This is a genomic window from Bacillus sp. PK6-025 (assembly GCF_056530265.1).
Window position 1 is genome coordinate 1,519,962 of record NZ_CP096509.1, and the last position, 57,671, is coordinate 1,577,632.

General features: G+C 44.2%; 56 protein-coding genes and 6 pseudogenes (2 of these 62 cut by a window edge). 41 read left to right on the top strand and 21 right to left on the bottom strand.

The window, feature by feature from the left end; genetic code table 11:
- From M1D67_RS07885 to M1D67_RS07925, 9 genes are all read left to right on the top strand, one after another.
- Positions 1–1,405 carry the final stretch of a phage tail tape measure protein gene (locus M1D67_RS07885; protein ID WP_479831752.1) on the top strand. 1,766 nt of this gene lie to the left of the window's left edge, so only the last 1,405 of its 3,171 coding nucleotides appear in the window; its start codon lies beyond the left edge, outside the window; the stop codon is at positions 1,403–1,405.
- Positions 1,405–2,277, top strand: a complete 873-nt coding sequence (locus M1D67_RS07890; protein ID WP_479831753.1) for a phage tail family protein — start codon at positions 1,405–1,407, stop codon at positions 2,275–2,277. Before M1D67_RS07885 ends, M1D67_RS07890 begins: the two co-directional genes overlap by 1 nt.
- A 16-nt stretch (positions 2,278–2,293) precedes the next feature.
- A complete protein-coding gene (locus M1D67_RS07895; RefSeq protein WP_479831754.1) occupies positions 2,294–3,700 on the top strand; it encodes a phosphodiester glycosidase family protein in 1,407 nt (468 codons plus the stop codon).
- A 42-nt stretch (positions 3,701–3,742) separates the two neighbouring features.
- A complete protein-coding gene (locus M1D67_RS07900) occupies positions 3,743–5,908 on the top strand; it encodes a phage tail protein (RefSeq protein ID WP_479831755.1) in 2,166 nt (721 codons plus the stop codon).
- A 1-nt stretch (position 5,909) separates the two neighbouring features.
- Positions 5,910–6,071: a hypothetical protein gene (locus tag M1D67_RS07905; protein ID WP_445604696.1), complete on the top strand. Its 162-nt coding sequence runs from the start codon at positions 5,910–5,912 to the stop codon at positions 6,069–6,071.
- 104 nt (positions 6,072–6,175) lie between these two features.
- Positions 6,176–6,379 carry a BhlA/UviB family holin-like peptide gene (locus M1D67_RS07910; protein ID WP_011197923.1) on the top strand — a complete coding sequence of 68 codons (204 nt, stop codon included), beginning with the start codon at positions 6,176–6,178 and terminating at the stop codon, positions 6,377–6,379.
- A 68-nt stretch (positions 6,380–6,447) separates the two neighbouring features.
- Positions 6,448–7,440, top strand: a complete 993-nt coding sequence (locus M1D67_RS07915) for an N-acetylmuramoyl-L-alanine amidase (RefSeq protein WP_479831756.1) — start codon at positions 6,448–6,450, stop codon at positions 7,438–7,440.
- A 21-nt stretch (positions 7,441–7,461) separates the two neighbouring features.
- On the top strand, positions 7,462–7,719 hold the full coding sequence (locus M1D67_RS07920; protein WP_445604698.1) for a holin: 258 nt from the start codon (positions 7,462–7,464) through the stop codon (positions 7,717–7,719).
- A 113-nt stretch (positions 7,720–7,832) separates the two neighbouring features.
- Positions 7,833–8,600 (top strand): hypothetical protein, encoded by a 768-nt coding sequence (locus M1D67_RS07925; protein WP_479831757.1) that lies wholly within the window; start codon positions 7,833–7,835, stop codon positions 8,598–8,600.
- Positions 8,601–8,643: 43 nt separating this feature from the next.
- Here M1D67_RS07925 and M1D67_RS07930 read toward each other — a convergent pair whose 3' ends face one another.
- The gene (locus M1D67_RS07930) at positions 8,644–8,850 is read right to left on the bottom strand and encodes a helix-turn-helix domain-containing protein (RefSeq protein WP_025811901.1); all 207 of its coding nucleotides are present in this window, start codon (positions 8,848–8,850) and stop codon (positions 8,644–8,646) included.
- A 139-nt stretch (positions 8,851–8,989) separates the two neighbouring features.
- Here M1D67_RS07930 and M1D67_RS07935 point away from each other — a divergent pair, with 139 nt between their 5' ends.
- The 4 genes and pseudogenes from M1D67_RS07935 to M1D67_RS07950 all read left to right on the top strand — a co-directional run.
- On the top strand, positions 8,990–9,772 hold the full coding sequence (locus tag M1D67_RS07935) for a helix-turn-helix domain-containing protein (protein WP_479831758.1): 783 nt from the start codon (positions 8,990–8,992) through the stop codon (positions 9,770–9,772).
- Positions 9,773–9,844: 72 nt separating this feature from the next.
- The gene (locus tag M1D67_RS07940; protein WP_479831759.1) at positions 9,845–10,174 is read left to right on the top strand and encodes a YolD-like family protein; all 330 of its coding nucleotides are present in this window, start codon (positions 9,845–9,847) and stop codon (positions 10,172–10,174) included.
- A gap of 80 nt (positions 10,175–10,254) precedes the next feature.
- Positions 10,255–11,400 (top strand): site-specific integrase, encoded by a 1,146-nt coding sequence (locus M1D67_RS07945; protein ID WP_479831760.1) that lies wholly within the window; start codon positions 10,255–10,257, stop codon positions 11,398–11,400.
- Between the two features lie 72 nt (positions 11,401–11,472).
- Positions 11,473–11,682, top strand: a pseudogene (locus M1D67_RS07950) (tunnelling fold family protein); the annotation flags it as partial.
- Positions 11,683–11,943: 261 nt separating this feature from the next.
- Here M1D67_RS07950 and M1D67_RS07955 read toward each other — a convergent pair.
- The 10 genes and pseudogenes from M1D67_RS07955 to M1D67_RS08000 form a co-directional block, all read right to left on the bottom strand.
- Positions 11,944–12,123, bottom strand: coding sequence for a hypothetical protein (locus tag M1D67_RS07955; RefSeq protein ID WP_095290338.1), 180 nt, complete (start codon positions 12,121–12,123; stop codon positions 11,944–11,946).
- Between the two features lie 24 nt (positions 12,124–12,147).
- Positions 12,148–12,717 (bottom strand): hypothetical protein, encoded by a 570-nt coding sequence (locus tag M1D67_RS07960; RefSeq protein WP_095290340.1) that lies wholly within the window; start codon positions 12,715–12,717, stop codon positions 12,148–12,150.
- 179 nt (positions 12,718–12,896) lie between these two features.
- A pseudogene (locus M1D67_RS07965) lies at positions 12,897–13,066 on the bottom strand (DUF8096 family protein).
- Between the two features lie 592 nt (positions 13,067–13,658).
- Entirely contained in the window at positions 13,659–13,823 is a 165-nt protein-coding gene (locus M1D67_RS07970) for a DUF3967 domain-containing protein (protein WP_224066980.1), read from the bottom strand.
- A 122-nt stretch (positions 13,824–13,945) separates the two neighbouring features.
- Positions 13,946–14,455 (bottom strand): DinB family protein, encoded by a 510-nt coding sequence (locus M1D67_RS07975; protein WP_095290342.1) that lies wholly within the window; start codon positions 14,453–14,455, stop codon positions 13,946–13,948.
- A 376-nt stretch (positions 14,456–14,831) separates the two neighbouring features.
- Positions 14,832–15,623: a DUF817 domain-containing protein gene (locus tag M1D67_RS07980; protein ID WP_023857306.1), complete on the bottom strand. Its 792-nt coding sequence runs from the start codon at positions 15,621–15,623 to the stop codon at positions 14,832–14,834.
- A 110-nt stretch (positions 15,624–15,733) separates the two neighbouring features.
- On the bottom strand, positions 15,734–15,955 hold the full coding sequence (locus tag M1D67_RS07985) for a helix-turn-helix domain-containing protein (RefSeq protein ID WP_020451161.1): 222 nt from the start codon (positions 15,953–15,955) through the stop codon (positions 15,734–15,736).
- A gap of 10 nt (positions 15,956–15,965) precedes the next feature.
- Positions 15,966–16,448: a DUF2975 domain-containing protein gene (locus M1D67_RS07990; RefSeq protein WP_026579803.1), complete on the bottom strand. Its 483-nt coding sequence runs from the start codon at positions 16,446–16,448 to the stop codon at positions 15,966–15,968.
- A 555-nt stretch (positions 16,449–17,003) separates the two neighbouring features.
- Positions 17,004–17,336 (bottom strand): hypothetical protein, encoded by a 333-nt coding sequence (locus M1D67_RS07995; protein ID WP_020451163.1) that lies wholly within the window; start codon positions 17,334–17,336, stop codon positions 17,004–17,006.
- A gap of 11 nt (positions 17,337–17,347) precedes the next feature.
- Complete coding sequence (locus M1D67_RS08000) at positions 17,348–18,766, bottom strand: lipase (protein WP_479831843.1); 1,419 nt, start codon at positions 18,764–18,766, stop codon at positions 17,348–17,350.
- On the opposite strand from M1D67_RS08000, the pseudogene M1D67_RS08005 reads away from it, so the two are divergent.
- From M1D67_RS08005 to M1D67_RS08015, 3 genes and pseudogenes are all read left to right on the top strand, one after another.
- Positions 18,764–18,964 (top strand): annotated as a pseudogene (locus M1D67_RS08005) (DUF1433 domain-containing protein); the annotation flags it as partial. The gene M1D67_RS08000 and the pseudogene M1D67_RS08005 overlap by 3 nt on opposite strands.
- A gap of 526 nt (positions 18,965–19,490) precedes the next feature.
- A complete protein-coding gene (locus tag M1D67_RS08010) occupies positions 19,491–19,805 on the top strand; it encodes a MafI2 family immunity protein (RefSeq protein ID WP_075213209.1) in 315 nt (104 codons plus the stop codon).
- A gap of 412 nt (positions 19,806–20,217) precedes the next feature.
- A complete protein-coding gene (locus M1D67_RS08015) occupies positions 20,218–21,072 on the top strand; it encodes a DUF1672 family protein (protein ID WP_101560803.1) in 855 nt (284 codons plus the stop codon).
- Positions 21,073–21,393: 321 nt separating this feature from the next.
- Here the strand turns inward: M1D67_RS08015 and M1D67_RS08020 are convergent, their stop codons facing one another.
- Positions 21,394–21,582 carry a YkvS family protein gene (locus tag M1D67_RS08020; protein WP_003181225.1) on the bottom strand — a complete coding sequence of 63 codons (189 nt, stop codon included), beginning with the start codon at positions 21,580–21,582 and terminating at the stop codon, positions 21,394–21,396.
- A gap of 142 nt (positions 21,583–21,724) precedes the next feature.
- Between M1D67_RS08020 and M1D67_RS08025 the strand changes: the two genes are divergently transcribed.
- The 6 genes from M1D67_RS08025 to M1D67_RS08050 all read left to right on the top strand — a co-directional run bounded on the left by M1D67_RS08025 (position 21,725) and on the right by M1D67_RS08050 (position 28,333).
- Positions 21,725–21,943, top strand: a complete 219-nt coding sequence (locus tag M1D67_RS08025) for a hypothetical protein (RefSeq protein ID WP_371268714.1) — start codon at positions 21,725–21,727, stop codon at positions 21,941–21,943.
- Between the two features lie 228 nt (positions 21,944–22,171).
- Entirely contained in the window at positions 22,172–22,780 is a 609-nt protein-coding gene (locus M1D67_RS08030; RefSeq protein WP_020451169.1) for a cell wall hydrolase, read from the top strand.
- 179 nt (positions 22,781–22,959) lie between these two features.
- On the top strand, positions 22,960–24,300 hold the full coding sequence (locus M1D67_RS08035; RefSeq protein WP_023857303.1) for a polysaccharide biosynthesis protein: 1,341 nt from the start codon (positions 22,960–22,962) through the stop codon (positions 24,298–24,300).
- Positions 24,301–24,363: 63 nt separating this feature from the next.
- A complete protein-coding gene (gene stoA, locus M1D67_RS08040) occupies positions 24,364–24,855 on the top strand; it encodes an endospore biogenesis thiol-disulfide oxidoreductase StoA (RefSeq protein WP_479831761.1) in 492 nt (163 codons plus the stop codon).
- A gap of 271 nt (positions 24,856–25,126) precedes the next feature.
- The gene (locus M1D67_RS08045; RefSeq protein WP_145929646.1) at positions 25,127–27,034 is read left to right on the top strand and encodes a heavy metal translocating P-type ATPase; all 1,908 of its coding nucleotides are present in this window, start codon (positions 25,127–25,129) and stop codon (positions 27,032–27,034) included.
- Positions 27,035–27,238: 204 nt separating this feature from the next.
- On the top strand, positions 27,239–28,333 hold the full coding sequence (locus tag M1D67_RS08050; RefSeq protein ID WP_128822338.1) for a M24 family metallopeptidase: 1,095 nt from the start codon (positions 27,239–27,241) through the stop codon (positions 28,331–28,333).
- A gap of 70 nt (positions 28,334–28,403) precedes the next feature.
- Here the strand turns inward: M1D67_RS08050 and M1D67_RS08055 are convergent, their stop codons facing one another.
- Positions 28,404–28,538 (bottom strand): hypothetical protein, encoded by a 135-nt coding sequence (locus tag M1D67_RS08055; RefSeq protein WP_003181237.1) that lies wholly within the window; start codon positions 28,536–28,538, stop codon positions 28,404–28,406.
- Between the two features lie 474 nt (positions 28,539–29,012).
- Here M1D67_RS08055 and M1D67_RS08060 point away from each other — a divergent pair, with 474 nt between their 5' ends.
- The 8 genes from M1D67_RS08060 (at position 29,013) to splB (ending at position 37,765) form a co-directional block, all read left to right on the top strand.
- A complete protein-coding gene (locus tag M1D67_RS08060) occupies positions 29,013–29,738 on the top strand; it encodes an NPP1 family protein (protein ID WP_145624700.1) in 726 nt (241 codons plus the stop codon).
- Positions 29,739–29,949: 211 nt separating this feature from the next.
- Complete coding sequence (locus M1D67_RS08065) at positions 29,950–30,921, top strand: LacI family DNA-binding transcriptional regulator (protein WP_075213212.1); 972 nt, start codon at positions 29,950–29,952, stop codon at positions 30,919–30,921.
- Between the two features lie 137 nt (positions 30,922–31,058).
- Positions 31,059–31,904 (top strand): glucose PTS transporter transcription antiterminator GlcT, encoded by an 846-nt coding sequence (gene glcT, locus M1D67_RS08070; RefSeq protein WP_003181243.1) that lies wholly within the window; start codon positions 31,059–31,061, stop codon positions 31,902–31,904.
- 223 nt (positions 31,905–32,127) lie between these two features.
- Complete coding sequence (ptsG, locus tag M1D67_RS08075; protein WP_020451176.1) at positions 32,128–34,224, top strand: glucose-specific PTS transporter subunit IIBC; 2,097 nt, start codon at positions 32,128–32,130, stop codon at positions 34,222–34,224.
- Between the two features lie 100 nt (positions 34,225–34,324).
- Positions 34,325–34,591 (top strand): phosphocarrier protein HPr, encoded by a 267-nt coding sequence (locus M1D67_RS08080; protein ID WP_003181247.1) that lies wholly within the window; start codon positions 34,325–34,327, stop codon positions 34,589–34,591.
- Positions 34,591–36,309, top strand: coding sequence for a phosphoenolpyruvate--protein phosphotransferase (gene ptsP, locus M1D67_RS08085; RefSeq protein ID WP_479831762.1), 1,719 nt, complete (start codon positions 34,591–34,593; stop codon positions 36,307–36,309). The genes M1D67_RS08080 and ptsP overlap by 1 nt, the downstream gene beginning before the upstream one ends.
- Positions 36,310–36,429: 120 nt before the next feature.
- Positions 36,430–36,663 carry a transcriptional regulator SplA domain-containing protein gene (locus M1D67_RS08090; protein ID WP_023857298.1) on the top strand — a complete coding sequence of 78 codons (234 nt, stop codon included), beginning with the start codon at positions 36,430–36,432 and terminating at the stop codon, positions 36,661–36,663.
- Between the two features lie 73 nt (positions 36,664–36,736).
- Positions 36,737–37,765, top strand: coding sequence for a spore photoproduct lyase (splB, locus tag M1D67_RS08095; RefSeq protein WP_023857297.1), 1,029 nt, complete (start codon positions 36,737–36,739; stop codon positions 37,763–37,765).
- Between the two features lie 7 nt (positions 37,766–37,772).
- Here the strand turns inward: splB and M1D67_RS08100 are convergent, their stop codons facing one another.
- The gene (locus tag M1D67_RS08100) at positions 37,773–38,465 is read right to left on the bottom strand and encodes a GNAT family N-acetyltransferase (RefSeq protein WP_023857296.1); all 693 of its coding nucleotides are present in this window, start codon (positions 38,463–38,465) and stop codon (positions 37,773–37,775) included.
- 221 nt (positions 38,466–38,686) lie between these two features.
- Here M1D67_RS08100 and M1D67_RS08105 point away from each other — a divergent pair.
- The 4 genes and pseudogenes from M1D67_RS08105 to M1D67_RS08120 form a co-directional block, all read left to right on the top strand.
- Positions 38,687–39,613 (top strand): annotated as a pseudogene (locus M1D67_RS08105) (HAMP domain-containing protein); the annotation flags it as partial.
- A gap of 15 nt (positions 39,614–39,628) precedes the next feature.
- On the top strand, positions 39,629–40,555 hold the full coding sequence (locus M1D67_RS08110) for a methyl-accepting chemotaxis protein (RefSeq protein WP_373367297.1): 927 nt from the start codon (positions 39,629–39,631) through the stop codon (positions 40,553–40,555).
- A gap of 101 nt (positions 40,556–40,656) precedes the next feature.
- Complete coding sequence (locus M1D67_RS08115) at positions 40,657–41,442, top strand: SDR family oxidoreductase (protein WP_224146018.1); 786 nt, start codon at positions 40,657–40,659, stop codon at positions 41,440–41,442.
- A gap of 13 nt (positions 41,443–41,455) precedes the next feature.
- The gene (locus M1D67_RS08120; RefSeq protein ID WP_195257723.1) at positions 41,456–42,328 is read left to right on the top strand and encodes an NAD(P)-dependent oxidoreductase; all 873 of its coding nucleotides are present in this window, start codon (positions 41,456–41,458) and stop codon (positions 42,326–42,328) included.
- A 45-nt stretch (positions 42,329–42,373) separates the two neighbouring features.
- On the opposite strand, the gene M1D67_RS08125 is transcribed toward M1D67_RS08120, so the two are convergent.
- The gene (locus M1D67_RS08125; protein ID WP_050820756.1) at positions 42,374–43,135 is read right to left on the bottom strand and encodes a CAP domain-containing protein; all 762 of its coding nucleotides are present in this window, start codon (positions 43,133–43,135) and stop codon (positions 42,374–42,376) included.
- Between the two features lie 348 nt (positions 43,136–43,483).
- Here M1D67_RS08125 and M1D67_RS08130 point away from each other — a divergent pair, with 348 nt between their 5' ends.
- Entirely contained in the window at positions 43,484–45,592 is a 2,109-nt protein-coding gene (locus M1D67_RS08130) for a peptidoglycan D,D-transpeptidase FtsI family protein (protein ID WP_101560805.1), read from the top strand.
- Between the two features lie 160 nt (positions 45,593–45,752).
- Positions 45,753–47,561: a PAS domain-containing protein gene (locus tag M1D67_RS08135; RefSeq protein ID WP_479831763.1), complete on the top strand. Its 1,809-nt coding sequence runs from the start codon at positions 45,753–45,755 to the stop codon at positions 47,559–47,561.
- Between the two features lie 14 nt (positions 47,562–47,575).
- Here the strand turns inward: M1D67_RS08135 and M1D67_RS08140 are convergent.
- Both M1D67_RS08140 and M1D67_RS08145 read right to left on the bottom strand, forming a co-directional pair.
- Positions 47,576–48,756 (bottom strand): annotated as a pseudogene (locus M1D67_RS08140) (aminotransferase A); the annotation flags it as partial.
- Between the two features lie 191 nt (positions 48,757–48,947).
- On the bottom strand, positions 48,948–49,103 hold the full coding sequence (locus M1D67_RS08145) for a hypothetical protein (protein WP_020451187.1): 156 nt from the start codon (positions 49,101–49,103) through the stop codon (positions 48,948–48,950).
- Between the two features lie 174 nt (positions 49,104–49,277).
- Here M1D67_RS08145 and M1D67_RS08150 point away from each other — a divergent pair, with 174 nt between their 5' ends.
- The 3 genes from M1D67_RS08150 to M1D67_RS08160 all read left to right on the top strand — a co-directional run bounded on the left by M1D67_RS08150 (position 49,278) and on the right by M1D67_RS08160 (position 52,209).
- Positions 49,278–49,802, top strand: a complete 525-nt coding sequence (locus M1D67_RS08150) for an RDD family protein (protein ID WP_020451188.1) — start codon at positions 49,278–49,280, stop codon at positions 49,800–49,802.
- A gap of 96 nt (positions 49,803–49,898) precedes the next feature.
- Entirely contained in the window at positions 49,899–51,218 is a 1,320-nt protein-coding gene (locus M1D67_RS08155) for an MFS transporter (protein ID WP_020451189.1), read from the top strand.
- Between the two features lie 73 nt (positions 51,219–51,291).
- A complete protein-coding gene (locus M1D67_RS08160) occupies positions 51,292–52,209 on the top strand; it encodes a chemotaxis protein (protein WP_020451190.1) in 918 nt (305 codons plus the stop codon).
- 28 nt (positions 52,210–52,237) lie between these two features.
- Here M1D67_RS08160 and M1D67_RS08165 read toward each other — a convergent pair whose 3' ends face one another.
- The 4 genes from M1D67_RS08165 to M1D67_RS08180 all read right to left on the bottom strand — a co-directional run bounded on the left by M1D67_RS08165 (position 52,238) and on the right by M1D67_RS08180 (position 55,763).
- Positions 52,238–52,699, bottom strand: a complete 462-nt coding sequence (locus tag M1D67_RS08165; protein ID WP_020451191.1) for a YkyB family protein — start codon at positions 52,697–52,699, stop codon at positions 52,238–52,240.
- 141 nt (positions 52,700–52,840) lie between these two features.
- The gene (locus tag M1D67_RS08170) at positions 52,841–54,142 is read right to left on the bottom strand and encodes an MFS transporter (protein ID WP_020451192.1); all 1,302 of its coding nucleotides are present in this window, start codon (positions 54,140–54,142) and stop codon (positions 52,841–52,843) included.
- An 88-nt stretch (positions 54,143–54,230) separates the two neighbouring features.
- A complete protein-coding gene (locus M1D67_RS08175; RefSeq protein ID WP_020451193.1) occupies positions 54,231–54,728 on the bottom strand; it encodes a L,D-transpeptidase family protein in 498 nt (165 codons plus the stop codon).
- A 177-nt stretch (positions 54,729–54,905) separates the two neighbouring features.
- The gene (locus tag M1D67_RS08180) at positions 54,906–55,763 is read right to left on the bottom strand and encodes a metallophosphoesterase (RefSeq protein WP_023857290.1); all 858 of its coding nucleotides are present in this window, start codon (positions 55,761–55,763) and stop codon (positions 54,906–54,908) included.
- A gap of 146 nt (positions 55,764–55,909) precedes the next feature.
- On the opposite strand from M1D67_RS08180, the pseudogene fadH reads away from it, so the two are divergent.
- A pseudogene (gene fadH, locus M1D67_RS08185) lies at positions 55,910–56,675 on the top strand (2,4-dienoyl-CoA reductase).
- 68 nt (positions 56,676–56,743) lie between these two features.
- A protein-coding gene (locus M1D67_RS08190) for an EAL domain-containing protein (protein WP_095290375.1) crosses the window boundary here: on the top strand, positions 56,744–57,671 show its 5' portion. It continues 293 nt past the right edge of the window; only the first 928 of its 1,221 coding nucleotides appear in the window; the start codon lies at positions 56,744–56,746; the stop codon falls past the right edge of the window.

Below are 57,671 nucleotides of genomic sequence, written 5' to 3' on the forward strand. Positions count from 1 at the left end.
TCAGCAGAACATGCCAAAGATACTCGAAACAGCGACTAAAGTCGTTGAATCTTTCGTTGACATGATCGTTACGAATTTGCCTAAGATTCTTCAAACCGGAATCCAGATTATACAGAGTCTGCTTAACGGGTTTACTCAAGCGTTGCCTAATATTCTAGCGTCAGCAACTCAAATCATAAATTCGCTCGTGCAGGCGATCGTTACATTATTACCTGCGTTGATTGGCGCTGGCATTTTGATCATTACTTCGTTGATCCAAGGAGTAGTCGAGGCGCTACCTCAGATCATCCAAGCGGCAACAACAATGTTGACGACGTTGATTAATACGATCGTGACGCTTTTGCCGACGATTATCCAAGCCGGAATACAAATTTTAAATTCGTTAATTTCCGGTATTATTCAGGCTCTTCCGCAACTTATCGAGGCGGCCTTGCAGTTGATTCTCGCGCTTGCAAATGCGATCCTTGAAAATTTACCAACGATTATTGACGCCGGGATTCAGATTTTAACTAGTTTGATTAACGGGATCATCCAAATCCTTCCACAGCTAATCGAAATGGCGATTTACCTAATCGTCACTGTGGCGCAAGCGTTAATCGAAAATTTACCGAAAATTATTGATGCAGGGATAAAACTTTTATTAGCCTTAATTGACGGCATTATCAAGATGTTGCCTACCCTCATTGAGGCAGCCCTAAAATTAATCGTTGCTCTTGCCGGAGCGTTGATTGAAAATTTGCCGAAGATTATTGAGGCCGGGGTGCGAATTCTTATGGCTTTAATTGATGGGATAATTCAAATCCTTCCTCAACTATTGCAGACGGGTCTTGACCTTGTTGTGCAACTCGGACAATCGATCTTGGATAACAAAGATGAACTCTTCAAAGCCGGAGCGGACTTGATCCGGGGGCTTTGGGACGGAATCAGTTCCATGAAGGATTGGATCGGAGAAAAAATTGGAGGATTCGTAGACGGCGTTACGAGCGACTTTAAGTCCTTTTTCGGAATCCACTCGCCGTCACGTGTATTCCGCGATGAAATCGGTAAATTCCTGCCGATGGGTCTTGCGGTCGGTATCGAACGAAATATCGGCGCAGTAAGAGCGGCAGCCGACGAGATGGCAAACGCAGCAATGGTCGATATGAGTGGATATTCGTACAGCCCTGACGCTGCTATCGCACATTCAACGCCTAGCGGATTGCGTAGCACGCTATCGTCAGCAGTAAGCGGCACGATCGACGTTAATTCACGTGACGATATGATTGCCGCGGCCATTAATCGCTTAGAACAGTCGCTTGATGGCATGACAATCGAAATGGACGGCGAGCGTGTCGGTCAGCTAGTACGTCCGCACGTGAACGAAGGCAACGCCGTTGACGCACTAGTAAGGAGGTATTTCGATTAATGGACGTAGAAATCACGAAATTAAACGGCGAATCCTTCCGATTAAGCGAGCATGATGTGACCGTGCGCGATTTTGTCGTAGGCTCGCCGACAATTAATCCGGTCTATTCGCAAATTGAAGGGCGGCATGGACGCGTTGATATGGGCGCAACATATGGCACACGCTCAATTTCTGTGTCGTTTTATTATAAGGCGGCAGATATTCACGACGTCGCTTTATTGCGTGACGAACTAGCGGGCTTGGCGGTTAGCGCCGAGCCTTTTTATATACGCGAAATGCGCCGCATAATTTACGGAAACGGAGATAATCAATTTGTCAGCGGTAAGCAATATAAAGTGCGGCTTGCCGATCCGTATGAGATCGATCAGCAGTTAGAATTTGGCTTCGGCGAATTGCGTTTCGAGACTACGGACTTGCCTTTCGCAGAATCTATCGGCACAACGGCGGATATTGACGCGAACGGAATCGACGTCGGTAGCGCAATTTGGGGCGCAGGCATGGGCTTATCGACTGAGCCGGACTATCAGCGCTATACTTGGCGAGGCACTTCCGCAGTTATTTATAACGCGGGCAATATCGCTGTCCATCCGTTTATGCAATACTTGAAAATTACGATTAGAGACGTGCGCGGCTCGAACCAATTTCTGCGGTTACGCAACGCGACTAATGGATCGGTATTCCGCGTAAATGAGGCGGTAAGCAATTCAGACACAATCGTAATCGACGGGCCAAATGTAACGAAAAACGGTCTCGTATTTTTCCGCAAAACGTCGCGAGAATTTATATCGCTAGAGCCAGGGCGTAATGATATACAGATTACAGGCGCAACAAGTGCGAAAGTTTCCTTTGATTTTCGCTTTTACTACTTATAGACGGAAGGTGACGTGTTTGGCACGAAAAGAAATCGGCTCATTATGGGACAGGACGAACAGGAACGCAATAAACGACAACTTTAAGGAAGTGTATGGACTTAAAAATGTCGCGGATAGTGCGAAAGCTGACGCGGAGCGGGCGGTACAGACGGCTAATTACGCGAAAACAAAAGCGGAAAGTGTGCAAGAGCAATTTAATCAAGTTGTTATCGAAGGGGATTCGAGCGTTGAGGCGGCGCAAGCTCGGGTTGCTACGGACGGCACGGTTTATGCGACGTTAAAAGAACGTTTGGACGCTGAGCATGATGAGGGCAACGCGCAGTTGGCGGATGTGGATGATAGAATAAAGAAGGAAAATGCGTATTTCCATGAAATAGATGTTACTCAGCAGTACGACGAAGTATCAGAAACAACTTACTATCTAACTTTAATTAAACATACAGACGAAGATGGCAACATCCTGAAATTGAAACGCGGGCTTATGGACGGAGAAAACGGTGAAACTGTTAGATCGTTTGCTGACCGAAGTGCCGCAACTGTGGCAATTAATGCCTCAGTTTTTAGGCCGTATGAATTTGTGGGAACAGATATTTATAACGGCGTTATACAGAAAGAGGCTGTTGCTGAGCCCCATATGTGGATTTTAGGGATAAAAGAAGATAACACACTTGTTTATTACCCGCCTGGCACGTCAGCACAATATATTCTAAACGATGGATGCCCTAATGCACTAACCGCTTTCACACCGGTTATCGTAAATGGGGAACCTTTTGCGGATGAGTCGTTAGGATTTGATCCTAATCACTTTAACAATAAACACCCTCGTCAAATTATTGCACAATACGACAACAAAGACTTACTAATCCTTACTTGTGGCGGTCGTGGTATTGAAGGGGAAGGTATGACCTATTCCGACTTAGTTCGCATTTTACTGGGCGAGGGAGTTTCTTTCGCCTTCATGCTAGACGGAGGCGGTTCAACGCAAACTGTAGTTAGGGGCAGCTCGATTATCAGACCTTTTGACGGAAATGGATATAACGAAAGAAAAGTTGTAGATTTCTTATACACCTCTAAAGAAGTACCTACAAACCGAGACTGGGATATCGTAAATACTAACAATATAGTCGGGTCTCTGAGTAAAAAACACTCCGACTTAAGTAGAACGATAGAATTAATGGGAGTTATAGGTGATAACACTTTAAAAGTGGATGATCTAAACAACATCAATAAAAGCGGAATTTATTGGGCAAATGCAGGCATCGCAGAAAACTCGCCTAACTCAGACATATCCTGGGGTATTATTCATTTTAAAGTAGACAGTAGTGCGCTACAAGTAGCGTTCCCATTTAGCGGCAATACAAGCTATAAACCAAAGCAAAGGAGGACGAACCAAACAGGTTGGGATGTGTGGCGTGATTTCTAATAAACGTTTAGGTATATACCCTCATTGAAAGAAGGTGATTAGTTGCCTTATGTAATCGATTTAACAGGCGAAGAATATCCGTCAATGGCCACGCTCACAAACGACGGCGAAGTCAACGGTAATCAAATCCTTTCCGCAACAATCGAATATAATGCCGTCAACAAAGCGTTTATCCGCAATATAGGCGAGCTTTGGCGGATCATTGATCATGACGATGTAGAACACATCATCAAATACTGCCGCCGCCGTGGCGTTGGCGATAAAATGGCGGTCGATATTAAAGGCGTACCGGTATTCTTCGATAAGCTTGATAATGACCGCATATACGAGCGCATTGACAAGCATATGACTGCAAATGAAGCCTTTACGCGAATATTCGAAAACACAGGATTTACATTCGTTTTAGCCGATTCGTTTGCCGCCGTTGATTGGGAAGGATTCGGCGACGGAGAAACGAAATTAGAATCGTTTAGGCGCGCAATCGAACGGTACGGCTGCGAGTTTGAAATAAGCGGAAATACTGTTTATTTGCGCAAACGAATCGGACGCGATACGAGCATTATGTATCGTCATAAACTGAACGCCTCAAATATCGTACAGGAAATCGACGCAAATGAAATGTGGACGTTTGCACGCGGTTATGGCAACTACGGCGACGGTGCAGGCGGCGAGGATTGGCGCAACGCTAAATTAATTCGCGAATATACGTCGCCGCTAGCAAGCATTTTAGGCATTCGGCACGCGCCGCCAATAAAAAACGGAAACATTAAAGACCCTGCGTTTATGGACGCGCAGCTAAAGGCGCTAGTTGACGAGTCGCTAAAAATAAGCGTTTCCGCAACGATTCATGATTTGCGAAAGCAAGGTTATCCATACGCGCAGAGTCAGCTAGGCGATCGCGTATTTTTAATTGACGAGCGAATCGGACTTAATGAAGAAGTCCGCGTCGTTGCTCAATCAGTAACCCGCGATTGGAAAGGCGACGTAATCGATATTAATATCACGTTCGGCAGCCACGGAATTACGAAACGCCACCAAGCGAGCTTACAGACCGCGATTAAAAATATAACGGGCTTAATCGAGGGAAGGATTACGCTGCCTTTTTCCGCGGTAGATAACGCAGTTGCCGAGGCGACTAAAGCATTAACTCGCATGCAGTCGCAACTTCAAATTACGGAAAACGGTAGCTTACTTGCTGTTAATCGCGATAATCCGAACGAAATGGTGATTTTTAACGCGGCTGGAATCGGTGTGAGCGATGACGGAGGTAATACGTTCCCTAACGCAATTACCGGCAAAGGTGTCGTTGCCGAGGCGATTTATGGAAATTATATTTTCGGAGTCAATATCGCAAGCGCTAATGGCGATGGGTGGTTCCATGTTAGCGGGTCTAGGGCGGAATTTCATAGTAACAGTAATGGACGTTATGTGCATTTAAGTCCAAATGGACTATTCGGATATAATGCAAATGGAAATGTACGTTTTCAAGCGGACCAAACACTTGTAACTTCATCAGCGTTTGGCACATCAGTAGAAAACGTGTATCTAGCTGCATACGGAGAGGCAAGGGTCGTAAACTATGATGATATTCCTGGTGATGGACAAGTTGGAAGCTATCGGTATTTGCCTCTAAGGGCATCTAATCTATTTGCAGATTCTTTGGATGTGAACGTTGGTACAAATCTATATCTACGGACTTATTCTAACGGAGAAGTAAGAATCACAAACACAGGGTCAACGTCATCATATAGACCATTGAGGGCATCAAATCTATATGGTGATTCGCTTGATACTAATTCAGGCGGGAGTATATATATAAGACCAAGTAGTAACGGTTCCGCACACGTTACAGTCACAGGTACAACGAATAATTATAGACCTATTTACGCAAGCGAATTTCGAAACGGTTCGAGTGTTTTTTATAAAACAAATATAAGGGATTTATCGGTTGAGGCTTTGCCGATCATTAACAATCTTGAAATTAAAGAATTTGTATTTCAAGAAGACGTAGATAATGGCGTCTACGACAATTGGCAAGTCGGACTAATTAGCGAATTAAGCCCCGAGGCTTCTTCACCGGACGGCAAGTCGATTAATCTTTATAAGCTCGTAAGCTATTCAGCCAAAGCTATTCAAGAGTTATCCACGGAAAATGAGCGCTTGAAAAAGGAAGTTGACGATATTTACCTAATTTTAGGAGGCGAATAATTTGGAACAACCGCAATTAAATCCGGAATTTATTATACAGTCTTTGCAAATCCAGCTATCCGAGGCACATTTAAGGATAGCTGAGCGTGACGCGTTAATTACCGCACATCATCAGCGCATACAGGAGTTAGAAAAAGAATTAGAAGAATTGGGAAGGGAATGAGCACATTGGAACAATACGAGGAAATTACCGGAGATCCTTACGATCCTGATCCGCCGCCAAGCGAAGACGAGAACGTAACTAATAGCGAACAGGAGGCGTAGTCATTGGGCGAGCTCGACGTAATCAAATATTTTTTAACGCAAGGGCCGTTCGCGGTCCTTTTTACGTGGCTGCTAATTTACGTCATGAAATCGAATCGTGAACGCGAATCGCGGCTACAGGATCTACTTGATAAATTCAGCGATAAATACGACGTCATTATCGATAAGCTCGATAGACTTGAGGAGAAGTTTCGAGGAAGAGAATAACGCGCCCGTTCGGTGAGAGTCCGGCGGGCTTTTTATATACGGAAAAATAACGAAAGGGAGACGATTAAATGGCGATTTCAGTTACGAAAAACCTCGTCGCGTCAAGCAAGTATTCCGTTAAGTGTCCGTATTCAATGGATGCGAAGTACATTACGTTCCATAATACGGCAAACGACGCTTCAGCAGCGAATGAAATTGCGTACATGATCCGCAATAACAACGAAGTATCGTATCACTTCGCGGTAGACGATAAAGAGGTCGTTCAGGGGATTCCGACTAACCGTAACGCATGGCATTGCGGAGACAGGAACGGACCGGGCAACCGTTCATCTATCGGCGTCGAGGTTTGCTATTCGAAATCAGGCGGCGCTAAATATAAAGCGGCCGAAAAACTTGCGATTAAATTCATCGCTCAGCTTTTAAAAGAGCGCGGCTGGGGCGTTGATCGCGTTAAGAAACACCAGGATTGGAGCGGAAAATACTGCCCGCACCGTGTGCTCAATGAGGGACGTTGGGATGCGGTGAAAGCGGCTATCGCTGCGGAATTGAAAGCGCTCGGAGGAAAGTCGTCTAGTTCAGCGCCTAAACCGTCCGGCTCAACTTATACCATTAAAAAGGGCGATACGCTTTCCGCTATTGCTAAAGCGAATGGAGTAAGCGTGGCGAGCCTTCAGAGCTGGAACAACATCAAGGATCCGAATAAAATTTACGTTGGTCAAGTGCTGAAGCTTAAAGGGACGCCTAAACCGGCTGCGGCTCCGAAACCATCCGGATCCTCTAAAAAGACGTTCACGCTGCCGAGCGGAGTCCTTAAAGTAACGAGCCCACTGACGAAAGGGACGAATGTAACGCAAGTACAGGACGCACTTGCTACCATTTACTTCTATCCGGACAAAGGCGCCAAGAATAACGGAATCGACGGCTATTACGGGCCGAAAACGGCGAACGCGGTCAAACGGTTCCAGCTGATGCATGGACTCGCAGCTGACGGAATTTACGGACCTAATACGAAAGCTAAACTCGCTGCTGCGCTGAAAAAAGCCGGCTATTCCGTAAACTAATCGAAAAGGGAGACGATATAAATGGAAGAAGTACTATTGTTCGCGACTGTATTGGCGCCTATCCTTACGGCGTTAGTTCAACTCGTTAAGAAAACGGTCAACATGCCGACCAACATCGTACCGGCGGTAAGCTTCGTTTTGGGGATCGTACTCGGAGCGGTGGCCTATCCGTTTACGGACCTCGATCTTGTATTGCGCTTATGGGCCGGCGGCTTTGCGGGTCTTGCTGCGACCGGTCTTTTCGAGATCGGTGTGAAACGTGAAGGAACGACTAAGTAAGCGAAACTTTTGGCGGGCGCCTGCGTATAAAAGCGTAGGTGCTCGTATACATAAACTGGTTTGCGGTTAAAGCTTCCGGTATCGTATAATTTTACCTGTGAGGAGGGGGACAATTGAAAGAAACACCGTTTTATAAGTCAAACTGGTTTACTATTCTTATGCTGATTGTGTTTTTTCCTGTGGGTTTAATTTTAATGTGGGCTAATAAAAAATGGACAGTAGCCACACGAATTGTCGTGAGCATCGTTATTGTGGTATTAGCAATTGTTGGGTACTCGACGCGAGATAATCAAACAGGAAACGTTGCCGCAAGTAGTGACAGCGTGGTGAAAGAGGAGAAAAAGGATTCCTCAAATAGTAAACAAGAATCTAAAAAGAATGTAGAAAAAGTTGATAAAGAGAAGGAAAGGAAAGAGAAGAGTAACAGTGACTCGGAAACTAAAAAGGAACCCGATAAACTGAGCAAAGAGAGTTTGGTTAAAGATATACAAAAGCTTGTCGGCAAGAAAGCGGGAGACAAGCAAAAAGTATCTAAAGTCGACTTAATCAGTACCGCAGACGATAATAACCGACCTAAAAAAACTGTAAATATAACTTTAAATGGTTCAGATAATCTAACTTCTAAAATGATTAAGCAAGGGATGTTCATGGACGCCGAGAAGATCTTCCCAAAAGTTTTCGAAAACAAAGAAGTAGAGAGGGTAATTATAATATGGAATTTTCCTTTAGTTGATGTTAAAGGGAACTCCAAATCAGAAAAAGTATTATCTATTCAACTAGAACGAAAAACAAATGAGGAGATAAACTGGGAAAAATTCGATAGAAATAATTTCTCGCTTGTTGCGGATTCCTATTATGAACATCCCGTTTTAAATAAATAGAATGTCAACCGTTCCCCGACTTTAAATAGTTGGGGTTCTTCTTTTAGTCACGAACCTCAAATAATTCATTCATATCAGTAATCCCCAAACCTTCCGCAACCTTCGCGATATGCTCCCTGTTAAAAGTACTGCGTTGATTTGCGCAGAGTTCCGATATTACATTATGCCTCACGCCAATTTCTTCGGCGAACTTCGTCTTCTTTATTCCTCGCTTGTCCAATATTTCCTCAAGTTTTATGTATAGGCGCATTTTATTCACCTCTAAACATTTGATGATTATATTCTATCGCGTTATCGATAATTTGTAAATATGTTATTGACATATCGATAATTAATCAATATTATTTAATTATCACCATATCGATAATACGATGGAAGGCGGAATCATTATGCATTATTTAGCGGAACATCAAACGTTCGATTCGACGGCCGAACTCAACGCGGCAGTCTACGAACATATCAAGCGCAATACATACGAATTAAATGACACGGACCGGCTGACGCTGAAGACGATCGCTCGTTATGCGGTCAAGTTCACCGGGGCAGCGCACCTCAAAGCGGAAACACTCGCGGACCTCATCGGTAAGTCCGTCAAGACTGCGCGTCGTGCCGTCAACAAACTCGCATCACTTTCGATCATCCAAAAGGTCGCGACAACACGGAAAATAAACGGAGGCCACGGCGCCAATATCATCGTCATTCTTCCGGTTGACCAGTCGACAATGACCACGCGTGAGGATGCCGAAAAGCCTAAGGAGCCAACGGATGAAGCGCCTAAAACTACGAATGAACCATCGCATTCTATTAATCTTTCAAAAAATCACGTAATAGATACGGTGCCGGCCTGCGGTCTTAAAAACGCGTTACCAAGCAAAATCTACTCCGCAATGGCGCGCTACTTCGAAGCAGACGAAATTTATAAATACTACGGCATCTTATTGCGGGCTAAGGCGAGCGTAGATCCGACGCTGATACTCGAAGAACATCCGCAGCCATTCGTTGAAGCGTGGCATGCAGCGATTCTCAAGCGAAAACAGCAGAAAATTAGGCGCTTTGACGACTACCTATACGCTAGCTTCCGACAAGCCGCATGGACGGTAAAAGCCCGTGAAAATCGCGTTAAAAACGTTGGGCTATTGGCGGAGTTCGAATCGTTCCTCCAAGCGGAATAGATTGCGTAAGAACATTTGTTCGTGTTATACTTTCGTCATAGATAACGAATAGGACCGAAGGAGGAAACACGAATGACATTACGCGATAGAGGGACGATGAAATGGACGTCTATATTCTTGCCGGAGCATATCGCAAGTCTCCGGAAACTTAAATCCGAAATCGATCACGCATACGAGCGGAAGCCGTCGATCGATCCGGATCAGTGGTCGGACTTTGAATCGAAAATACAATATGCGTACAGGACCGGCCAGGATTGCGATATCCGTTACTGGCGGAATTGGGTGACGGAAAGGGTGAGCGGCGTGATTGAATCCGTAGATCCGGTCGGAGGGACATTGCGGATTGAAGGCGTAGAAGTGCCGTTTAGGGAGATCGTGTGGGTTGCGTTGGAGGACGTGTGACTCCCTAAAAAGGGATCATAGTGATATAATAGAAGACATCACAACTAGCATTAATCTTTCGCTCAATTGGAGTGAGGATAATGACAGTGATTAAGAAAGACGATAAAACCGGAAAATATTATTTTGTATATTCTGGCGGGGTTCACCCGATAACTGGTGCTAGAATTCAAAAAAGAAGGCAAGGAATGTCGAGTCTACGAGAGGCGAAAGAGGTTTTAAAGCAGGTCATAATAGAGGTAGATAAGGAGAAAAATTCTCATAACCCTAATAAAAGCGTGTTTAGTACCTTTGCTGAAAAATGGTTTGAATCGAAAAAGGTTAGACTTCGATCAAGTACAATCGTCAATTACCGCGAGCAGCTTGATTACAACATACTTCCATATCTAGGAACGTTTAAAATTAAAGACATCACTGAGGAAGTCTTGCAGCATTATATTAATCGACTTCACAATGAACGTAAACTTGCTCCGGCAACCATCCGGACAGCTTTCGGTGTTGTCGCCGAAGTCTTAAAGAAAGCTTCCCGAAAAGGAGCGTTCGACCTTGCCATCCTTGACGATGTAAACCTTCCTCCCGAAAATCGCATTTCTAAAGTATGGAACGAGTCGAATGTACAAGCGTTTTTGGATGCTCGCAACCGTATCGTGTCACTAACTCGTTACTTTATCGGGATGGTATTATCCGTTATCACAGGTATGCGAATGGGAGAAGTTCTCGGGTTACGATGGTCCGATATAGACTTCGAAAAGGGTTATCTAACAATTCGACAAACGCTCGCGAAGGTAGATGACGAGGGTAATTACGGATTAGTTCCCGAGGTCAAAACTGCGGCGGGCTTCAGGACCGTCCATTTACCGAAATTCTTTATCGAATACTTAATAGAACATAAGAAAATGATCCAGCGAGAAAAAGAAATTCTCGGTGAAGACTACATCGACTATGATCTCGTAGTGTGTACGAAGCACGGTAAGTGGGTGCATCCGAATAACTATCGACGGGCATTTACTCGGTTAATTGCACAGCTTGAACTACCAAAAATCCCTCCGAAGAATTTACGACATACTCACGCGACATACTTAATCAGTATCGGGATCAGTCCGAAAATTGTTCAGGAGCGTTTGGGCCATGCGCATATCAAAACGACGCTCGGAACGTACAGTCACGTTTTACCTTCGATGCAGGCGGAATTGGTCGGGAAATTGGACGATTTGGTCGCGAAAGTGTGACCGCAGTGTGACCGTTTTGTGTGATCGGATGTGTGAGCGTTGGTATAGCGGCATTTTAACGGAAGATTCCGTCACGAAGACTGCATGAACATCATCATGAACGATTTAATTGAGCTGATGGACCCGCGCTACATCGAAGTCTGGGGCAAATTCACCCCGAGAGGCGGAATCTCGATCGACCCGTACACAAACTACGGCAAGCCCGGTACAAAGTATGAAAAAATGGCCGAGTATCGGATGATGAATCATGATCTGTATCCGGAGACGATTGATAATCGGTAAGAGGTGCAGGAGAAGTGAGGGTTTGTGATCGATGTGTGACTGGAGTGACCTCGTCTTTATAGACGGGGTTATTTTTTTAGAAGTTGATTTATCACTTTTAACGGCGTGGGCATAATATGACACGCAATTCATATTGTGAAAAAGATGTAATCTCGGCTCGCCTCGTTAACGTCTTCGTTCGCTAGTTCGCCTCTAACTACGCAACCTTTATCGTTCGTATAAACGAAAAAGGGCGCCGTAATTGGCGCCTGTCTTTTATTTTCATGCTGATTTTTCTTTTCTAAGGACTTTGTCTAAGATAAATGAGAAGAGCGCTAACAGTAAGGACATTACCACCATATCGATAATAGTCACGCCTGTGTCTTTTTTTATAACAAAAAACAAAATCAATTGCAGCACCAAAGTAATTATAAAGAATGACCCGTATTTAGCCATATTCATGTGATAACATCCCCTTTGTTCTCTTTATTTTCCGATGCACCGCACACTAAACCATGCAAGACTTCCGGCTAATCCAAGGACGCCACCGCGGATTGCATTTTTCCCGACAATCTTGATTATCTCAGTCGCGGCTTTTTTCCAAAGTTTCTTTTTAAGCATCTTTTCCAGGCCGCCGCCAATAAATCCTAAGCCGGTAAAATCAATGATTTTTTCTTTAAGACATCCCCACCATGAAGCCGTTTGAAATTGACTAGAATTAGCTTGGGGATCGGGAACGCCTTTTAAATCCTCCGCAGTTAGCCCCTCTCCATTAACAAGTTTAACAAATGCTTCCACTGTAGCAACGGACGATTGACCGAATTTTTCCGCGACCATATCCTTATTAATGACGAACTTTCCGTCAACTTCTGAGGAGGCTTCCCCAAAAATGAACTTTAAGTCCTCGGCTATTTGTTGCGTTTCCATTTCTTCCTCAATTGTCAACGTGTCTAGTTGAATTTGTGAGTCTGTCTTAGCTTGCGCTTCGGAAGAAAAAGGCGCTAAACATGTGCCGAACATACAAGCAACGGTCGTTGTTATGACGAGTTTTTTCATCTTCGCATCTCCCTTTCATTTGTTTGAATATGTAGTTGATAGATTAATTGTACCAATATAAGGAAAAGACTTTCATGAGGCTTACATAATGTTATAAAATAGGGAAAAGTTAGTGTGATGTGAATGGGATGATGTCTTGTAAATAAAAAAGACACCGGAAAACCAGTGTCTTAGAGATTTTATATGCTTTTTTTCATACCGAACTGACGGCACTCGCGTAGGAAAACGCCGTCCTTCACCGAAATTTAAACATCGTATAGTCGCAGTTATCGCAGCCCCCGTAATGGACGTCAGAATACTCTTTATAATCGTAAACAATCGTCGTATCATAGCCTCTTGTTTCGTAAATTCGGCCTCAACCTCCAACTATTAGAATGCGACAATAGTGCGTTCAATTCAACGCATTCAAGGAACGAAGGAATCCGCAGTAATCCGTTTTCAGTCTTGACCCGGTGTTTGACGCGGCACCCAACCGGCTCAATATAAACGTACTTCTCCGTTTCTTCGACGTCTTTTCTCTCAGCGTGTAGCTTCCGCCGCGCATCCTAAGGCATAAACTCCATAACGCCGGCATACTCTGGCCGTCTATGTCGAAAGAAGCAGCGCACTGTCTTCCTTGCACAATCCCTTGTCGCGCGTTTTAACTTTTATTTTATACATTCGAATGAATAATCTAAATTAAGAGTCCCTAATTCTACAGTGGGATTCCCTCCAGAATTAAAGCAATTTTGAGAGAGAGTTTGTATTTCTTTATTATTGAAAAAGCTTTTAGAAAAAATTAAAGACGCTGTTATCACGAGTGTGAAAGGAATTATTATAGATATCCGAGGTAAATTTGTTAACTTCTTTAATTTCATTCAGATAGTTATCCTTCCATTATGAGAGTTTTTCTCTTATTATCACTTTTTTGTTTTAAAGTTTCACCCCATATTTTCACTAGTTCATTCAATAAACAAGGAAGAACATTTCCAGAATTGCCACCACTTTTTCTTGCGAACGGCGCCCAGCATTTTTTGAGTTTCCTGGGATTCACGAAGGGATTTCATCAGCATTTCGTCTCTTTCCTTCTGCCGTTTCTCAAAAAGTTCAATGCGTTCCAGCATCATTTTATTGAATTCCTCTTGTTGTTTGACAAATTGAGATAAGGCGTGATCTATATTCAGGCCGTCCAGCATATCTTTTAGTCCACACAGTGGCCTGAACGTAACAGATACGCAGTTGTTATCTATTATTGATCTATAGAAAATTCTTTTTCAGGCAGTCCCAAAATATCTGTATTATTAGGAATATAACCAAGCAACCGTAACATTGCTACAATTTGCCCCTTATGATGAAACTCATGCGTAATAGAATGGACTAGTAATTGGTGTGGTGTTTTTTTTACGATTCCACTGCCCGCTTTCCAAGAAGGCTCTTTTTCGATAAAATCATCAAATTTCTCAGTGAATTGTTCAAACACAGTATCCACATATATATCAGCCTGTTGAAAATAACGTTGAATATCTTCTATCTGCATATTATGGAGTGCTTCCTTTGTTATGAGTGGTGAAGTTGTTTTTGAAAGCACAAAAGAACCCAGCCAAGCATGATAACAACCAGCCACATGAACTAAAGAATCTCTTATACTTTGAAAACCAAATCCAAACTCTTTTGTAAAATCATTTTTATTCAATACTTTACACTGGTCTAGTAAAATCTGTCTTGTTTGTTTCACCCAATCATATTCGTGTTTTTCCATCACTATCCCACCCCTTAAAACATATCAAAATATTCTTCTAATTATACACAAATGTGTACCATCATTAAATGCTTGATTTAATCGAACTTTAATGCAGGCAAATCAAGGCGCTCTATTTTGAGGGGGAAAAGATACATAATAATGATACATAGCCAAGTGCGACCGATAAAATGAAGAAATTGAAGAGTTTAAAACTGCGAAAATACATATGGAAAATCATTGAAGAAAACATGACGGTATATACATCCCGAGAAATAATAAGATAATGAGCTTGTTGCAGTTATGCAAAAAGAATGCAGAGACCAAGATTGCGAATACTAAAAATAGACGCCAACTATGGCGTCATAAGCTCCTTGATACCCTTTAAAATAAAGAGTTATAAAAATTGACCGGCATCAACTCTAGTGGAATCTTTCTCCTTAACCAGTTTTAACGTGGCCACGATTAGAAAGCTGACAATCACTAGTAAGAGCCATGAACTCACTTTTCCTAGATGAACGAGACTCCACGCGCTGGTTTGGTTTGGATATGTCCAGGCTCCAAAAAACGTTGCGATATTTTCGGCTATCCATATAAAAAATCCGATGAGCACAAAAGAAAGTGCGAGCGGCATACGGTAACGAATTCCATTAACCTCGTATATGACCCATGATTTCCAAAAGACAATTACTACAAGTCCAGATAACCAAAAGCGGACGTCAATCCAATAATGATGGAGGAAAAAATTCAAATAAATCGCAGCGGCAAGAGGTACAACGACGAAAAACGGCGGCCACTTAACCAGTTCAACCTTAAGCCTCCTCCACGCCTGGCAAAGATAACTGGCGACACTTGCATACATAAAGCCGCTATATAAAGGCACTCCAAAGATTTTGGAATAACCTTCCTCTGGATAAGACCAGGAGCCCATTTGCACCTTGAAAAGTTCAAGAGCTAGTCCAATAAGGTGGAACAATGTGATCACCTTTAGTTCATCCCGTGTTTCAAGCCCGGAATACACCATCCACCACTGCATGAGAAGGCAGATGATGAGCAGCCAGTCATACCGCGGCAGGAAGGGAAGAGGAATGATTTGTGTAATTGCCAAAGAGGCAAAAATAACGACAGGAAATAAACATGACAAGGACTGCTCCCAACCAAAACGAACGAGTTGATTTAGTGCTCTCATCATGTGTGCCTCCGAAGTTTTTTTCTGAATATATGCGAGGCCAGCTTAGTATTGCAGCTAAACAGATTTACGGGTATGCGCATAAGATCACCGCCGAATAGGCTAAATTTTTAATCATGAGTGTCTTCATCACTTCGGTATTCCAAAATATCTCCGGGTTGACATTCTAAAGCCTTGCAAATCGCCTCTAAAGTTGATAATCGAATAGCCTTTGCCTTTCCGTTTTTTAATATAGAAAGATTCGCCATTGTGATTCCAACCCTCTCAGAAAGTTCCGTTACGCTCATTTTTCTTTTAGCAAGCATCACGTCAATATTGATAATAATTGCCATTGTTTTCACCTCAGACTGTTAAATCATTTTCTGATTTTATATCAATCGCTTCTTGCAATAGCCTTTGGAGAACAGCAGCAAAGACGGCGATAACCATTGAAGCAAAAATAAGGACCAGTCCGATTAGTATGATGCCAGGAGCGTCGTCCATCTCCGCGATGAGATAGAAGAGCGGCATGCCTGCCGCTAATAAAATACTGATGGTGATTGCACAGTATTTTATATTCTTTAAAGCCCGTACAGACAATTTCGAGAAAGCTTTATTGTGGTCAATATAGCTTAAAAGTTTAAAGGCTTGATACAGAGCAAAGTAAAAAGGTATCGCCGCTGCATACAAATCGATATAAACGAGATATTTCAGATAAGAAATATCTGGATACAAATCAGCTGCAAAATTCGCTATCTTCGGCACGAAAAATATGCACAAAGCAAGAACTGGGATTCCAATAAGAATAACAGCTATCTTTAAAAAGAGTGTTGATCCACGTTTCATAAAGAGCACCTCACTTATTTTGTCGATTTGAATTTAACACATTATTTATCGTTTTACAATAAAAAATTATTGATAAAGGTGATTTTATTGTTGTTATGGTATGATATCTTTTTGATTTTAGACAAGCGTTTATAAAGCTATGCAAAGAAATACGTCAGCGGAGTATACATCACCTCTTTTGGACCTTTGCGGCTTCCGCCAAACGAAAAGATCAAGCTTAAAGCGTCTTTCGAACGATAGCTTATATGAACGCAGGTTCGAGACAGTCAATGGATTGAAAAACGCTGGTTATGCGATAGTTAACCGGAACTCAGCAGAACCATATCGTCAAATAAATCCTAGGGTGAAAAAGCTCAAACGTACCATAAAGGAATATGTGTCAACAAGGAGACAATAAAACAGCTTCCGATTGGCATGTCTTTGCCCATAACGTGAAGACTCGGGTTGAAGTCGAGGAGTTATTTGAGGTGAAGACCGAAGACGATTAGTGTGGTGAAAACAGAAAAGAGAATGTTGTTAGATTTAAATAAAAATAAGACGCCAATTAAGGCGCCTTCATCTCGTCTTAAATCCATTCACAAAACTTTCTCCGTCCTGCTCCGTGTTAATAAGCTGCTGGGCGCTTTGGCTGATTCGTTGAGCAAGCGCCTCTTGCGCTTTTCCTTCAAAGCTGTAGAGAAGCGATGAATAGACGCTGTTCATTTCTTTTTGTATATCGTCTATCTTAAACTTCGGTCTTAGTGTCGTTTTAATGCCTTCAAGCTTCGTTGCGGCTGATACCCTCATGCCCGTTTTCAGCATTTGAAGCTGATTGCGCCGTATGAGGAGCGTATCTTCTTGATCACCGTTTAAGTTGTTGAGTGAGGCTAGTTTATTGAAATTTTCCATTATGTCATCTCCTAAAGCTTAAGCCAGTTTGCCAGCATTTTATCTTTTGATTTAAAATCTTTTGCGATCTGAGCAAGGTACCTGCTGATGTCTTCTAAATCTGAAATCGTATTTTGTAATGAGGCGATGTACGCTTTTTCGGCATGAACATCGTAAAAGAGCGGATTGCCTTTTTTATCAAACGACTGCGCCAGGTTTTTCAGCGTATTGTTTACATCTTCGAGTGTCAGCTTGTCGTATAAACCGTGGCCGACTTGACGGTAGGTATCGTGTTTCAGGTCGTTGATCGCAGCGTCGTGTTCCTGATAAGCGTTTTCGGCTTCGCGTTTCATCGTCCGCAGATCGTTGATCATCACATTTACTTTTTGCGCGAGCTGTTTGGCAACTGCGGGTGTTACTTTAATTGCGCCACTTCCGGATGCAACTTCCGGTGGGAGCATCGCTTTTAAATTTTTGTCATAAACGAGCTCATCGCCCTCTATATTTTGAACGTTGCCGTTTTCGTCGAAGGTGAAGTTATTACTTCCGACCCAATGCGTATCAGGCATTCCTAAGATTGCGGTCTGAAAGAAATACCCAGCGTTTTGCCCGATTTGTTGGAATACATCGCCCTGCATTCTCGCCTCGCGCACCGCATTTGATAATTCAGGGTCCTTCGTATAAATTGTCGTACCGTTGTGCCGGTCATACTCGTTCCACCAGCCGGCCCCGACCATATCATCCGGGTTGATAATCGATTTTATGGATCGGTCATATTCACCGTTATTAATTTTTTTTTGCTGCTCCGCAGAGTGTAGGTGGACGATTGAAGGGCTGTTAAACGCTACGGCATAGACATTATTGTTGACCGCACTGTATTCAGCCTCTGCGCCGCCGAGAGAATGTCCGGTTGTTGAAATGACCGTCGAGGTGCCTTTATACTTTTGTTTAACTTCCCGCACCAGATTGTCAGCTTGCCCGATTTGGGACGTTTTCGTAATTAACTTGTAGTTACCGGTGCTAAGCATCGAGTCTTGTGTCGGAGTTCCGTTATATTTTCCGAGTGTTTTAGAAGTATCTTTCGCATCTTTTTCGACTATGTAGTGTTCCTTCTTTTTCGGGTCAATTCCCATTACAACGTTCCCGCCGTCAGCGTCAATAACATCTTGGAAGAATTGGTTCTTAGGATCTGTTCCCGCGAAGGCTACGACGACGTTTTTTGGTGTGTCAGGTTTAACCCATTTACCGTCCTTTTTCTTCGCTTGAACAAATACATACGCGTCGAGTCCGGTGTCAGAGTCCCTTTTAATTTTATCAACGTAATAAGCCTTATTTGATTTACTCTCTATAGGTGTTCTATCCTTGAAAGCTTCTTTCATTTTATTGCTACTATATGTGTTTTGGCTAAGAAAATAATAATCCTTATCTGTTAAATTAGGAATATCGCTTATGAGGACATTAAGTCAATTGATTATTCTGATGACTACGAAGTGAACCCAATGGGCGGAATTGATATTAAAGGGTATCTAAATGGTGATAAGCAAAAGAAAATATGGGGTATTTATGATAAGTCAAATGACGAAGTAGGATCCTTCACAGTCGATGCTGAAAGAAAGCCCGAATGTAAAGATAAAATTTGCGATTATTAATAAAAGGTCCGACTCGATTGAGCGGGCTTTTTTCTATTTTTATCTCACGTTTGTTTAACTAATCAGTTTTATTACCCCTGATAATAAATAATGTTGTGATATCATTTCTAGTATTTGTTTTAAACCTACCGTAAAGCATTACATCGTTACACGCATGAAGGGTGAGCTTTACCCGGTGGAAAAAGAGATTTTCGAAGAGAATTACGAGAAAGTTAGCGAATGACTGAGGAGCCAAATAAACGGTGCCCGTTAAACTCAGATCCCTGAGAAATCTATATTAATTTTTGATGAACCTGTCGTGATATTTCCCTAATGAGGATGTCGATATTAGTCCGTCATAAATGTTTTGGGTACGCCATAAAAGAAAAGATTGCGGATATTAAAGAACCCTTTTAAAATGAGTGAACCTTTTTCCTTACTTCTACAACGTTCCCATGAATAGCCGGAACGATTTAGCTCAGCTCAATCTTGTGAGGAAGGGTATACTTTAGAAAAAGCTTATTATACTGAGGTGAATATTGAAAATATGGATTCGGCATTGAATAATTTAATCATCAGTTGCCATTACGCTTTATTGGGGGCAATTCCATACAAATTAAGGGGACTCGCAGTCAAGTTAGAAAATGAAACGTTATACTGGAAAGGCTATTTTAACGGGGAGCCGACAGACGATGAAATAGAAATGCTGAGCGTAGCTTGTACAGAGGTACTTGCTGACTTTCCACATATTAAGGACTGTGAAGAAGAGTATATCAATCATAAGTTTCCTTTAAAAATGGATAAATTACAGTTTTGGGCATTTTTAAGATGGGAAGACAACGAGCATGATGAAATAGGATAAGCTGTAAAACACTTTATTATAATTTGTTACGGAGTTTGGTATGAAGTGTAATAAACGAAAGGTGAATTCATTTTAAGATTATAGGGATTAAAGCTTTAATATGATAGTTGGTTATCGGGAAACCACTTTCAAAAACGCACAAGTTCACAATAATAAAAAGATATTCATGTTGATTAGGCGTGCATCATTGCACGTCTATTCTTTTTGGAAAGAACTTTTACCTAGAACTAAAGAACTCAAAAATCGAGAATGACACAAATTTTATTAGTTCTATTGTCTTATTTTTTATACATAATACCAAAAATACACTTCAAATGATTTATAATGAAGCGTGCCTAATAATTAGCAAACATGGAACGTGATTCAATAAAAACGTATAAGGTTATTGCAGTATGAACTGGAGGATACAGTTTTGAAATATAAAAAAGCAGCAGCGCTTGGAATTGGTTTACTTTTATTTATAGGCGGATGTCAGAACAGAGAGGAGTCTGACATTAGCGTCCAAGATTACACAGGACAAGATTTTCATATTCAGAGCAGGGGTTATCAGAAAGAAACCGCTGAGATCGCAGAAGCGCATCGAGATGAGGTTGAAAAAACCGTAAAAGATTATTTCTTGGATCAATATAGAACAAAGGTAAAAGTCCATAACATTGTCGGAGGGCATGGATTTGTTACTGTGTATGCTGAATCGGTCGGAAAATTGCATTTCTACACAAGCGCAAAAATTAAAATTGATTTGGACAAGAAAGAGGTGCAGACTGACGCGATCCGTTCATCGGAGTTGGACGTGAAAGACTCGATTACAAGCGCGATATACGTATTGGCTTTTGAAGACGAATTTGCCGCGCTAGATTACTATTTAGAGAAGCTAACAGAAGAAGAGCCGATTGTAGGCAAAACGCAGGCAGCCGTTGATAACACAAGCGGTAAGGGATATCAGACGCCTTATTATGCTGTTTCTTTAACTGCTGATTGGAAGGATGACCTTTATTCAGCATATTTAGAAAACCCGAAAAGAAGCAAACAAGACTGGCAGGAAAAATTAGAAGATGAAGAAATCACCCCAAAATCATGTGATATCAATATAAATTTATATATGAAAAAAGCACATACAAGGCCAAGTGAACGCATTTATAATCAATTGGTGCAGGATATTGAAGACATGGAAGAGCTGGCACCAGGGACTTACAGCATTTACTTGAATGACAATAGAATCGATAAAAACTTAGGATTTAATCCAAGAAAAAGCACGCTTGGACGATAATGTCTTTCTAAACTGATCATGAAATTGAAAATGTACTGATACGGAGATCTATTTTAAAATAATGTTTTAAGGAGCCGGAAAGCGGTCGGGTATTTCATTTCATTCCGCACGGTCGCCGGTTTTTTCAGCTGTTCAATCAAAAAGCGGCATCGATTACGGCGCGGCGCGATGCTTCAAATAGCAAACTTCTTCGGGACGATGCAGGGAACAGAGGAAAAAAACCGCCGGACCCGGGTGGCAGGCGGTTTTTCCTTTTGCAGAAAAACTTGTGGAAATAAAGCTGCGTGGAAATCGTGAATATGTGCTGTAAAGGGCGGCTGATTAATGCAGGGAATCTTTAATAATTTTATAGTTTTTATGATTGACGACGGTTAAGGAGTCCAGTTCCAAGTCTCTGTAGTTTTCCATAATCGTAACATCGACGATCACAGAGTTTTCGTTTACTTTCTCTACGATTCCGGTGAGTCCGTTTTTAAATTCGATGACGTTCCCGACTTTTGCAATTTTCAAGTGACTTCCTCTCCTTTAAAGTAAATTAACCTATTGAAAGTATTTTGCAATATTTTCTTGGAGAAGTAAAGCAATTTGGGAAGCGGCATCACTATTGTTGTACCCGGTGTGACTTAATGTTATAGTTAATTAGTTAAAGATGATGAGAGAAAAGGGGAGAGAACAGGTGACAGAGCAAAATGCCATCGATCAGATCGAGCAATTAAGGTCAGGGAGCATTCATGAACTCCACGTAAAAAAAGAAGATTTTCTTTCTTTCAGAGCCATCTTAACAAAGCAGGAAGATTTTAAGCATTTTCGCGGCATTGCCCAGCATGGCGGAGATATTATATTTCAATATATGAAAGAGGCAAGAAGCTGAAAAAGGCTTTCTCAGACCGGCTGAGAAAGCTTTTTTATTTGTGTGAAGCCATATGTTTCTGGAGATTTTGGTGTTTTCTGCATGAAATCGTCCGGCCGTCTGCAATAATGTGACAACCGGACAGTTTGATGGAAGGCATGCCAACATTTTGGCAATGAAATCAGCGATTCGTCTTGTTAGTGTAAAACATATGTTTTTTTCGATGAAGATTTGACAAGGAGGAAGGAAATGAAATCGAAATTTGCTGCGCTAGCTGCGTTTTTAATCTGCATGCTGCCGGCAGCAAGAATCGAACATGCTCAAGCTGTCATGTTGTTCTCGAAAAAAGATAAACAGGAAATGGAACGGCTGATGGAAAGCCTTAAACAGGAAGAAAATCCTGCTTTTCAATTAACAGATGAAAAAAGCTTCATTGAAGCCGCGCATCTGCCGGCTGAAGAGGAGCAGGAAAAAGAAGAAGCTGATGAAGAGACGACGGATCTTTCACATAAAGAAAAAGATCTTTTATCAAGGCTTGTACATGCCGAAGCGAAAGGCGAGTCATTTGAAGGAAAAGTGGCTGTTGCCAATGTCGTCCTGAACCGGGTGGAAGACGGCCGATTTCCTGACAGCGTAAAAAGCGTGATCTATCAAAGAAACGCTTTTGAGCCCGTTCTAAACGGCAGCATCGAGAAAAAAGCAGACCGCGAATCAGTTGAAGCTGTGGAAGAAGCGGTAGATCAAAATAAAAAAGAAACAGACGCTTTATTTTTCTATAATCCCGACATCGCTTCTGATGACTGGATTAAAACAAGAAAAGTCGTGAAGCGCATCGGCAATCATGTCTTTGCGATCTAAAAAGCAGTCAGGGCCATCCGCCTTGACTGCTTTTTATATGCAATTCTTTCTCACTTTTCACCCCCCAAGAAAAAATTTGTTTTTGATACTTTATGAAAATCAATTTTCAATGAAAAAGAAAATAATTTTTAGACTTGTCTCATATGATGGGATAAACCCGTGAGACAAGGAGAGACCTCATGAACCGTTTTGTAAAAGGAATCGTTCTTCTTTCGCTAGCTGCTTTTTTTGCAGAATGTCTTGAATTCGTCATCAACATGATTCTTGCACGGGAGCTTGGCGAGCATGGCATGGGGCTCTACATGAGTGTTTTGCCTTCCATTTTTTTAGTTGTGGTGATTGCGAGCCTTGAGCTGCCTGTATCGATATCGAAGTTTATCGCCGAGTCCACCCCGAAGCTGCACGAAAGCATGCTGAAACATGCATTGCGGATGACTGCGGTCTGCACGGTTTTTTCCACGGCAGCTGCAGTGATCATTCTTCCATTTATTCCGGTTTTTGATTCTTACCACCCTCTGATCAGAGGGCTTGTGATCGGGATGATCCCTACGGTTGCCTTTACGTCGATCGCGAGAGGCTACTTCATGGGCGTTCAGCAAATGGGTAAAATCGCAACGGCGAATGCCCTGAAAAAAATCTTTCAGCTCATCGGCTTGTTTTTATTTTTTCAATGGTATTCCTTTGAATTGGATACTTCTCTTCTGATCTCGTTGTTTGTCCTTGTTGCAAGTGAAGTGGTCGTGTTTGTTTATCTGTTTTCTCAGTTTGTTTTGGTCAGGCGCGCCGCTCAAAAAGGGCAGCAGATCCACCTGCGGAGAAACGATGTTTTAAAGCGCCTGCTCACTGTTTCGATCCCGACGACGGGGCTGCGCGTTTTTCACGCTGTGACAAACGCAGTTGAACCTTTTTTGGTGAAGGGGACGCTGCTTGCCGCTGGCGTATCGAGAACATCGGCCATCGACCAGTTCGGCATGCTTTCGGGGGTGGCGATGACAATCGGCTTTTTTCCGGCTTTCATCGCCCATTCACTGATGGTCGTCATGATCCCGAGCATTTCCGAAAGCTACGCTTACGGACAATACGAAAGAGTGATCAAACGGATTAAACAAGCGATCTTCATCACGCTGTTTTACGGCATACCGTCCGTTATGGTGATGTATCACTTTGCAGATCCGCTGACCCACTTATTTTTCGATTCGGTTAAGGCGTCGTTTTACCTGAAAATGCTGTGGCCGTATTTTTTATTTCACTTTTTTGCCATGCCGTTTCAGGCCTGTTTAATCGGAATGGGGTTGGCCAAAGATGCCTTTTATCATAATGTATGGGCCAGTGTTTTGTCGTTTTTGATGATGTATGTTCTCGGATCCATGCAGACATTGCAGATGACGGGGATCATCCTAGCGATGAATACCGGAATGATTTTGCTGACGGCGCTGCATTATGTGACGATTTGCAAAGAGCTGGGCGTCACGCTTTTTTTGACAAACAAATCCCGATCTCCGAGAATTGAAAGCCGCTGATTGACCCTCTTCATAGTTTTGGTTTTTGCGGGGAAGCTAATACTAAAAAGAAGGGGAGTTCATATGCGAAGAATCAGTCTTATTTATCCGCTCATCCTGTTGCTTTTTTTCGGAGCCTTCGTATTTCAGCCGCAGGCCTCTGCAAAACATGCTTCTCCGGCAGTCATGCAGATGAACACGGTGGAGGGGCAGCGCGTCGTCATTCCCGCCGCAGGCCAAAAGACGATCGTTCATTTTTGGACGACCTGGTGTCCGCCGTGCCGTGAAGAGCTTCCGCGATTCCAATCCTACTATGAAAGCAAGCAATCCGGAGTAAAGCTCGTGACCGTGAATCTGCTGAATGCCGAAAAAAACGAACAGAAGGTGAAACAGTTTATTAAAGCAAACAAGCTGACATTTCCGATCGTTTTTGACAAAAAGGGCGAAATGATGAAAGCCTACAATGTCATGACGATTCCAACAACATTTTTCTTTAACGAAAAAGGAGAGCTGGAGAAATCGGTTGTCGGACCCATTACTGTGGAACAAATGAAAGAATGGGCAGGGAAAAGCTGAGCCGGGAAAAGCTGAGCCGGGGGTTCAGCTTTTTTTTTGAAATCTAAATGATAATTAATATCATGAAGAAATTATAATAATTATTATTTGAAAACGTAGAAAGCCGTGCTATAATGGGAAATAGAAAAGGGTGTGTTCAATGGACAAGAAGCAGTCATACCCTTTATATAAATAAAATACTCCATGTTTATGCTGCCGATGAGGCGGCAATTTGTTTTTTAAGAAGGAAATTGACGATGAATTACATTCTCAATTAGGGAGGATATTGGAGATGCAATTAGAGATCGGGAAACAATCGCAGCAGAACCGTCACACGTTTCATTTTGAAAATTGGAGGCAGCACGGGGAATTGATTGCTGCGCTTTTGTCGGGTTTGTTGATTCTTGCAGGCTGGCTGTTGTCCGGCAATAAAACATTGTCCGTTGTTCTGTTTATTTTAGCTTTTTGTATCGGCGGCTTTGCCAAAGCGAAAGAAGGTATACAAGAAACGCTGGCGGAAAAAACGCTGAATGTTGAACTTCTGATGATTTTTGCGGCGGTCGGGTCAGCGCTGATCGGCTACTGGGCTGAAGGGGCAGTGTTAATTTTTATCTTTTCTCTCAGCGGGGCGCTTGAAACGTATACATTAAATAAAAGCAAACGCGATTTGACATCGCTGATGAAATTGGAGCCGGAGGAAGCCGTTTTGCTCGAAGAAGAAAGAACAAGAACCGTGGCGGCGGCCGATCTTCAAGCGGGCGACCTCATTCTTATTAAACCCGGGGAACGCATTGCGGCAGACGGGGAGATCGAATCGGGAAGAACGAGTATCGACGAATCGGCACTAACGGGTGAATCAATCCCCGCGGAAAAAACCCTCGGAGACGCGGTTTTTGCGGGTACAGTCAATTTGAGCGGATCGCTCACCGTCCGTGTCACAAAGACAAATGAAGATTCGTTGTTCAAAAAGATCATTCGGCTCGTTGAGTCTGCACAAAACAGTGTTTCGCCGTCACAGGCGTTTATTGAGCGGTTTGAAAATATTTACGTTAAAGGGGTTTTGCTTGCTGTCGGACTGCTGCTCTTTCTGCCACATTTTCTGCTTGGCTGGAGCTGGAGCGAGACATTTTACAGAGCGATGGTGTTCATGGTCGTCGCTTCGCCGTGTGCCCTTGTCGCTTCAATCATGCCTGCCGCGCTGTCTTTAATCTCGAATGGCGCAAGAAACGGCCTGCTTGTCAAAGGCAGTGTTTTTCTTGAAAAACTTGGCAACAGCAAAATCGTTGCATTGGATAAAACGGGAACGATTACGAACGGAAAGCCCGGCGTGGAGGATATGCTTTTAGCTGCTGATATCGAGGAGCGCGAATGCTTGGAGGCTGCTGCTGCGATTGAGAAGCAGTCAGGCCATCCGCTTGCCAAAGCGATTGTCGAGTATGCAGAAGCAAAAGGCATCGAGCCTCCCGCGAATGTGTCAATCGAGGAGACGTCAGGGTTTGGCGTTCAGGCTCGATACAATGGAGAGACATGGCTGATCGGCAAAGCTGGATTTGTCGGGGAAGAGGCAGCCGGGCAATTTCTCACGGCGGCTGTTCAGGAGCTTGCCAAGCAGGGAAAAACAATTGTGTTCGTGAAAAAAGGCGAAAAAATCGCGGGGTGTTTTGCATTAAAAGACCAAATCAGACCGGAAGCTAAAGCGGTGATCGAAGAGCTGAATGCGCTTGGTGTTCAGACGGCGATGCTGACCGGGGACCAGCCTGAAACCGCAGCGGCCATCGCACGAGAAGCGGGCTTGAAAATCGTCGTTTCAGAATGCCTTCCTGACAGAAAAGTAGAGGAAGCGCAAAAACTGAAAAAAACATACGGAACAATCGTTATGGTGGGAGACGGAATCAATGATGCACCGGCCCTTGCCGCCGCTGATGTGGGGATCGCAATGGGGGGAGGCACAGATGTCGCACTGGAAACAGCGGATGTTGTTTTAATGAAAAACGAATTGACAGGACTGACCAAAATGATTCGGCTCTCCCGGAAAATGAATACGATCATTAAACAAAACGTGATTTTCTCTCTTGGTGTGATCTGTCTTTTAATCTGCAGCAACTTTCTTCAAATTCTTGATCTGCCACTCGGTGTCATCGGACATGAAGGCAGCACGCTGCTTGTTATTTTAAACGGTCTCAGGCTGCTGAAATCCTAAATAAAGAAACGGCTGCATGCTAACGGCAGCCGTTTTTTCACATCAGAGGGCTGTTTGAGGAAGAGGCGGCAATAATAGAAGCGGGCGGCATCCTCACAATACATAAGCGGTGAGCAAGAGACGGGAAAAACTGATACAATGGATGTGATGCTTTTACATGTTAAATGTATGGTACGGAAACTGTCTCAAGGAGTGAAAAGGAGCATGGAAAGAATTGAACAAATCTCTTCCTGGCTGAAAGAAAAAAACATATCTTCGGCTTTTATTCATTCAAAAGAAAACGTATTTTATCTTACCGGCTTTTATACAGAACCGCACGAACGGCTGATGGGCGTTTTTATTTTTCAAGATGAAGAGCCGTTTTTTGTTTGTCCGCAAATGGAGGCTGGTCAGGCGAGAGCAGCCGGCTGGGCGTATGAGATCATCGGATACGGGGATCATCAAAACCCTTGGGAACTCATATCCTCAGCGCTTCAAAAGCGAAACAGCCAATGTTCAAAAGTGGCGGTTGAAAAAGAAACGCTTGCTCTGTCGCGCGCCGAAATGCTGCAGGCGGTCACAAACGGTGCGGAGCTTGTCTCTGCAGAAGAAAGGCTGAACCAAATCCGCGTCATCAAAGACGAAAAAGAAATCAGCATCCTCCGTGAAGCGGCCAAGCTTGCCGATTACGGAGTCGAAGCAGGAGCCGCCGCATTAAAAGAGGGGATAGCGGAAATTGATGTCGTCGCTAAAATCGAGTATGAGCTGAAGAAAAAAGGAGTCCAGGGGATGTCGTTTTCCACAATGGTCCTTTTCGGAGAAAAGTCAGGACAGCCGCACGGAAACCCGGGCAGCCGCACGCTTAAGCCGGGCGATTTCGTCCTCTTTGATTTAGGCGTGATCATTGACGGTTACTGCTCTGATATTACAAGAACGCTCGTGTATCAAAATGTGAGTGAAAAACAAAAAGAAATATATGATACGGTGCTTCAGGCCGAAACGGAGGCGCTTAAGATGAGCAAACCCGGTGTCAGAATCGGTGATCTTGATTTAAAAGCGCGCGGCATCATCGAAAAAGCGGGCTATGGCGATTACTTTCCTCACCGTCTCGGGCACGGGCTCGGGATTTCGCCTCATGAATATCCGTCCATGAGCCATAACAATGATGAGCTTTTAAAACAAGGTATGGTATACACGATTGAACCCGGCATCTATGTGCCGGAAATCGGAGGGGTGCGCATCGAGGATGATGTACTTGTCACTGCCGATGGAGCAGAAGCGCTGACAAAGTATCCAAAAGAGCTGACTGTCATTTCTTAAAAAACGGAACCCGCGCCCGCGCGCGGGTTCTTTTTTATGCTGACGTGAATCGTTTGTCTTATTACCCGCGTCAATCCTTTGAAATGAAAAAATCGTCAAAGGAACGGAATGGTTTGATCTCGTGTTTTTCTTTAAGCGGTTTCATCGCTGCTTTTGAAGACAGTACGATAACGATACATAATAGAATCAGAATGAAGATACCCATTTTTCTTCCCCTTTCTGGAATGAAAACGTGTTCAGCACCGGTGCTGCCTTCATTCTAAATTATGAAACGCTTTCCATATCAAGCCCTAAATTAATAAAAAACCCTGATGTCAGGGTTTTCAGGAATTTTGCCGAGCCGCTTAATAAGATTGACGTTGAAAAAGTCTTGTGATGATCGTTTGATGAATGAATCTACAGCGCCTTTTTGTTTTTATTATGGGGATTTAGATTGATCAAAAGATAATCGGATTGCATCATTATTCTCATGTGAAAAATTTGTATACTAAGCTCAAAAGAAGGGAGGGATTAAATGGGACAAACGCTGACAAATTAAATCTGCCGCAGACAATTTCATCTCTCATCCAGATATTTCAGTCCCCGCAATGATTGCGGATTCACCCCCACACAAATAAGCGTTAAAAAACTTCTCTAATGATTTGAAAGTCCATTCTCTATGAAAGGAAGCTAGCAAAGAGTGAAAACATTAGGATATGTACTGTTTTTGTCGATATTTGCTTTTGTCAGTATCGTACCGGCAGCTGACGCGAAAGTGATTGATCATGACAAAGTGCAAGGCTTCAGTGAAGTAACCCCTGTGACGGTTTCTCAAAAAGCGGCCAAACGTTTTCAGCCTTATTTAAAGGTCGGAAGCGGCTGCGTGCCTTTTCCCGCAGTTGACGCACAAGGCAATACAAGCGGAGGCCTGGAGCCTACCGGAGCGCCCGAAGGACACTGCAGCAAAAGCGTGGGACAAGTGTACTCCCGCTCTGCATGGTACAATGGAGTATGGGCGATTATGTACGCATGGTATTTTCCTAAAGATTCACCTCTGCCTTTTAAAGCATTCGGCCATCGACATGACTGGGAAGGAATCGTCGTATGGATCGATAACCCGGCAAATCAAAATCCAAAAGTGTTTTCCATCGCTTATTCTCAGCACGGTAAATTTCAAAAAACAGCTCCAAACAACAAGATCATGGAAGGTGATCATCCGAAAATCCGCTATGATGCTCCTCAAGCACCGATTAACCACAGTTTATATGTGGACAACGCAAAGGGCGGAACCCAGCCTCTCATCGGATGGGAAGATTTGACGCCTGCCGCAAGAAACGCATTGAACACGACGGATTTCGGAAGCGCAAACGTTCCTTTCAATGATCACAATTTCATGAATAACCTTGGAAAAGCATGGTTTAGATAAAAATATTTCGTGTATCGGCTGATTGTGAAATATTTTTATATCAGCCGGTTTTTTTCTCCGTACATCTTCTTCACTGTTTTCTTCATATTTATAGAACCCCGAAAAAAATTCCGAAAACGATCAAAATCCACGTCTCCAAGCGATATAATTTCTTTATGACGCGAAATGATCCGGCATGTATGAAAAGATTTGAAAGAAAGAAGGGAAACGAATGGCAAATATCAGGGAAATAGCTGAAGCCGCAGGGGTTTCCATCACGACTGTTTCAAGGGTTCTCAACGGCCACCCGTATGTCAAAGAAGAAAAACGTCAAAAAGTTCTTGAGACGATTGAACGGCTCGAATATGCAAGGAATATGCATGCCGTTCATTTATCCAAAGGCTTTTCAAATATGATAGGTGTTGTGCTGCCGACCATCGGCCTCCCTTATTTCGGCGAGCTGCTGGAAGGAATCGCTGAAGAAGCTGCAAAGGAAGGCGTTCACTTTTCGCTTTATCAAACAAATTATCAATTGGAAAAAGAAATTTTCGCATTGGAGCAGCTGAAACAAAGACAGGTGGACGGCCTGATTTTCTGTTCAAAAGCGATGTCTGATGAAGCGCTTTTGGACTGGCATGAGACCGGTCCGTTCATTCTGTGCCAGGACTCAAGCGAACAGTATTTTTCAACGGTCAGCATTCCGCACAAAGATGCTTTCCGGTTAGGACTGGATTTTTTGATTGAAAAGGGGCACACAAAAATCGCCATTGGTTTGGCAAGGAAAAATGGCATGAACAGCCATTTTCGCCTCGAGGCATACAAGGAAGCTTTGGCCGCGATCGGGGAGCCTTACCGGGAAGAATGGGTATTCGAGCGGTCGCTGACGATAACCGACGGGCAAAAGCTGTTCTCTGAATGGAGAGAGATGGAGGAGAAGCCGACAGCTGTTTTTATCGCCAACGACCAAGTAACAGCCGGTATGTTTCTTGAAGCGCAGCGTCATCAGGTGGATATTCCCGGAAGCCTCGCCATTTTAAGCTGTGACAACCAGCCAATCAGTGAAGTGCTGGGCATTTCAACGATCAAAATTAATATAAAGGAAATGGGGAAGCATGCGTTTCGCCTTTTGCGAAAAAGAATCGGCGGTGCCGGCCCGGAAAAACAGACCGTTCCATACAAGCTGATCAAAAGGGCGACTGTGTAATGTAATCAAAACATCAATCATTTTCCAGACAGTGATCAAATTTCGACATTTTTCATCAAAAAGGTCAAAATAAATTGACGCGCTTTCATGAGTTTTGTACGATATGAGAGATTGATGACAAAAAGGAGCTGAGGATCGTGAACAGATCCTTTACCGTTGAAAAGGTACTCAACAACAACGTTTTAATCGCTCTCCATGATGATTACAGAGAAGTTGTCTTAATTGGCAAAGGAATCGGTTTTGGCAAAAAGCGCGGAGATCTTATCGAACATGAGAACTATGAAAAAATGTTTATCCTGGAAAATGATAAGGAACAATCGCAGTATAAGAAGCTCCTCACTTATGTCGATGAAAAAATGGTTGATATCGCCAATGATGTTATCTACCATATCGCGCAAAAAATCGGCCAGCCGCTGAACGAACACATTCATGTCGCGTTGACGGACCATATCGCATTTGCGGTTAAGCGCTTAGAAAAGGGATTTGATATGAAGAATCCGTTTTTGCTTGAGACGGAATCGCTTTATCCGAAGGAATACGAAGTCGCCAAAGAAGCCGTCGATATGATAAATGAAAAATCAGACATTCAGCTGCCTGAAGGCGAAATCGGGTTTATCGCACTTCATATCCACAGTGCGATGACGAACCGCCCGCTTTCTGAAGTCAATCAGCATTCCCAACTGATCTCCAGGCTTGTCCAGGTCATCGAGGATTCGTTCCAGATGCAGGTCAACAGGGAAAGTGTGAACTATTTGCGGCTGATCAGGCACTTGCGCTTTACGATCGACAGGATTAAACGGGACGAGCCGATTCAGGAGCCGGAAAAATTAATGTTATTGTTGAAAACGGAATATCCGCTGTGTTACAATACTGCTTGGAAGATGATCAAGATCTTGCAGCAAGCGCTCAAGAAACCGGTTCATGAGGCAGAAGCCGTTTATTTGACATTGCATTTGTACCGTTTAACTAATAAAATTTCATAACGCCTTTATAACGTGTTACTGATTCGATCAGGCATGAGTGAAAAAAGGGAAGAAATGAAGACGCTGTCTTTTGTTTCTTAGTGTACCCGCTTTCACCCATGCCTTTTTTGTCGTTCTAAAGGCGAAATGTAAACGGTTTATTTGGATGAAAAAGCAGTCTTTTGAACGAAGTTGTCATGAATTTTTGCTGTAAGGTCAAACTATCCTTAGAGGGGGTTAAAACATGTTTAAATCGCTATTTGGCGTTCTGCAAAAAATTGGACGGGCGCTGATGCTTCCTGTTGCGATCCTGCCGGCTGCAGGGATTCTGCTCGCGCTTGGTAATGCCATGCAAAATCCGCAGATGACAAAAGTCGCACCATTCTTAACGAACAGCACCGTTCAGCTTGTTGCGAAAGTGATGGAAAGTTCAGGTGACGTCGTGTTCACCAACTTGGCGCTCCTTTTCGCAGTCGGGGTTGCCATCGGTTTGGCTAACGGCGACGGTGTTGCCGGAATCGCCGCTATTATCGGATATCTTGTTATGAATGTCACGATGAGTGCAGTGCTTCTTCAAAACGGTTCGATTCCAAGCGACGCAGTTGAAAGAGCACAGTTCTTTACTCAAAACCATCCGGAATACACGACAATGCTCGGCATACCGACATTGGCAACGGGGGTATTCGGGGGTATTATTGTCGGTGTCCTGGCCGCTGCCATGTACAACCGATTCTACACAATCGAGCTTCCGCAGTATTTAGGATTCTTTGCCGGAAAGCGCTTTGTTCCGATCATAACATCGATTTGTGCATTGCTGCTGGGACTCGTCATGCTGTTTATCTGGCCGCCGATCCAAGGCGCGCTGAACAGCTTTTCGACAAACTTGCTTGCAGCAAATGAAGCGGTCGCAGCTCTCATTTTCGGAATGATTGAGCGGGCCCTGATTCCGTTTGGTCTGCACCATATTTTCTACTCGCCGTTCTGGTACGAGTTCTTCAGCTATACGAATCAGGCGGGAGAAATTGTCCGCGGTGACCAAAGAATTTTCATGGCGCAAATCAAAGACGGCGTCGATTTGACAGCGGGTACATTTATGACCGGTAAGTATCCGTTCATGATGTTCGGTCTTCCTGCGGCAGCGCTCGCTATTTATCATGAGGCAAAACCGCAGAACAAAAAGCTTGTTGCCGGTATTATGGGTTCAGCAGCATTGACATCATTCTTAACAGGGATCACTGAGCCGATCGAATTCTCATTCTTGTTCGTCGCTCCGATTCTGTTTGCGATTCACTGTGTGTTTGCCGGCCTGTCATTCATGATGATGGACATTTTAAATGTTAAGATCGGGATGACATTCTCCGGCGGTTTGATCGACTACTTCCTGTTCGGAATTCTGCCGAACCGCACAGCTTGGTGGCTTGTCATTCCTGTCGGTTTAGTCCTGGCTGTCGTCTACTACTTCGGATTCAGATTTGCCATCCGCAAGTTCAACTTGAAAACGCCTGGACGCGAAGATGCAGCTGCAGAATCCGCTGATGAAGGCAAAGAAGCAGCAGGAGATCTTCCTTATCAAATTCTAGAGGCGATGGGTGACCAAGAAAACATCAAACACCTTGACGCTTGTATCACAAGACTTCGCGTCACAGTCAACGATCAGAAGAAAGTTGACAAAGAGCGCTTGAAAAAACTCGGCGCATCTGGCGTGCTGGAAGTCGGCAATAACATCCAAGCGATTTTCGGACCAAGATCCGACAATTTAAAATCGCAAATGCAAGACATTATGTCAGGCCGCACGCCGCGTCCTGAAAAAGCACCAAACGCTGCCGAGGAAGTAGAGCAGCAAATCGAAGAAGTCATGGTCGAGCCTCTTCAAAATGAATCAGGTGAAGAAGTATTCGTTTCACCGCTTGCTGGTGAGCTTCATCCGATTACAGATGTTCCGGATCAAGTATTCTCCGGAAAAATGATGGGCGACGGATTCGCGATTCTTCCTGCAGAAGGCACAGTTGTGTCACCTGTAAGAGGGAAAGTGCTGAACGTGTTCCCGACAAAGCATGCGATCGGTCTGCAGTCTGACGGCGGCAGAGAAATTCTGATCCACTTTGGAATCGATACGGTCAGCCTGAAAGGTGAAGGCTTCACTGCATTTGTTTCTGAAGGTGACCGGGTTGAGCCGGGCCAGAAACTGCTTGAAGTCGACATTGAAAAAGTGAAGGACAGCGTACCTTCCCTGATGACGCCGATCGTGTTCACGAACCTTCAAGAAGGCGAAAGCGTGAGCTTAAAGGCAGAAGGCAATGTCAGCCTGACACAGGACGATATCGTCCGCGTTGAAAAATAAATTCACAAAATGGCCGTACTTGTCAGATGACATGTACGGCTGTATGATATAATATTGTGAATGTACTAAAAGCTTTAAATTAAAAGGAGATTGATAAAAAATGGCACAAAAAACGTTTAAAGTAACTGCAGATTCTGGAATCCACGCTCGTCCAGCGACTGTTCTTGTACAAACAGCAAGCAAATATGATGCAGATATCAATTTGGAATATAACGGAAAAACCGTCAACCTTAAATCAATTATGGGTGTTATGTCACTAGGTATTGCTAAAGGTGCTGAAATTACGATTTCTGCTTCCGGCGCTGATGAAAATGATGCTCTTTCCGCACTTGAAGAAACAATGAAAAGCGAAGGTTTAGGCGAATAATGCTTGAACTAAAAGGAATAGGCGCTTCAGCCGGTATTGCGATCGCAAAAGCATATCGGCTTGAGGAGCCTGATCTAACGGTTGAAAAGAAAAACATCTCTGATTCTGATGCGGAAGTAAATCGTTTTGAAGACGCCATCGAGCGTTCTAAAAAAGAGCTTGAAATCATTAAAAACCATGCATTGAAAGAGCTTGGAGAAGATAAAGCGGAAATCTTTTCTGCACATTTGTTAGTATTAAGCGATCCGGAACTGTTAAACCCGATTAAAGGCAAAATCAAATCGGACTCCGTCAACGCGGAATTCGCTTTAAAAGAAACGGCCGACATGTTCGTCACAATGTTCGAGTCGATGGATAACGAATATATGAAAGAACGCGCCGCAGACATCCGCGATGTCACCAAGCGTGTCACAGGGCATCTTCTCGGCGTTGAAATTCCGAACCCGAGTCTGATTTCCGAAGAGGTCATCATCGTAGCCGAAGACTTGACACCGTCTGATACAGCGCAACTAAACCGCAACTTTGTTAAAGGGTTTACAACAGATATCGGCGGACGGACGTCCCACTCAGCCATCATGGCGCGCTCGCTTGAAATTCCGGCCGTTGTCGGCACAAAAGCGGCAACAAAAGGCATTCAAAACGGCGTAACTGTGATCGTTGACGGTATCAATGGCGATGTCATCGTTGATCCTGCCCAGGAAACAATCAGCGAATACGAAGAAAAGCATCAAGCCTTCCTGGCGCAAAAAGCCGAATGGGCGAAGCTTGTCAATGAACCGACTGTAACGAATGATGGACATCATGTGGAACTTGCCGCTAATATCGGTACACCTGATGATGTAAAAGGCGTTCTGGAAAATGGAGGAGAAGCAGTCGGCCTTTACCGGACTGAATTCCTTTACATGGGCAGAGACCAGCTTCCGACTGAAGAGGAGCAATTTGATGCCTATAAAACCGTTCTTGAGCGTATGGAAGGCAAATCAGTTGTCGTTCGTACTCTTGATATCGGCGGAGACAAAGAGCTTCCATATTTAGAACTGCCAAAAGAAATGAACCCTTTCTTGGGATACAGAGCGATCCGTCTTTGCCTTGATGAGCAAGAGATTTTCAGAACGCAGCTTCGTGCGCTGCTTCGGGCAAGTACATATGGAAACTTAAAAATTATGTTCCCTATGATCGCGACTGTAAACGAATTTAAAGAAGCGAAAGCAATTCTTTTAGAAGAAAAAGAAAAGCTGAAAGCTGAAGGTCAACAAGTTTCCGAAGACATTGAAGTCGGTATGATGGTTGAAATCCCTTCAACAGCTGTGATCGCTGATCAATTCGCTAAAGAAGTGGATTTCTTCAGCATCGGAACGAATGACCTGATTCAATATACGATGGCTGCTGACCGGATGAATGAGCGGGTATCTTACCTTTACCAGCCGTACAATCCTGCGATTCTCCGCCTGATCACGCTTGTCATTGAAGCGGCCCATAAAGAAGGAAAATGGGTCGGCATGTGCGGCGAAATGGCGGGAGATGAAATTGCGATCCCAATCCTGCTCGGTCTTGGACTGGACGAGTTCTCAATGAGCGCGACGTCAATCCTGCCGGCAAGAACGCAAATCAGCAAGCTTTCTAAAAAAGAGACGGAATCGTTCAAAGAGCAAATTCTGTCCATGAGCACAACAGAAGAGGTTGTACAATTCGTAAAAGAAACCTTCAATATGGCATAAGCGATTGAAAATCCGGACAGGCATAACCAATGCCCGTCCGGGTTTTTTTGTTGATCTGAATGATCTCGGCTGCGGCGGAAATAATACATGTGACCAATAGTTAGAAAGGGGGATTTTGATATGCCCAGGCAGCCATTCAAACCGGGTGATGAGGTCTATGTCATTTACCGGAACCCGCATGCCGCCAATGTCGCGCATATAAAGGAAGCTGAAGTCGTTGATCACCCGCTTCACGAAGGTGAACTGGCATTGTTTATGTATGATACATATCACGCCTTTGCCGAAGATGATGCAGTTTTTTCTTCATATGAAGAGGCGGAACGGCTTTACCGTGAGTTATTTGACGGGGTATGAAAATATTACCGGTATATCACATCCTCTAAATGCAAAAAGTAACGGAAATAAGCAAAGGATGTGTCTGTTTCCAATGGTAAAACCGTTTGTTCCCCAGCTCGTCTATATTGAACCGAGAGCGCTGGAATACCCGCTGGGAAAAGAGCTGAGGGATAAATTTTCAAACATGGGGCTTGAGATCAGGGAAACGACTTCACACAATCAGGTGAGGAATATCCCGGGGGAAGGCCACCTGCAAAAATACAGAAATGCGAAATCCACTTTGGTCATCGGCGTCAGAAAAACATTGAAATTCGATTCATCAAAACCGTCCGCAGAATACGCGATTCCGTTTGCAACAGGGTGTATGGGTCACTGCCATTACTGCTATCTGCAGACGACAATGGGCAGCAAGCCGTATATCAGAACGTACGTCAATGTGGAGGAAATACTTGATCAGGCGGACCAGTATATGAAAGAACGCGCTCCCGAGGATACGCGGTTTGAAGCTTCTTGCACATCTGATATTGTCGGGATTGACCATTTGACACACACATTAAAGCGTGCAATTGAGCATTTCGGTCAATCCGACCACGGTAAATTGCGTTTCGTGACAAAATTCCATCATGTCGACCATTTGCTTGATGCCAAGCACAACGGAAAAACGCGTTTCCGCTTCAGCGTAAATGCCGATTATGTCATCAAAAGTTTTGAACCCGGCACATCCCCTTTGGATAAACGGATCGAAGCCGCCGTGAAAGTAGCGGAAGCAGGCTATCCGCTTGGTTTTATCATCGCTCCGATTTATATTCATGACGGCTGGCAGGAAGGCTACAGAGTGCTGCTCGAAAAGCTCGATCGTGCGCTGCCGCAGCATGCAAGGCGCGACATTACCTTTGAAATGATCCAGCACAGATTCACGAAGCCGGCAAAAAGAGTCATTGAAAAAAACTATCCAAAGACAAAGCTCGAACTGGATGAAGAAAAACGGCGCTATAAATGGGGCAGATACGGGATTGGCAAATATATATACCAGAAGGATGAAGAAGCAGAGCTTCGCAGCGCCCTTGAAACGTATATTGATAACTATTTTCCCGAAGCAAAAATCGAATATTTCACATAACAGAGCTTTAGCCGGAAAAGCTCTGTTTTTTGTTTTGAGATGTTAAAAAAGGGTTTTTCCACTCCATTAAGACCGCATAATGAAGCGATTCCTCATCTTCAATGTAGCCGGGAATCACGCAAACCGGCGATCGTCCGCACTGGAGCAGGAATGAGAGCACGGGATCGCGCTTTTCCCCGTCCAATACAGCTTGAACATACTGTTCGGGCGTCATTTCTTCAGCCGACTTGTGATAATGGGGAATCCGTCCGCCGCCAATGAGCCGCTTGAGCCCTTTAAAGACCGTCAGTTCATACATGGACTGCATCAGCCGCTTTCCGATGCCGAGTTTTCGATAGTGAGGGGACACGGAAATATCGACGACATAAAGGGAGTTTCCATCGTTTTGATGTGTGCCGATATACCCGTTGTCTGTCACTTCGTCCCAGCTGTGGTGAGGATGATGCGGATCAAAATCAGTCATGAGCGCCGTCATCGAACCGATGATTCGGCCTTCGGAAACCGCGCAAAGTGCACCATCGGGAAATCGTTCAATATGGGAATGGAGCTGCTTTTCATTCCACAAAAGGTCTTCCGGAAACGGAGGCGGAAAGCATTCTCTTTGGAGTGCAATCAAATCGGGAATATCTTTGTTGTTGTAATTGCGGATGTCCACCTGCTGATAAGAAATGCCGTTATCGACGTAAAACTGTTTATAGATCGCCCATCACTCCTTTTGATATTTCCTTCATTATACCGTTATTTTAGCAGGCTATCTTAATTTTGCGAAATTTTGGCCGATAAAAAGAATATGAAGGTGCATGTAAAGGAGGGTTTCATTTGTTTAAAAAACTGCATGTCAAAATTGCCGGATTTGTTGCCATCCTGCTGATTTTGACGGTTATCGTCCTACAGTTTTCCACAACACATTTGTTGAAATCAATGCTTGAAGATCAAGCAAAAGAATCGACTTCAAGTCTGCTTAACTCGATCAAAGGTAATATCGAGCTTCAATTAGAAAACTATGAAATCGCTTTAAATCGTATGAGCGACAGTCGAATGGCGCAGTCATTTTTAGAAGATGATCAAAATAAATTATTGGGCAGACTGATCAACGACGAATTAAAGCAAATCAAGGATAAAAACGAATTTGTCACCAATGCGTATATAGCGACTTCAAAAAAAGATATATGGATATACCCGAAAGCCGAATTTGATAAAGATTTTGACCCGACGACCCGGCCCTGGTACACATCGGCTGCCAAAACGCCTGATCAAGTGATCTGGACAGAGCCGTATCAAGATGTCGTGTCTGGAGAGATGATGGTCGCAGCGGCTAAAGCAGTCGTTGTCGACAATAAAGTATTAGGCGTCATCAGCTTAGATATTTCACTGAATTCATTAAACAAAATTATCGAAAATCAAAAGATGCCATATGACGGCTACGCATTTATTTTGGACCAAAACGGGACAATGCTTGCCCACCCGTCAAAACAAGGTGACGATATATCGAAAGACAAAACATATCGGGACATCCCGTCATCCAAAGACGGAATCAAAGTAGGCAAAGATACTGTGATCGCTTATCAGACCGTCGGTGGTACGGGCTGGAAAGTCGGTACGCAATTCGACACGGCGAAGCTGATGTGGGTCGCACAGGAAATGAACAAAATGGTCATGATCGTTTCAATCATTGCTTTGGCAGCGGCGATCATTTTAAGCTATTTCCTTGCCAAAACGATCACAGGCCCGATTAAGCAGCTGATTGCCAAAACAAAGGCTGTCGCGGGCGGTGATTTGACGGTCCAGACAGCAGCTGCCTCAAAAGACGAAATCGGTATATTAACAAAAGACTTCAACAAGATGGTCGAAAACATGAAAGAAATGATTGTGCAAGTCGGAACCTCGTCCGGAAAAGTATCGAAAACGACCGATCAATTAAGCGCTGTTTCAAAAGAAACGGTTTCTGCGAGCGATGAGATTGCCAAAGCAATCGAAGAAGTGGCGACAGGTGCGACAGAACAAGCGGCAGAGATCGAAAATGTAAATGAACAATCCGAACGGCTATCTGTCAAAATTAAAGAAATTGAACATCATGCCGACAGCATCAAGAAGCTTTCGAGAACATCAGAAGATGCAAGCTATACAGGAATCGATGCCCTCGGGCAGCTGCTTGCAAAATCAAATGAAGCCAACTCGGAGACGAAGAAAGTGGAACATATGCTTTTGCAGCTTGAAGAAAAAACGAAAAACATTGAAGAGGTTGTTACAGCCATCTCGGCGATCTCTGATCAAACAAACCTGCTTGCTCTGAACGCCAGCATTGAAGCAGCCCGTGCCGGCGAAAGCGGACGCGGTTTTGCGGTAGTTGCAGATGAGGTGAGAAAGCTTGCCGAACAATCGGCGGTCTCTTCACAGCATATCAGTGAAACGGTCAAGCAGATTCAGCTGGAAACGAAAGAAGCCGTATCAGCGATGACGGAAGCAAGCAAGATGAATGAAGAGCAAAATGGAATGATTCATGAGACAGGAGAAGCGCTCAGCAAAATTACTGCAGAAATGCAGGCGCTCGTCAACTCAATTGACCACATTTACTCTGAAATCTCTGGTATGAGCGGAGAACAGCAAAAAATGTCTGATTCGATCCAAAGCATTTCAGCTATTTCCCAGCAGTCAGCAGCGGCTGCGGAAGAGGTCAGCGCTTCGACAAACGAGCAGCTGACAGCGCTGGAAAGCATCGCCAAATCGGCTGAAGCGCTGAGTGAGGCCAATCAAGAATTATTAAATGCGATCAATAAGTTTAACGTGTAATAAAGAAGTCCCTCTTTTTGAAAGAGGGACTTTTTCAACGCTCACAATCCCAATTTTCAGAATATACATGTTACACTATAAATATGAAGGGAGTGATGATTGTGGACTTAAAGATGAATGGCAAAACGGCGCTTGTGGCAGCAAGCAGCAAAGGACTAGGCAATGCGATTGCAAAAGCCCTTGCGAAAGAAGGGGCAAATGTCATGTTGTCTGGGAGACACGAAGCGGACTTGAAAAAAGCTGCGGAAGAGCTGAATGGACTCGGCGGCGGATCCATCTCATATCAAGTATGCGATCTTGCAGATGCTGACGGGATCAAAGCGCTCGTTCAAAAGACTGCTGACACATTTGGAACGATCGATATGCTCGTCAACAATGTCGGAGGACCGAAAGGCGGCAGCCTGCTCGATCTGACAGACGCTGACTGGACTTCTTCATTTGAATTGCATCTGCTCAGCTATGTCCGTTTAATCCGCGAAGCTTTTCCATATCTAAAAAAGGATGGAGGCCGCATTGTTAATATCGCTTCTTCATCAGTCAAGCAACCGATTCCGGGGTTGCTGCTTTCCAACACGTTTCGAATGGGAATCGTCGGTCTGACAAAATCCATTGCGGAAGAGTTGGCCGAACACCGCATTTTGATCAACACGCTCGCCCCTGGGAGAATCGCGACAGATCGCGTGGCAGAGCTTGACCGGCTCAAAGCCGAGAAAACAGGCCTTACCGAGCAGCAGGTGAAGGAAAGCTATGAGAAAGAGATTCCGCTCGGCTCCTACGGAAAACCTGACGACTTTGCACAATATGCAAGCTTTCTTTTATCAGAATGCAATACATATATGACTGGACAGACTCTGCTGATAGACGGCGGAATGGTAAAAGCAATTTAAGGGGGATGACATCATGAAAAAAACGATCGGATTTATCGGACTCGGAGTAATGGGAAACAGCATGGCCTCGCATATTTTAGCTGCAGGCTATCCCGTCAGCGCCTATACGAGAACAAAACAGAAAGCGGACAGCCTCGTGGAAAAAGGGGCGGAATGGAAATCATCCGTCAAAGCACTGGCGCAGTCGTCTGATGTGATCATCACAATGGTCGGCTACCCAAAAGACGTTGAAGAAGTTTACTTTGGAAGCGAAGGCATTATTGAAAATGCCAAAACAGGTTCTTACCTCATCGATATGACGACTTCCAAGCCTTCTCTCGCCAAACAAATCGAGGCTGCTGCAAAAGAGAGAGGACTTTACGCTTTAGATGCTCCGGTTTCAGGCGGGGACGTCGGCGCGAGAAACGGCACGCTCGCCATTATGGTCGGAGGAGAACGGAAAGCCTTTGATGAATGCTACCCGATCTTTTCGATCATGGGTGAAAACATCCAATATCAGGGGCCGGCCGGAAGCGGCCAGCATACGAAAATGTGCAACCAGATTGCGATTGCTGCAGGTATGATCGGTGTCGCAGAAGCGATGGCCTACGCCAAAAAATCCGGACTCGATCCCGACAATGTGTTAAAAAGCATTACGACCGGCGCTGCGGGAAGCTGGTCCCTCTCAAATCTCGCGCCTAGAATGCTGAAAGGCGACTTTGAACCGGGCTTTTACGTCAAACACTTTGTTAAAGACATGGGCATCGCGCTAGAAGAAGCGGAGTTGATGGGCGAGAAAATGCCGGGGCTCGAGCTTGCGAAAAGCCTTTACGACACCCTTGTGGAAAAAGGCGAAGAAAACAGCGGCACCCAAAGTGTGTACAAGCTTTGGACAGAATATAAATAACGAAAAAAAACCACTTGCTCAATGCAAGTGGTTTTTTGCTGGTTCTTATTTTCCGATGAACTGCTGAGTCCAGTAGTTGCCGTCTTTCACATATCCAACACCGATATGCGTGAAGTTAGGGTTCATAATGTTTTTTCTGTGACCTTCACTGTTCATCCAAGCTTTGACAACTTCCTGAGGCGTTTTTTGGCCTTTCGCGATGTTTTCTCCGGCAGTGCGGTATGTGATGCCGAATTTCTTCATCATGTCAAATGGAGAACCGTAAGTCGGGCTGTTGTGATCAAAGTAATTGTTATCTTTCATATCTTGAGATTTCGTGCGGGCAACCTTGCTCAGTTTTTCATCCAAAGTAAGAGGTTTTAGCCCTTGTTTCTTTCTTTCCGCATTCGTCAGCTCAACAACTTCTTTTTCATACGCGCTTACAGAAGAAGATGAAGGCGCTGTATTTTGCTTTTGCTGTGAAGTCTGCTCTTTTGAAGCCGCAGGCTTTGAAGCTTCCTGTTTTTGAGTCTGCGTGCTTTCAGGCTTTGAAGCTTTAGGCGCAGAAGACTTCGGTGCAGAAGCTTTAGGCTGTTGAGTGGCTTGTTTCTTATAAGAATGAAGCAGGGACTGAATTTTTTCCTGGTCAGCTTTAGAAAGCTGGTTCATGTTTTGGATATTCAGTTTGCCTTTGAGATCAGTTACATTTATGGAATGAACGGTTTTGACTTGTACTTGCTGCTGCTCTTTAGCGTCAGCGTGTTGAACGCCGCTGAATGTGAAGAGCGTTGCTGCAGCTGCTGCTGATAAAAGAAAAGCTTTTTTCATAAACAGTAATCCTCCTAAATGTTGTAGTTGTTGTTGTTTCGTACACTAGAATCATAACACGGCTTTTTTGAAATAATAGATCCATATATTCCCTTTGACAAGGTATTATTGTTAATTTTGACATAAAAAAAGAAAAACCCTTTGCTGCCAATATGCAACCAGATCGCTCTTTTACGCGTCTTGTCATAAACGTGGTAAAATTTAAATGTGTTAGCTAAATTTTAATATAAAAAGAGATTGACAGCTTTTTTAAAAACTTTAGATTGTAACAACCATTACAAAAGTGTTACAATATATCTCAGTTAATTAATGTAAAAATTGAATATTGTGAGAGGAGAGAGAGTTTCAGTGACAGAATCTCAACATGATCCGGCTGAAATCAAAAAGAGCAGGCGTTCGCGTTTATGGCGGATCAACCTGTACTTCTTTGCGGTGTTCACTTTGTTCGCTGCGCTGATTGTCAAGCTGGGCCTCGTGCAAATCGTCAATGGAGAGGCGTATGAGCAGGAAGCTTCGAAAACCGAGGCGAAAATTGCGTCATACCCGGCGCCGCGGGGTAAAATGTATGACAGATACGGGCGGGTGGTTGTCGACAACCAAAGCGTTCCTGCGATCACATATACGATGATGACAAGCACAAAAACGGAGGAAAAAATCAGCACAGCCAAAAAACTCGCAGAATTGATCGATATCGATACTTCGTTTCTGAAAGAAAGAGATTTGAAAGATTACTGGCTTGCCAGACATCCGAAAAAAGCTGCTGCACTTCTGAAAGACGGCGAGAAAACCCTCAAGTCTGATCAAACATACAAGCTGCAAGTTGACCGCGTTCCGGCAGAAGAGATCAAAGCGCTGGAAAAGGACAAAGACGAGCTTAAAGTCGCCGCGATTTTCAGAAGGTTTTCAGGCGGCTATGCGTATGAGCCGCAGATCGTCAAAGCGATGAGCCCGAAAACCGAGGGGAAAAACGATGCGCAGCTCCTTGATGAGAAGGCTTCAAAACAGATGCCGGCCAACGATTTAACGTATGAGGAAGTCTCACGCGTTTCCGAGCATCTTGAAGAGCTTCCCGGCGTTGACGTCATCATGGACTGGACCAGGAAATATCCTTATGAAAAAACGCTCTACTCCATTTTCGGAGGCGTCACAACGCCTGAGCAAGGGCTCATCAAGGACCGGGAAGACTTCTACCTGACAAGGGGATATGCCCGGAATGACAGAGTGGGAAAAAGCTATCTCGAGTATCAATATGAAGAATATTTAAATCCGAAAAAAGCGAAAGTGCAATATACAGAAAACCGCTCAGGCAAGGTCATCAGCCAGGAAACGGTTGATGAAGGAAGACGCGGCTACGATCTGCAGCTGACATTCGACATGGAGCTCCAAAAGAAAGTCGAAGAAGCTATCGAAGAGGAGCTTAATAAATTCCGCGGCTCAAACTACATGCTGGACAGAGCGTTCGTCGTCATGATGGATCCGAATAACGGAGACATCCTGTCCATGGCCGGAAAGCGAATCATCGACGGTAAAATCACCGACTATTCAATCGGCGCGTTTACGACCCAGTATGAAATGGGATCAGCCGTCAAAGGTGCGACCGTGCTGGCCGGCTATCAGGACGGTATGCCACATGGGCAGAGATATTTAGATCATGAGCTGAGCTTCGCGGGGCCTGTTAAAAAAGGCTCCTACAGAGGAAACACCATCGGCTGGGCTGATGAGGTTAGAGCGTTGGAAAAAAGTTCAAACGTTTATATGTTTTATGTGGCAATGAGAATGGCAGGGATCACGTATAAACCTGGCGGCTCCCTTCCGGCAAACCTCGAAGACTTAAATAAAATGAGGTATTATTTCAATCAATTTGGCCTTGGGGTAAAAACAGGCATCGACTTGCCGCAAGAGTCGGCCGGGATGCAGACAAACCCAAAAATAGTCGGGGGTCTTCTTCTTGATGAAGCGATCGGCCAGTTTGACACGTATACGCCTTTGCAGCTCGCCCAATATGTTTCAACGATTGCCAACGGCGGATACAGGTTACAGCCGAGAGTCGTGAAAAGCATTCACCAGCCTGAAAGTGAAAAACTCGGTTCAGTCGTTGAAGAGCGCTCTGCCAACGTTTTGAATCGTATCAACAATTCCCAAAGCGACATCGCTATCGTCAAGCAAGGATTTAAAAGAGTAACCCAGACGGGAACTGCAGCCGGCGCATTCGGTTCGCTTGACGTATCAGGCAAAACCGGAACGGCACAGACGCACTACTACGGCACAAACCGAAACTGGTGGGGGAGAGGTACTTATAATATCACCTTTGCCGGCTATTATCCGTCAGAAAATCCGCAGGTCGCCTTCAGCGTTGTCGTCCCGTCTGTTGACGACAAAACGAAGATGAACAAAAACATCGCCGCCAAAATCGTCAAAGCCTATGTCGATCTGCAAAAAAAATACAGCAAGGATTAGACAAAAAAGAACACGGATTTTTTCCGGGTTCTTTTTTTGTTATCAAAATTTGACGAATGCTAGAAGTTTTGAAGGAGATTTCTCGTATTTTAGCGAATCCTTTTAAGCAAAATAGTTTTAATGAATGCTGGTCATGAATAGGGTATAAAGGAGGGATATGATGGAACAAAAAACAAAACGTTTTGAGCAATATAAGCCCCATATGAATTTACAGGCAGTCCTGTCAGCTAACGGCCGTTTTATATACATATCTGCAAATTGCAAAGAACTCTTAAGCTACCAGCAGAATGAACTGATCGGTACGTATTTGAAGGACTATTTACACGAAGACGATCTTTTTCTGGTAGAAAGCTATTTTTACAATGAGCATCATTTGCTGCCTTGCACCTTCAGATTTGTGAAAAAAGACTACACGATGATCTGGATCGAAGCATCGATCGATTTCGTGACGACCCATGTTGGAGAAAAAGAACGCGAGATTGTACTCAAAATGAAAGTGTTTGAAGACCGTCCCTCTAAGAAAAGCAGCTCCATAAAAGAGGAAGACACACCGGAAGAAGCTGCCAGGCTGCCGGCAAAAGAGGAATTCGAAGCCATGGTGGAAGGCTTGCCAAACCCTCTGTGCATCAGCGTTCAAGGGGAAATAGTCTACGTCAATGACGCCATGGTCAACCTGCTCGGAGCCGAGCACAAACGGCAAATTATCGGAAAGTATTCCTACGATTTTATCGAGAAAGAGTACCATGACATCGTCAAAAACCGTATCAAGCGGATGCAGCAGGGACTTGATGTCGGAATGATCGAGCAAACTTGGCATAAGCTCGACGGCACGCAGATTCACCTCGAAGTCAAGGCGGCGCCGACCATTTATCAAAACCAGAAAGCGGAGCTGCTCCTGCTCATTGACATTTCATCGAGGAAGAAATTCCAGACCATTTTGCAAAAAAGCAGGGAGCGCTATCAGCTCTTGATTCAAAACTCAATCGATACGATAGCCGTTATTCATAAAGGTAGATGGGTCTTTATGAATGAATCAGGCATTCGTCTGTTTGAAGCAAAAACGTATGAGGATTTAATCGGCAAAGATATTTATGAACATCTGCACCCGTGCGACCACGAAGATGTCAAAGCGAGGCTGAAACGGATTACAGACCGAAAATCCGAATCTGAAATCATAAAGCAGACGTGGTATACATTTGAAAAAAGGCTCATCTATACAGAAATGGTTTGCATCCCTACGACATTTTTCGGGGAAACGGCCGTTCAGGTGATTTTAAGGGATATTTCTGAACGCAAGCAGACCGAGGAGCTGATGATCCGTTCGGAAAAACTGTCGATCGCCGGACAGCTTGCAGCCGGGATCGCCCACGAAATCCGCAATCCGCTCACCGCGATCAAAGGGTTTTTACAGCTGATGAAGCCCACGATGGAAGAAAATGAACATTATTTTAATATTATCTTTTCCGAATTAAGCAGAATCGAACTGATCTTGAGCGAGCTTCTCATGCTGGCAAAGCCGCAGCAAAACGCATTGAAAGAAAAGCTAGATCTGATCAGGCTGATCCGCGAAGTGACGGCCCTTTTAGAAACGCAGGCCAACTTAAACGGCATTTTGATCAATACGATCCTCCCGGACAATATCTATATTAAAGGGGACCAAAATCAATTAAAGCAAGTGTTTATCAACCTGATCAAAAACGCCGTCGAATCCATGCCGAACGGCGGTACGGTCCATTTGACCGTCAGAGAAACCGAAGATTCGGTCATCGTCGAGGTGGAGGACGAAGGAGAAGGAATACCTGAACATGTCATGAAGCGAATCGGCGAGCCGTTTTTGACGACGAAGGAAAAAGGAACAGGCCTCGGTTTGATGGTCACCTTCAATATCATCGAAAATCACAACGGAACAATCGAAGTCGACAGCAAAGCAGAAAAAGGCACGACATTTAAGATTTCATTTCCAAAATAAAAAACAACGGCGTAAAAGCCGTTGTTTACGTAGTCTGTATCGATTGCCTCTTATTGAAAACAAAGGACTCCAGCCGGTCAAGACCTTCCCTTAGCGTATCAGGAGAATATGCGTAAGAGATCCTCACATAGCCTTCCCCGTATTCAGAAAACGAGCTGCCCGGCACGATCGCAAGCCCCTCTTCCTCAAGAAGCGACATGCAGAAATCAAAGGAAGACATTCCAAACGATTTGATGGACGGGAAAATGTAGAATGCTCCCGACGGTTTAATCACATCGAGGCCCATTGTCACAAGTCTGTCGTACACGTAGTCAAGCCGTTTTTTATATTGCTCGCGCATGATCAGCGCATCATCAAACCCGTTGGTGACGGCTTCCAGAGCTGCTTTTTGAGAGATCGATGAAGCGCATGATACGTTGTATTGATGGACTTTTAAAATATGTTTGGCGATTTCCTTCGGCGCGAACAAAAATCCGATTCTCCAGCCTGTCATGCTGTGGGATTTGGAAAGTCCGCCGATGACGATCGTCTGGTCCCTTAGTACAGACGCGATGGAGTGGTGCGGTCTGTCAAAAGTGAGTTCGCTGTATATTTCATCCGAAAGCACAAAGACGTTTCGACCTTTTAAAAGGGAGGCGATGTCCTTCAGCTCTTCTTCGGACAGCGTCATTCCCGTCGGATTTGACGGATAAGGAAGAACAACACATTTTGTCTTCGGCGTCAGCGCTTCCTCGATCAATTTTGCTGTCAGCTTAAAGCCGTGAGACGTGGTGTCAATGATCAATGGAGACGCTCCGCACATTTTGATGATCGGCTCGTATCCGGGGTATACCGGCCCCGGAAGAATGACTTCATCGCCAGGTGATAAAATCGTACGGAATGCCGAATCGATGGCCTGGCTGGCTCCGGTCGTCACAATGATCTCGCTTTCCGCTTCATAATTTAAATCGGCTTTTTTCTTCATATAAAGCTGTACAGCCTGCCTCAGTTCGGGATATCCGGCGTTGTGAGTGTAAGATGTTTGATTCTCATCTATCGCTTTTTTGGCGGCCTGTTTGACATGGTGGGGGGTGAAGAAATCAGGCTGGCCGATTGTTAAAGAGATTACGTTTTCGTACTGGGATACAAGGTTTGAGAACTTGCGGATCCCTGAGATTTCGATTTCTTTTACATTTGGATTAAGCAAATGTTCCATTTAGCATCACCTTAAAAATGTTATGGTTTATCTTATTTTACCATCATCAGACCAATTGTCATCTTTTAATCAATCAATTTTATAAAAACTCGTAACAAGTATATGCAAAACAATGCAAGGTATGCGGACATGCGGATGGCAGCAGATAGAAAAATAAGACAATCAAACGATTGTCTTACGTTATATTTCGTTTAGTAGCCGTAATCGAAGTCAACATCTTCTTTCCACGAAATATATATTTGTTCTTCACTGTCTGAAGCATCCTTGAGCATTTCTGTGTAAACGGCACGGCTGACCCCTTCTAAAATGGTCATTTCATGATTTTTAATCGTTACAATTGTTCCCATCATAAACACCTTTCCTGAAAAATCCTTGACCATTGTAACACGATAACTGTCAAAGTCAATGAAAAACTTGTGAGCCGTACATTAATTTAACTTTAAAAAAACGTGATACGTATTGATAATATTCAGCGAATCTTAGTAGTATATAGAAGTCAAGATGTTAGGAGGAAAAGCACATTGGAATTGGAATTAGACAAACACGAAACTGCTCCTGAAAGGAGCGAGTATGCCGGAATCGGCGCGCGTTTTGTAGCTTCCCTGCTCGACGGATTGATTCTCGGGATTCCCGCATATATTTTCACGTACGTTTTAACAGCGGCGTTGATGTTGGGAAATTCGGATATCATGCTCATGATGGAGACTGATCCCGAGTATTTGAGCGATCAGGAAATCTTTACGTTTATCATCAGCATGTTCAAAACCATAGCGATCGTTGGAAGTATTACTTTTATTGTTTATTTTCTTTATTACACGCTGATGGAATCATCCAAATGGCAAGGGACGCTCGGCAAGAAAATCATGAACGTTCAGGTGGCGAAAGCAGAAGGCGGAAGAATCTCTTTCGGCCGTGCGGCCGGAAGGTTTCTGGCCAAAAGCTTTCTTTCTCCGATTTTGTTGGTCGGCTACATTATGGCCTTTTTCACAGAAAGGCGCCAGGCGCTTCATGATATGTTGGCAGGAACCATTGTCGTAAAAAAATAACGGGTAAAAGACAGCACGCTTTCAGCATGAATGCGTGCTGTCTTGTTCAGGAAAATGTTTCAAGGCAGGAATAAAAATAAGGAGGCATCAATCCAGATGGATACTCAGCCGGAACGTGAACAAGCTGTAAAGCGGGCGCAAAGAACGGGAATCAAGCTCTTTTTGACGTTGCCGATTCTATCTTGGGCGTTATACGATTTTGCAAACACGATTTTTTCATCAAACATTGTGACGATCTTTTTTCCTTTTTATTTGCAGGAGGCAGTCGGCGAAAACGCCAGCATGAATCAGGTGGCAAGCACTTTTATCTCCTATTCGAACGCAGCCGCAAGCTTCCTGCTCGTCATTTTCACGCCTTTATTCGGGGTGTTGATTGACCGGACGGGCAGAAAGAAAAAATACATCGGTCTGTTTACGATGATTTGTGTTTTGTGCACCATCTTAATGGGGGTTTTTGCGGGCGCTTCGTTTCAGAAGGACATATACGGGCTTCCGTTATCTTTGATCCTTGTTGTTGTCATGTTTGTGACCGCAAAGTTTTTCTATCATTCAAGCTTGGTGTTTTATGATACGATTTTGGCTGATTTGGGTACAAAAGAAGAAATTCCTCTCTTATCAGGATTCGGGATTGCGATCGGATATATCGGTACTTTGGCCGGCTTAACGGTTTACCTTCTGGTCGGGAACCAGGATTTTCACCGTGCTTTCATCCCGTCGGCTCTCTTGTTTTTACTTTTTTCACTTCCGTATTTGCTCTTCACGAAAGAGAAAAGAAAACCGGAACCGAAAGAAAAAAAATCGTTTTTCAGCGGATACAGGGAAATCGTGCAGACGTTCAAGGACATTCGCCTGTACAAACCGGTCTTCTTGTTCATGATCGCCTACTTTTTCCTGAATGATGCGCTTGCTACAGCAATAGCCATGATGGCGGTTTATTCAAAAACGGTCATCGGTTTTACGACCGGTCAATTTGTATTACTTTACCTTGTTTCAACGGTCTCAAGCATCATCGGTTCATTTTTGCTCGGCTTTGTCACAAAAAAGATCGGCGCTAAACACGCAGTCAGTCTTGTCGCCGCCATTATGATCACCGCTTTGACGATTGGAGCATGCACGACGTCAACAGTCTTGTTTTGGATTGCGGGAAGCCTTTTCGGTATCTCGCTTGGAGGCACATGGGTCGCATCAAGGACACTGATTATCGAACTGACGCCCGAGCATAAAAGAGGCGAATTTTTCGGATTGTTTGCTTTGTCGGGGAAAATCTCTTCCATTTTCGGTCCGGTCCTGTACGGATCGATTACTTTGCTGTTCAGGGATTTAGGGAACATGGCCAGCAGAATGGCTTTCGGATCTTTAGTGTTATTGGCAGCGATCGGCCTGATCATTCATCAAAATGTTAAGGCAAAAGCTTAACCCAGAGCATCAACTTTTAACAAAAGACGCCGATATAAAAAGTAAACACAAAGTAGGATAGAGAGGGATATCAGTGTCTTCAAACCAACAGGAAATTTTATTAAGTTCGGGAACCAATGAATTAGAAATCGTGAAGTTCGAAGTTGGTCTCAACATTTTCGGCATAAATGTCATGAAAGTCAGAGAAATCATTCAGCCGGTTGACATTACGAAAGTGCCTCATTCGCACAAGCATATGGAGGGCATGATCACATTGCGCGGGGAAATTCTTCCCGTCATTGATTTATTCTCTTTCTTCGGCGTCGAACACGGTGAGGACGAGCATCAAGAAAAATACATTGTGACGGAATTCAACAAGCGGAAAATCGTCTTTCACACTGGATCGGTTTCGCAGATTCACCGGGTGTCGTGGGAAGAAATCGAGAAGCCGACCGCTTTAAATCAAGGAATGGACCGTCACCTTACCGGCATCATTAAGCTCGACGGCACAATGATTTTCCTGCCTGATTACGAAAAAATCATTTTTGATCTTGAGTCTGAGTCAGGTACGGACCCTTATCAAATGAAAGATGAAAAATTTGATCAGAGACGGACTGACAAAAAGCTGATGATTGTCGAAGACTCTCCGCTCCTCTTGCGGCTTTTGGTGGAAAAGCTGAATGAAGCAGGGTATAACAACATCGTGTCTTTTGAAAACGGAAAAGAGGCTTACGAACATGTGCTTCAATTGATGGAAGACGGCACAGCCCTTCACGAAAAAGTCGATCTCATGATCACGGATATTGAAATGCCGCAGATGGATGGACACCGGCTCACAAAGCTGTTAAAAGATAACCCGCTGAGTTCGGAGCTGCCGATCTTGATTTTCTCTTCTTTGATTACAGACGATCTTCGCCATAAAGGGGAACAAGTCGGAGCTGACGAACAAATCAGCAAGCCAGAGCTCAACGAACTGATCGAAAAGCTTGATAAATATATTTTCAAGAACTAAAAAAAGCCTCTTTTTGAGGCTTTTTTTATTAAAAATAGCTTTCGCCAAGCTTCTTGAAGACGGGCTTTGAGGCAGGGCGCTTCCGGTTTGTGACGAGCGGTTTTTCCTTAATTCCCGTGTAGTTTTGAAGAAGCTGTTTCGCTATATTCAAGGACATATGAGCTTTAGGGTTCCGATACGAATGATTTAATGTACCTAAGTGTGGAAGGCTTGCGAAGTCTTCTTTTGTTGGAGGCATGTGAAAAAAGTAGTCTCCGAGAGAAATCAGCACATCTGACTGCTGCTGGCTGAATCTTGGATTTTTCGAAAAGTGAAGGCCTACCTTTTTACCCTTTCCTTCATTAAGCAGCTTTTGCAAAGCTTTCTTTTTCAGAAGATACAGGTATTTGGGATTAGTCGCGGTTTTTGCATGGCGATTCACTGTATAAATCGCTTTTGAAAGGTTTTCAACTGTCGGTTTTAATTCTTTCGTATGATTATGGTCGTCCATTTTTTCTCTCCTATCCATTCGTTTCTAGATCACCTCCTAAAGTTGCAAGGCTTATGTCTAAATTATACGAAATAGAACAGAAAATGCAAATATCTCATAGAAAAAACGCGCGATTTTTTAAGGAATCGCGCGTTTTCATCTTTATAAAACAGAGTTCATTTTCGCTTTTGTATTTTTTTGTCTCTTCAGCGCCGCTTGAACGTCGATTTCCGCGTTCTCGGCGCTTAATTTAGGCAGGACGATAAAATAGTACATCGCCGCCAGCAGAATAATTCCCGCCAAACCGTAATATATATAATCCACATCGGCGATGATTCCCGGGAATAAAACAGCGATCACGCCAAGCGCTGAGGATTGCGCCATCATTGTCAGCGGATCGGTCCACCCGCTGACTCTTCCCATCAGCCTTGGGTGGACGATTTTGGGAATCCAGCCGCCAAGCGCTGTGTTGATCGGTCCGATGCATATCCCGGCAAGGAACGCAGCCGAGTAATATACGGGCAATTGATCTGTAAAGCCAAGCAGAATGATAAAGGCACCCGCAATAAAAATCGGGACTGACATCATGTATGCCGGCTTCACTTTTTTTTCAAGCAGAGCGGCGACGGCAATCCCTGTCAAAAGTCCGATACCCAGTACGATTGTAAAGAGGGATGTGTGCCACTCATAACTGTCAGGGGACAGCTCATACTTCATTTTAAACATCGGCAGAACCGAAAGTCCCCCGCTGACAAGTCCGAAGATAAAATATCCGAATACGAGAGAGGCAAGCAATTTATTTTTTAATATATAAACGATGCCTTCCTTAAAATCGTGCATCGAATCTTTGACGGTCATGTTTTTCCAGCCTTTTTGCCCGTTCGGCTGCCGCGCTTCAAGCGGAATATCGCAGGAACGGATTAAAAAGCCGGATACGATAAAGCTCACAAAATCAAGAGCGATAGCACCATGCAGGCCGATCGTCTTGTACATAAAAGCTCCAATTCCTACGCCGAACAATAGAAACAGGCTGAAAAGCATCTGGTTCAGTCCGGCTGCCTTTGCATACTGATCCTTTCTTAAAATGGCCTGGACCAAACTTGCTTCGGCCGGGTAGAAAAATTTTGTGACCGCGCTTCTGATAAATAGAACTAAAAACACAAGCGGTATGATCTGAAGATACAGTACAAAGAAAAGAACGACAGTCAATCCCGCTCTGATCCAATCACAGTTTTCCGCGACTTTCTTGCGGTCAAAACGGTCAGCGACCACCCCGACGATAAAGAATACAAAAACCGTCGGCAAGGAATACATCAGCTCGGCGATTGTCGTGTAGGCCGGCTGGCTGCTGAACCGGTCGAGCAAGAAAAAAGCGAAAGCCATGTTTCCGACTGTCGTTCCCATTTGAGAAGCGAAAGCTGCGAAAAAAAGTCGGACGAAATTACGATTTTTAAAAAGATCCATATATACGCTCCTTACCCTAAAGGTCCCATTATATCTTAATACAAGATGTTGTATTGTTCAAATTGCATTTGTCTGGAAATGTACTGGTCTAAGGTGTAATGGACACTCGGGTTCCGTTGGGTACGATTGAAGCAAGTTCCAGAACATCCTGATTGTGCATGCGGATACATCCCCTTGAAACAGCTTTGCCAATTGACGCCGGGTTATTCGTGCCATGGATGCCGTAGTGCTGTTTTGAGAGGCTCAGCCAGTAGGCGCCGAACGGGCCGCCTGGATTTGGCTGCCGGTTGACAATGACAAATTCGCCTCTCGGCGTCTGTGTGAGGATTTTTCCGACGGCAATCGGATATGTTTTTACAAGTCTGTTTTGCTCATATAATCTGAGCGTTCTCCCGCTGAGAGACACGACAATCCGGTAAGGGATTGTGTCCGGGTTTCTAATGCCGGGAATGATAATCGATTGGCCTGCGGACACTTGGCCGCCGTTTAAGCCCGGATTCGCCTGCAGCAAAGCCTGCCGGGTCATTCTGAAATCGGCGGCGATGCTTTCCAGAGTTTCTCCAGATTTTACTTGGTACATCAGCAATAATCAGCACATCTCCTTTTCAAAACGAAAAGAGAGCCTTTTCCGCTGCTAATATATAGACGGAAAGAGGCTGGGGAAGTTTCGTTTTTTTAATGAGGATTGGATGAAATGAGCGGGAATGCTTTTACTTAATGTATGCAGATGCCTTTCATTTTGAGCCAAAAGGCCGGTTAAGGATTAAGTGGATTCAAGCTGGAACACGGTGATTTCAGGCTTTGACAAAAAGCGGAGCGGCAGCCTGGTCGTGCCGATTCCTCGATTGACATAGATTTTCATTCCAGCTGTTTCATACATCCCTTCCGTATAAATTTCTCCGTACGGAGGCGTGATTAAAGGACCAAATACGGGAATCTGAATTTGTCCGCCGTGGGTGTGTCCGGATATTTGCAAATTGACGGGGTATTGTTTTGCCGTTAAAGCAGCGTCTGGCTCATGGACGAGCAAAATCGAGAAGGCTTTTTTACTCAGTTTTGACAGGATGCCTTCATAGTCGGGGCTGCCGAGCATCAAATCATCGAGTGACGCGATCTCTATTACGCTTCCGTCTATCAATTCAAGCTTCATGAAGTCGTTTCGCAGCACCTGAAAACCGGCCGATGCCATGAGCGTCTGATAGACTTTTGTTCCATAGCCCCCGTGATCATGGTTTCCGAATATGGCAAGCTTTCCATAGGGGGCTGAAAGCTTTTTTAAGGCGTTGACAGCATGCTCGTGTTCCCGGTAGCGATGCGGTTTATCTATTAAATCCCCGCTGAATACGATAAGGTCCGGGGAAAGGGCGTTCACTTGGCTGACAACATTTGAAAGCTCGTCTGCTGTAAAGTATTCGCTTAAGTGGGTGTCGCTGAACTGAACGATCCGAAACTGGTCAAACCCTTTAGGAATGAGACGATGCCGAATGGGAATCAAGTTTGTTTCAAGCATGTGCGGCTCGAGATAGCGCGCATAGCCCAAGCCGCCGGCAGCGGTAAAGAGCCCTGCTGCAGCAAGGCCTAAGAAGCCTTTTAAAAATTGTCTTCTGGACGGATTTTTCATAAGCAACCAACCTTTAATAGAATCTCTACATTATATCATCCAGAAAAGCCATTTTAGGACAGTCCGCGTGTTTTGTTAATTTTTTTTAACTTATATGATAAACTATGAATTGAATGAATACTCATTCATAAACAAGGGGGATGGATATGGACAGAAAAGTTGTAATCGTGACCGGCGGGTCGAGCGGAATGGGAAAAGCGATCGCCAAAAAGCAAGCCGAAGAAGGCTGGAATGTGATGATTACAGGCAGAACGCAAGAAACGCTTGAAGCGGCCAAAGAAGAAATTGAAACATTTACGGGGCAGGTGGCTATATGCCGGATGGATGTCAGGTCTGTTGAAGATGTGGAACAGATGATCACAGAGACGGCAGGACGCTTTGGTACGATCGACGCTTTGGTTAACAATGCCGCAGGGAACTTTATCTGCCCTGCTGAAAAACTGTCGGTCAACGGCTGGAAGGCGGTCATCGATATCGTGCTGAACGGCACATTTTATTGCAGCCAGGCAGCCGGCCGCTACTGGATCAAGGAAAAAAAAACGCGGCCAGATTTTAAATATGGTCGCGACATATGCATGGGGCGCGGGTGCCGGTGTCGTTCATTCCGCGGCGGCAAAAGCAGGTGTCCTGTCGCTGACGAGGACGCTTGCCGTCGAGTGGGGAAGTGCATACGGGATCAGATGCAATGCCATCGCGCCCGGTCCGATCGAGAGGACGGGCGGTGCCGAAAAATTGTTTGAATCGGAAGAAGCCGCGCGCGCGACAATCAAAAGCGTTCCGCTCAACAGGCTGGGAACCCCTGAAGAAATCGCGGGACTCGCCGCATTTTTGCTTTCTGAACAGGCGGGATATGTCAACGGGGAGTGTGTGACGATGGACGGCGGCCAATGGCTGAATCCCCGTCCGTTTTAAGATTTCAAATTCAAAGGTGCGGGCCGGTATGGTATAATCAGACAAAGATTAGAAGCAGGTGATATGCCATGTTGGATCCACTCGATATTTTAACGAACATTGAAGATGTTATTCCATACTATCAGCCGATCTTCAGTGCTGAAGAACAAAAGGTGATCGGCTATGAAGTGCTGGGGCGTATCAAGGTAGAATCTGAAGTGAAGAGTCTCGGGCCGTTTTTTTCTGATCCGACAATTCCTGAAGAATACAAGAAAGAGGTTGATCTCAAGGTGATCCGCCAGGCGCTTGATCATTTTTTGGAGAGCGGGCGCGACCTGCTCATCTTCGTCAATCAAGATGCAAATGTGCTGATGATGGATCACGGTGAATCGTTCCTCGACCTGTTGATGGAATATCAGGATAAAGGGCTCGAGCTCAACCGTTTCGTTATCGAAATCACGGAGCAAAAGTTTGAAGGGGATATTGAACAGCTGCATCATTTGCTGACCTACTACCGTACATACGGAATTAAAGTCGCTGTTGATAATATCGGAAAGGAAAGCAGCAACCTCGACAGAATCGCTCTTCTTTCCCCTGATCTGTTAAAGATCGACCTTCAGCCGCTCAAGCTGTCTTCTCCTTCGCCATCCTATGAATATGTGCTTTACAGCATATCGCTCCTTGCCAGAAAAATCGGCGCCGCATTGCTTTACGAGGATATTGAGGCGAGCTTTCAGCTGCAATACGCATGGAGAAACGGAGGCCGGTATTTTCAGGGGCAGTATCTTGAACTGCCGAAGGATGAATTTATCGAACGGAATGTATTAAAGGACCGGCTGCATGCCGAGTTTCACCAATTTATCACACATGAGAAGAAGAAGCTAACCATTTTGTACGACCACTCTGAGCAGTTTTACAAACGGATTCATCAGCTTGTCACATCGCTAAAGAAAACAGCTCAGTCAGACGATGAGTTTCTCTTCAATCTCGGAAAAGAACTGACCGATTGCAGCTTTA

What these genes read in the sequence shown, in the direction of transcription:
- M1D67_RS07890 (WP_479831753.1), top strand. Translation starts at nt 1,405, where the DNA reads ATGGACGTAGAAATCACGAAATTAAACGGCGAATCCTTCCGATTAAGC.
- M1D67_RS08110 (WP_373367297.1), top strand. Translation starts at nt 39,629, where the DNA reads ATGATTGTGCAAGTCGGAACCTCGTCCGGAAAAGTATCGAAAACGACC.
- M1D67_RS08010 (WP_075213209.1), top strand. Translation starts at nt 19,491, where the DNA reads ATGGATTCGGCATTGAATAATTTAATCATCAGTTGCCATTACGCTTTA.
- M1D67_RS08080 (WP_003181247.1), top strand. Translation starts at nt 34,325, where the DNA reads ATGGCACAAAAAACGTTTAAAGTAACTGCAGATTCTGGAATCCACGCT.
- M1D67_RS08120 (WP_195257723.1), top strand. Translation starts at nt 41,456, where the DNA reads ATGAAAAAAACGATCGGATTTATCGGACTCGGAGTAATGGGAAACAGC.
- M1D67_RS07960 (WP_095290340.1), bottom strand. Translation starts at nt 12,717, where the DNA reads ATGAAAAAACTCGTCATAACAACGACCGTTGCTTGTATGTTCGGCACA.
- M1D67_RS08035 (WP_023857303.1), top strand. Translation starts at nt 22,960, where the DNA reads ATGAACCGTTTTGTAAAAGGAATCGTTCTTCTTTCGCTAGCTGCTTTT.
- M1D67_RS07980 (WP_023857306.1), bottom strand. Translation starts at nt 15,623, where the DNA reads ATGAGAGCACTAAATCAACTCGTTCGTTTTGGTTGGGAGCAGTCCTTG.
- M1D67_RS07955 (WP_095290338.1), bottom strand. Translation starts at nt 12,123, where the DNA reads ATGAATATGGCTAAATACGGGTCATTCTTTATAATTACTTTGGTGCTG.
- M1D67_RS07915 (WP_479831756.1), top strand. Translation starts at nt 6,448, where the DNA reads ATGGCGATTTCAGTTACGAAAAACCTCGTCGCGTCAAGCAAGTATTCC.
- M1D67_RS07990 (WP_026579803.1), bottom strand. Translation starts at nt 16,448, where the DNA reads ATGAAACGTGGATCAACACTCTTTTTAAAGATAGCTGTTATTCTTATT.
- M1D67_RS08145 (WP_020451187.1), bottom strand. Translation starts at nt 49,103, where the DNA reads ATGGGAACAATTGTAACGATTAAAAATCATGAAATGACCATTTTAGAA.
- M1D67_RS08025 (WP_371268714.1), top strand. Translation starts at nt 21,725, where the DNA reads ATGAGAGAAAAGGGGAGAGAACAGGTGACAGAGCAAAATGCCATCGAT.
- M1D67_RS08030 (WP_020451169.1), top strand. Translation starts at nt 22,172, where the DNA reads ATGAAATCGAAATTTGCTGCGCTAGCTGCGTTTTTAATCTGCATGCTG.
- M1D67_RS07970 (WP_224066980.1), bottom strand. Translation starts at nt 13,823, where the DNA reads ATGATGCTGGAACGCATTGAACTTTTTGAGAAACGGCAGAAGGAAAGA.
- splB (WP_023857297.1), top strand. Translation starts at nt 36,737, where the DNA reads ATGGTAAAACCGTTTGTTCCCCAGCTCGTCTATATTGAACCGAGAGCG.
- M1D67_RS07930 (WP_025811901.1), bottom strand. Translation starts at nt 8,850, where the DNA reads ATGCGCCTATACATAAAACTTGAGGAAATATTGGACAAGCGAGGAATA.
- M1D67_RS08090 (WP_023857298.1), top strand. Translation starts at nt 36,430, where the DNA reads ATGCCCAGGCAGCCATTCAAACCGGGTGATGAGGTCTATGTCATTTAC.
- M1D67_RS08050 (WP_128822338.1), top strand. Translation starts at nt 27,239, where the DNA reads ATGGAAAGAATTGAACAAATCTCTTCCTGGCTGAAAGAAAAAAACATA.
- M1D67_RS08170 (WP_020451192.1), bottom strand. Translation starts at nt 54,142, where the DNA reads ATGGATCTTTTTAAAAATCGTAATTTCGTCCGACTTTTTTTCGCAGCT.
- M1D67_RS08180 (WP_023857290.1), bottom strand. Translation starts at nt 55,763, where the DNA reads ATGAAAAATCCGTCCAGAAGACAATTTTTAAAAGGCTTCTTAGGCCTT.
- M1D67_RS08125 (WP_050820756.1), bottom strand. Translation starts at nt 43,135, where the DNA reads ATGAAAAAAGCTTTTCTTTTATCAGCAGCAGCTGCAGCAACGCTCTTC.
- M1D67_RS07995 (WP_020451163.1), bottom strand. Translation starts at nt 17,336, where the DNA reads ATGGAAAATTTCAATAAACTAGCCTCACTCAACAACTTAAACGGTGAT.
- M1D67_RS08055 (WP_003181237.1), bottom strand. Translation starts at nt 28,538, where the DNA reads ATGGGTATCTTCATTCTGATTCTATTATGTATCGTTATCGTACTGTCT.
- M1D67_RS08165 (WP_020451191.1), bottom strand. Translation starts at nt 52,699, where the DNA reads ATGGACGACCATAATCATACGAAAGAATTAAAACCGACAGTTGAAAAC.
- M1D67_RS08065 (WP_075213212.1), top strand. Translation starts at nt 29,950, where the DNA reads ATGGCAAATATCAGGGAAATAGCTGAAGCCGCAGGGGTTTCCATCACG.
- stoA (WP_479831761.1), top strand. Translation starts at nt 24,364, where the DNA reads ATGCGAAGAATCAGTCTTATTTATCCGCTCATCCTGTTGCTTTTTTTC.
- M1D67_RS07985 (WP_020451161.1), bottom strand. Translation starts at nt 15,955, where the DNA reads ATGGCAATTATTATCAATATTGACGTGATGCTTGCTAAAAGAAAAATG.
- M1D67_RS08155 (WP_020451189.1), top strand. Translation starts at nt 49,899, where the DNA reads ATGGATACTCAGCCGGAACGTGAACAAGCTGTAAAGCGGGCGCAAAGA.
- M1D67_RS07920 (WP_445604698.1), top strand. Translation starts at nt 7,462, where the DNA reads ATGGAAGAAGTACTATTGTTCGCGACTGTATTGGCGCCTATCCTTACG.
- ptsG (WP_020451176.1), top strand. Translation starts at nt 32,128, where the DNA reads ATGTTTAAATCGCTATTTGGCGTTCTGCAAAAAATTGGACGGGCGCTG.
- M1D67_RS07935 (WP_479831758.1), top strand. Translation starts at nt 8,990, where the DNA reads ATGCATTATTTAGCGGAACATCAAACGTTCGATTCGACGGCCGAACTC.
- M1D67_RS07945 (WP_479831760.1), top strand. Translation starts at nt 10,255, where the DNA reads ATGACAGTGATTAAGAAAGACGATAAAACCGGAAAATATTATTTTGTA.
- M1D67_RS07975 (WP_095290342.1), bottom strand. Translation starts at nt 14,455, where the DNA reads ATGGAAAAACACGAATATGATTGGGTGAAACAAACAAGACAGATTTTA.
- M1D67_RS07940 (WP_479831759.1), top strand. Translation starts at nt 9,845, where the DNA reads ATGACATTACGCGATAGAGGGACGATGAAATGGACGTCTATATTCTTG.
- M1D67_RS08135 (WP_479831763.1), top strand. Translation starts at nt 45,753, where the DNA reads ATGGAACAAAAAACAAAACGTTTTGAGCAATATAAGCCCCATATGAAT.
- ptsP (WP_479831762.1), top strand. Translation starts at nt 34,591, where the DNA reads ATGCTTGAACTAAAAGGAATAGGCGCTTCAGCCGGTATTGCGATCGCA.
- M1D67_RS08045 (WP_145929646.1), top strand. Translation starts at nt 25,127, where the DNA reads ATGCAATTAGAGATCGGGAAACAATCGCAGCAGAACCGTCACACGTTT.